At 47.4% G+C, this 57,671-nt stretch carries 52 protein-coding genes and 1 riboswitch (2 of these 53 running past the window's edge); of the genes, 17 read left to right on the plus strand and 35 right to left on the minus strand.

The window, feature by feature from the left end:
* On the minus strand, positions 1 to 198 hold the 5' portion of the coding sequence (locus tag ACIFO6_RS09630) for a YceD family protein (protein WP_430040320.1). The gene continues 321 nt to the left of window position 1, outside the view; only the first 198 of its 519 coding nucleotides appear in the window; the start codon lies at positions 196 to 198; the stop codon falls past the left edge of the window.
* Positions 199 to 554: 356 nt separating this feature from the next.
* Here ACIFO6_RS09630 and ACIFO6_RS09635 point away from each other — a divergent pair, with 356 nt between their 5' ends.
* Positions 555 to 1,790: a nucleotidyltransferase gene (locus ACIFO6_RS09635; RefSeq protein WP_430040613.1), complete on the plus strand. Its 1,236-nt coding sequence runs from the start codon at positions 555 to 557 to the stop codon at positions 1,788 to 1,790.
* Here ACIFO6_RS09635 and ACIFO6_RS09640 read toward each other — a convergent pair.
* Positions 1,780 to 2,811, minus strand: coding sequence for a SepM family pheromone-processing serine protease (locus ACIFO6_RS09640; RefSeq protein WP_430040322.1), 1,032 nt, complete (start codon positions 2,809 to 2,811; stop codon positions 1,780 to 1,782). The two genes, ACIFO6_RS09635 and ACIFO6_RS09640, sit on opposite strands and share 11 nt — an antisense overlap.
* A gap of 211 nt (positions 2,812 to 3,022) precedes the next feature.
* Between ACIFO6_RS09640 and ACIFO6_RS09645 the strand changes: the two genes are divergently transcribed.
* Positions 3,023 to 4,318 (plus strand): nucleoside recognition protein, encoded by a 1,296-nt coding sequence (locus ACIFO6_RS09645; RefSeq protein WP_430040615.1) that lies wholly within the window; start codon positions 3,023 to 3,025, stop codon positions 4,316 to 4,318.
* Here ACIFO6_RS09645 and coaD read toward each other — a convergent pair.
* The 8 genes from coaD to ACIFO6_RS09685 form a co-directional block, all read right to left on the minus strand.
* Positions 4,281 to 4,802 (minus strand): pantetheine-phosphate adenylyltransferase, encoded by a 522-nt coding sequence (coaD, locus tag ACIFO6_RS09650; protein WP_430040324.1) that lies wholly within the window; start codon positions 4,800 to 4,802, stop codon positions 4,281 to 4,283. The two genes, ACIFO6_RS09645 and coaD, sit on opposite strands and share 38 nt — an antisense overlap.
* A gap of 19 nt (positions 4,803 to 4,821) precedes the next feature.
* Positions 4,822 to 5,433 (minus strand): 16S rRNA (guanine(966)-N(2))-methyltransferase RsmD, encoded by a 612-nt coding sequence (gene rsmD / locus ACIFO6_RS09655; protein ID WP_430040326.1) that lies wholly within the window; start codon positions 5,431 to 5,433, stop codon positions 4,822 to 4,824.
* A gap of 310 nt (positions 5,434 to 5,743) precedes the next feature.
* A complete protein-coding gene (locus ACIFO6_RS09660; protein WP_014281032.1) occupies positions 5,744 to 5,866 on the minus strand; it encodes a cyclic lactone autoinducer peptide in 123 nt (40 codons plus the stop codon).
* A gap of 5 nt (positions 5,867 to 5,871) precedes the next feature.
* On the minus strand, positions 5,872 to 6,387 hold the full coding sequence (locus ACIFO6_RS09665; protein WP_430040328.1) for an accessory gene regulator ArgB-like protein: 516 nt from the start codon (positions 6,385 to 6,387) through the stop codon (positions 5,872 to 5,874).
* Positions 6,380 to 7,012: a hypothetical protein gene (locus ACIFO6_RS09670; RefSeq protein WP_430040330.1), complete on the minus strand. Its 633-nt coding sequence runs from the start codon at positions 7,010 to 7,012 to the stop codon at positions 6,380 to 6,382. Before ACIFO6_RS09670 ends, ACIFO6_RS09665 begins: the two co-directional genes overlap by 8 nt.
* 98 nt (positions 7,013 to 7,110) lie before the next feature.
* Positions 7,111 to 8,229 carry an acyltransferase family protein gene (locus ACIFO6_RS09675; protein WP_430040332.1) on the minus strand — a complete coding sequence of 373 codons (1,119 nt, stop codon included), beginning with the start codon at positions 8,227 to 8,229 and terminating at the stop codon, positions 7,111 to 7,113.
* Between the two features lie 144 nt (positions 8,230 to 8,373).
* The gene (locus ACIFO6_RS09680) at positions 8,374 to 10,191 is read right to left on the minus strand and encodes an APC family permease (protein WP_430040334.1); all 1,818 of its coding nucleotides are present in this window, start codon (positions 10,189 to 10,191) and stop codon (positions 8,374 to 8,376) included.
* Between the two features lie 192 nt (positions 10,192 to 10,383).
* Positions 10,384 to 11,220: a helix-turn-helix domain-containing protein gene (locus tag ACIFO6_RS09685; protein WP_430040336.1), complete on the minus strand. Its 837-nt coding sequence runs from the start codon at positions 11,218 to 11,220 to the stop codon at positions 10,384 to 10,386.
* A 139-nt stretch (positions 11,221 to 11,359) separates the two neighbouring features.
* Here ACIFO6_RS09685 and ACIFO6_RS09690 point away from each other — a divergent pair, with 139 nt between their 5' ends.
* The 3 genes from ACIFO6_RS09690 (at position 11,360) to ACIFO6_RS09700 (ending at position 15,849) form a co-directional block, all read left to right on the plus strand.
* A complete protein-coding gene (locus ACIFO6_RS09690) occupies positions 11,360 to 13,387 on the plus strand; it encodes a beta-galactosidase (protein WP_430040338.1) in 2,028 nt (675 codons plus the stop codon).
* 70 nt (positions 13,388 to 13,457) lie between these two features.
* Positions 13,458 to 14,684, plus strand: a complete 1,227-nt coding sequence (locus ACIFO6_RS09695) for an MFS transporter (RefSeq protein WP_430040340.1) — start codon at positions 13,458 to 13,460, stop codon at positions 14,682 to 14,684.
* A gap of 406 nt (positions 14,685 to 15,090) precedes the next feature.
* A complete protein-coding gene (locus ACIFO6_RS09700; RefSeq protein ID WP_430040617.1) occupies positions 15,091 to 15,849 on the plus strand; it encodes a collagen-like protein in 759 nt (252 codons plus the stop codon).
* A gap of 138 nt (positions 15,850 to 15,987) precedes the next feature.
* Here ACIFO6_RS09700 and ACIFO6_RS09705 read toward each other — a convergent pair whose 3' ends face one another.
* The 3 genes from ACIFO6_RS09705 to ACIFO6_RS09715 form a co-directional block, all read right to left on the minus strand.
* A complete protein-coding gene (locus ACIFO6_RS09705) occupies positions 15,988 to 16,215 on the minus strand; it encodes a hypothetical protein (protein ID WP_430040342.1) in 228 nt (75 codons plus the stop codon).
* Between the two features lie 130 nt (positions 16,216 to 16,345).
* Complete coding sequence (locus tag ACIFO6_RS09710; RefSeq protein ID WP_430040343.1) at positions 16,346 to 17,176, minus strand: DegV family protein; 831 nt, start codon at positions 17,174 to 17,176, stop codon at positions 16,346 to 16,348.
* 17 nt (positions 17,177 to 17,193) lie between these two features.
* Positions 17,194 to 17,637, minus strand: coding sequence for a MarR family winged helix-turn-helix transcriptional regulator (locus tag ACIFO6_RS09715; RefSeq protein WP_430040345.1), 444 nt, complete (start codon positions 17,635 to 17,637; stop codon positions 17,194 to 17,196).
* 124 nt (positions 17,638 to 17,761) lie between these two features.
* Between ACIFO6_RS09715 and ACIFO6_RS09720 the strand changes: the two genes are divergently transcribed.
* Positions 17,762 to 18,229 carry a GNAT family N-acetyltransferase gene (locus ACIFO6_RS09720; protein ID WP_430040347.1) on the plus strand — a complete coding sequence of 156 codons (468 nt, stop codon included), beginning with the start codon at positions 17,762 to 17,764 and terminating at the stop codon, positions 18,227 to 18,229.
* A gap of 173 nt (positions 18,230 to 18,402) precedes the next feature.
* Here ACIFO6_RS09720 and ACIFO6_RS09725 read toward each other — a convergent pair whose 3' ends face one another.
* The 4 genes from ACIFO6_RS09725 to ACIFO6_RS09740 all read right to left on the minus strand — a co-directional run bounded on the left by ACIFO6_RS09725 (position 18,403) and on the right by ACIFO6_RS09740 (position 22,085).
* Positions 18,403 to 18,987, minus strand: coding sequence for an NAD(P)H-dependent oxidoreductase (locus tag ACIFO6_RS09725; RefSeq protein WP_430040349.1), 585 nt, complete (start codon positions 18,985 to 18,987; stop codon positions 18,403 to 18,405).
* Positions 18,988 to 19,059: 72 nt separating this feature from the next.
* Complete coding sequence (locus ACIFO6_RS09730; protein WP_430040351.1) at positions 19,060 to 19,482, minus strand: MarR family winged helix-turn-helix transcriptional regulator; 423 nt, start codon at positions 19,480 to 19,482, stop codon at positions 19,060 to 19,062.
* A 354-nt stretch (positions 19,483 to 19,836) separates the two neighbouring features.
* Complete coding sequence (locus ACIFO6_RS09735; RefSeq protein WP_430040353.1) at positions 19,837 to 20,988, minus strand: iron-containing alcohol dehydrogenase; 1,152 nt, start codon at positions 20,986 to 20,988, stop codon at positions 19,837 to 19,839.
* A 539-nt stretch (positions 20,989 to 21,527) separates the two neighbouring features.
* A complete protein-coding gene (locus tag ACIFO6_RS09740) occupies positions 21,528 to 22,085 on the minus strand; it encodes a DUF1003 domain-containing protein (protein ID WP_430040355.1) in 558 nt (185 codons plus the stop codon).
* Positions 22,086 to 22,399: 314 nt separating this feature from the next.
* Positions 22,400 to 22,572, minus strand: a riboswitch (M-box (ykoK) riboswitch).
* A gap of 444 nt (positions 22,573 to 23,016) precedes the next feature.
* On the opposite strand from ACIFO6_RS09740, the gene ACIFO6_RS09745 reads away from it, so the two are divergent.
* On the plus strand, positions 23,017 to 23,505 hold the full coding sequence (locus ACIFO6_RS09745; RefSeq protein WP_430040357.1) for a PLAT/LH2 domain-containing protein: 489 nt from the start codon (positions 23,017 to 23,019) through the stop codon (positions 23,503 to 23,505).
* 176 nt (positions 23,506 to 23,681) lie between these two features.
* Here the strand turns inward: ACIFO6_RS09745 and ACIFO6_RS09750 are convergent, their stop codons facing one another.
* Both ACIFO6_RS09750 and ACIFO6_RS09755 read right to left on the minus strand, forming a co-directional pair.
* Positions 23,682 to 23,852 carry a hypothetical protein gene (locus ACIFO6_RS09750; RefSeq protein ID WP_430040359.1) on the minus strand — a complete coding sequence of 57 codons (171 nt, stop codon included), beginning with the start codon at positions 23,850 to 23,852 and terminating at the stop codon, positions 23,682 to 23,684.
* Positions 23,849 to 24,499: a hypothetical protein gene (locus ACIFO6_RS09755; RefSeq protein ID WP_430040361.1), complete on the minus strand. Its 651-nt coding sequence runs from the start codon at positions 24,497 to 24,499 to the stop codon at positions 23,849 to 23,851. Before ACIFO6_RS09755 ends, ACIFO6_RS09750 begins: the two co-directional genes overlap by 4 nt.
* A 978-nt stretch (positions 24,500 to 25,477) precedes the next feature.
* On the opposite strand from ACIFO6_RS09755, the gene ACIFO6_RS09760 reads away from it, so the two are divergent.
* Positions 25,478 to 26,308 carry a TetR/AcrR family transcriptional regulator gene (locus tag ACIFO6_RS09760; protein WP_430040363.1) on the plus strand — a complete coding sequence of 277 codons (831 nt, stop codon included), beginning with the start codon at positions 25,478 to 25,480 and terminating at the stop codon, positions 26,306 to 26,308.
* Positions 26,309 to 26,404: 96 nt separating this feature from the next.
* Here the strand turns inward: ACIFO6_RS09760 and ACIFO6_RS09765 are convergent, their stop codons facing one another.
* The 8 genes from ACIFO6_RS09765 to ACIFO6_RS09800 form a co-directional block, all read right to left on the minus strand.
* Positions 26,405 to 27,043, minus strand: a complete 639-nt coding sequence (locus tag ACIFO6_RS09765) for a GDSL-type esterase/lipase family protein (RefSeq protein WP_430040365.1) — start codon at positions 27,041 to 27,043, stop codon at positions 26,405 to 26,407.
* A gap of 126 nt (positions 27,044 to 27,169) precedes the next feature.
* Positions 27,170 to 27,592: a GNAT family N-acetyltransferase gene (locus tag ACIFO6_RS09770; protein WP_430040367.1), complete on the minus strand. Its 423-nt coding sequence runs from the start codon at positions 27,590 to 27,592 to the stop codon at positions 27,170 to 27,172.
* Between the two features lie 42 nt (positions 27,593 to 27,634).
* Positions 27,635 to 28,189 carry a nucleotidyltransferase family protein gene (locus tag ACIFO6_RS09775; protein WP_430040369.1) on the minus strand — a complete coding sequence of 185 codons (555 nt, stop codon included), beginning with the start codon at positions 28,187 to 28,189 and terminating at the stop codon, positions 27,635 to 27,637.
* A 32-nt stretch (positions 28,190 to 28,221) separates the two neighbouring features.
* Positions 28,222 to 29,463 (minus strand): MDR family MFS transporter, encoded by a 1,242-nt coding sequence (locus tag ACIFO6_RS09780; RefSeq protein WP_430040371.1) that lies wholly within the window; start codon positions 29,461 to 29,463, stop codon positions 28,222 to 28,224.
* A 241-nt stretch (positions 29,464 to 29,704) separates the two neighbouring features.
* Entirely contained in the window at positions 29,705 to 30,163 is a 459-nt protein-coding gene (locus ACIFO6_RS09785; protein WP_044648507.1) for a MarR family winged helix-turn-helix transcriptional regulator, read from the minus strand.
* Positions 30,164 to 30,344: 181 nt separating this feature from the next.
* Positions 30,345 to 30,791, minus strand: a complete 447-nt coding sequence (locus ACIFO6_RS09790; RefSeq protein ID WP_430040374.1) for a VanZ family protein — start codon at positions 30,789 to 30,791, stop codon at positions 30,345 to 30,347.
* Positions 30,791 to 31,459, minus strand: coding sequence for a ribose-5-phosphate isomerase RpiA (gene rpiA, locus ACIFO6_RS09795; RefSeq protein WP_430040376.1), 669 nt, complete (start codon positions 31,457 to 31,459; stop codon positions 30,791 to 30,793). Before rpiA ends, ACIFO6_RS09790 begins: the two co-directional genes overlap by 1 nt.
* A 60-nt stretch (positions 31,460 to 31,519) precedes the next feature.
* Positions 31,520 to 31,990 carry a GNAT family N-acetyltransferase gene (locus ACIFO6_RS09800; RefSeq protein WP_430040378.1) on the minus strand — a complete coding sequence of 157 codons (471 nt, stop codon included), beginning with the start codon at positions 31,988 to 31,990 and terminating at the stop codon, positions 31,520 to 31,522.
* 469 nt (positions 31,991 to 32,459) lie between these two features.
* Between ACIFO6_RS09800 and ACIFO6_RS09805 the strand changes: the two genes are divergently transcribed.
* The 3 genes from ACIFO6_RS09805 to ACIFO6_RS09815 all read left to right on the plus strand — a co-directional run bounded on the left by ACIFO6_RS09805 (position 32,460) and on the right by ACIFO6_RS09815 (position 39,161).
* Entirely contained in the window at positions 32,460 to 34,229 is a 1,770-nt protein-coding gene (locus ACIFO6_RS09805) for a methyl-accepting chemotaxis protein (protein WP_430040380.1), read from the plus strand.
* A 119-nt stretch (positions 34,230 to 34,348) separates the two neighbouring features.
* On the plus strand, positions 34,349 to 38,044 hold the full coding sequence (locus ACIFO6_RS09810; RefSeq protein ID WP_430040382.1) for an amino acid adenylation domain-containing protein: 3,696 nt from the start codon (positions 34,349 to 34,351) through the stop codon (positions 38,042 to 38,044).
* A 118-nt stretch (positions 38,045 to 38,162) separates the two neighbouring features.
* On the plus strand, positions 38,163 to 39,161 hold the full coding sequence (locus ACIFO6_RS09815; protein ID WP_430040384.1) for a polysaccharide deacetylase family protein: 999 nt from the start codon (positions 38,163 to 38,165) through the stop codon (positions 39,159 to 39,161).
* Between the two features lie 81 nt (positions 39,162 to 39,242).
* On the opposite strand, the gene ACIFO6_RS09820 is transcribed toward ACIFO6_RS09815, so the two are convergent.
* Complete coding sequence (locus tag ACIFO6_RS09820; RefSeq protein ID WP_430040386.1) at positions 39,243 to 39,869, minus strand: TraX family protein; 627 nt, start codon at positions 39,867 to 39,869, stop codon at positions 39,243 to 39,245.
* A 24-nt stretch (positions 39,870 to 39,893) separates the two neighbouring features.
* Positions 39,894 to 40,610: a CBS domain-containing protein gene (locus tag ACIFO6_RS09825; protein WP_430040388.1), complete on the minus strand. Its 717-nt coding sequence runs from the start codon at positions 40,608 to 40,610 to the stop codon at positions 39,894 to 39,896.
* A 187-nt stretch (positions 40,611 to 40,797) separates the two neighbouring features.
* Here ACIFO6_RS09825 and fsa point away from each other — a divergent pair, with 187 nt between their 5' ends.
* The 3 genes from fsa to ACIFO6_RS09840 all read left to right on the plus strand — a co-directional run bounded on the left by fsa (position 40,798) and on the right by ACIFO6_RS09840 (position 43,280).
* Positions 40,798 to 41,445, plus strand: a complete 648-nt coding sequence (gene fsa, locus ACIFO6_RS09830; protein ID WP_044646942.1) for a fructose-6-phosphate aldolase — start codon at positions 40,798 to 40,800, stop codon at positions 41,443 to 41,445.
* Positions 41,446 to 41,623: 178 nt separating this feature from the next.
* Positions 41,624 to 42,079 carry a MarR family winged helix-turn-helix transcriptional regulator gene (locus ACIFO6_RS09835; protein WP_430040390.1) on the plus strand — a complete coding sequence of 152 codons (456 nt, stop codon included), beginning with the start codon at positions 41,624 to 41,626 and terminating at the stop codon, positions 42,077 to 42,079.
* Position 42,080: 1 nt separating this feature from the next.
* Positions 42,081 to 43,280: an MFS transporter gene (locus tag ACIFO6_RS09840; protein ID WP_430040392.1), complete on the plus strand. Its 1,200-nt coding sequence runs from the start codon at positions 42,081 to 42,083 to the stop codon at positions 43,278 to 43,280.
* Between the two features lie 71 nt (positions 43,281 to 43,351).
* On the opposite strand, the gene ACIFO6_RS09845 is transcribed toward ACIFO6_RS09840, so the two are convergent.
* Both ACIFO6_RS09845 and ACIFO6_RS09850 read right to left on the minus strand, forming a co-directional pair.
* A complete protein-coding gene (locus tag ACIFO6_RS09845; protein ID WP_430040394.1) occupies positions 43,352 to 44,662 on the minus strand; it encodes an MFS transporter in 1,311 nt (436 codons plus the stop codon).
* A 90-nt stretch (positions 44,663 to 44,752) separates the two neighbouring features.
* Positions 44,753 to 46,468, minus strand: coding sequence for a methyl-accepting chemotaxis protein (locus tag ACIFO6_RS09850; protein WP_430040396.1), 1,716 nt, complete (start codon positions 46,466 to 46,468; stop codon positions 44,753 to 44,755).
* A 316-nt stretch (positions 46,469 to 46,784) separates the two neighbouring features.
* On the opposite strand from ACIFO6_RS09850, the gene ACIFO6_RS09855 reads away from it, so the two are divergent.
* Positions 46,785 to 47,735: a serine hydrolase domain-containing protein gene (locus ACIFO6_RS09855; protein ID WP_430040398.1), complete on the plus strand. Its 951-nt coding sequence runs from the start codon at positions 46,785 to 46,787 to the stop codon at positions 47,733 to 47,735.
* A gap of 146 nt (positions 47,736 to 47,881) precedes the next feature.
* Here the strand turns inward: ACIFO6_RS09855 and yicI are convergent, their stop codons facing one another.
* Positions 47,882 to 50,206 (minus strand): alpha-xylosidase, encoded by a 2,325-nt coding sequence (gene yicI, locus ACIFO6_RS09860; protein ID WP_430040400.1) that lies wholly within the window; start codon positions 50,204 to 50,206, stop codon positions 47,882 to 47,884.
* A 187-nt stretch (positions 50,207 to 50,393) separates the two neighbouring features.
* On the opposite strand from yicI, the gene ACIFO6_RS09865 reads away from it, so the two are divergent.
* Positions 50,394 to 51,323, plus strand: a complete 930-nt coding sequence (locus ACIFO6_RS09865) for an AraC family transcriptional regulator (protein WP_430040402.1) — start codon at positions 50,394 to 50,396, stop codon at positions 51,321 to 51,323.
* A gap of 105 nt (positions 51,324 to 51,428) precedes the next feature.
* Here ACIFO6_RS09865 and ACIFO6_RS09870 read toward each other — a convergent pair whose 3' ends face one another.
* From ACIFO6_RS09870 to ACIFO6_RS09880, 3 genes are all read right to left on the minus strand, one after another.
* Positions 51,429 to 53,270 (minus strand): adenine deaminase, encoded by a 1,842-nt coding sequence (locus ACIFO6_RS09870; protein WP_430040404.1) that lies wholly within the window; start codon positions 53,268 to 53,270, stop codon positions 51,429 to 51,431.
* Between the two features lie 75 nt (positions 53,271 to 53,345).
* Positions 53,346 to 55,724 (minus strand): RNA polymerase recycling motor HelD, encoded by a 2,379-nt coding sequence (gene helD / locus ACIFO6_RS09875; protein WP_430040619.1) that lies wholly within the window; start codon positions 55,722 to 55,724, stop codon positions 53,346 to 53,348.
* 307 nt (positions 55,725 to 56,031) lie between these two features.
* On the minus strand, positions 56,032 to 57,063 hold the full coding sequence (locus ACIFO6_RS09880; RefSeq protein WP_430040406.1) for an FUSC family protein: 1,032 nt from the start codon (positions 57,061 to 57,063) through the stop codon (positions 56,032 to 56,034).
* A gap of 187 nt (positions 57,064 to 57,250) precedes the next feature.
* On the opposite strand from ACIFO6_RS09880, the gene ACIFO6_RS09885 reads away from it, so the two are divergent.
* On the plus strand, positions 57,251 to 57,671 hold the beginning of the coding sequence (locus ACIFO6_RS09885; RefSeq protein ID WP_430040408.1) for an MFS transporter. It continues 899 nt past the right edge of the window; 421 of the gene's 1,320 nt are visible here — the first part of the coding sequence; its start codon is at positions 57,251 to 57,253; the stop codon falls past the right edge of the window.

Genomic DNA, 57,671 nt, shown 5'->3' on the forward strand with positions numbered 1-57,671 from the left:
CAGCATGTCCAGACCTGCGGTCAACGTGCCTTCCACGCTCATCAAGCCTTGGCCCAGACTAACGGCGACCAAATCGGTCTCCAGCGGGGAAACGGCCGTAACATCAGGACGATCATCCACCAATTCACTCACATTAAGAGCTTCACGGATCGGAAAAGGACCATCACTTGTTGCTACTTTTCGAAAAAATAGTTGCATCACTATCACTCCAAACAAACAAAAATTATTATACCGACTGATCGAGTCGTTTGTCAACACCTTTCACTTTACACCTCTCACAAATCCATCGGTTTTCCAATGGTTCCGCAAGTTTTATGCGAAAGCGAAAATACGTTGCATGGATCATGTACCTGAGCGTATTCGTACCCCCGCTACTCTTCGTGTACAATAATGCGAGTATAAAGCTTTTTTCTTCAGGTCTCAATGGCCTTGTTCATTTCCGATCGCGAAAAAGCAGCATCGCTGCCCCTAAGAACAATCATTTGCTGATGGAAACCATCATTTTCAGGACAGTCACCAGACTAGTAACAAAAGAAAGGAGCCGACGTACAGCCTTGGAAACCCTCGGTATTATTGTAGAATACAACCCGCTGCATAACGGTCACACTCATCACTGGAAGGAGTCTCTTCGCATCACTGGCGCACAGCGTACGGTGGCTGTGATGAGCGGTCCCTTCCTTCAGCGGGGGGAACCCGCGATTGTGGACAAATGGTCCCGCACCGAAATGGCACTCGCCATGGGTGTGGACCTGGTTTTGGAGCTGCCTGTGGCCTATGCCGTCCAGCCCGCAGAATGGTTCGCCCACGGGGCGGTCGCCCTGCTCCGCGCCACTGGCGTCGTCGACGCGCTCTGCTTCGGCAGCGAGAGCGGCGACATCGCCCCGCTGCGAGCGCTGGCCCGCGTGCTGGCGGCGGAGCCTGCCGAGCTCAAGGCCGGCATTGCGCAGCGCCTGAGCAGCGGCGCAAGCTATCCCGCCGCCTACGCGGGGGCCGCAGCGGCGCTCGCGGCTGAAGGGACGGACGGCGCTGCGCTAGCCGCCCTCATGCAGCAGCCCAACAATACGTTGGGGCTGCATTACTTGATTGCGCTGGAGCGGCTGGACAGCGCAATCAAGCCCTTCACCGTAGCCCGCACGGGATCGGGCTACCACGAAGCCGTGGCGCCCGCGGACGGAGTCATCGCCAGCGCCACGGCCATCCGCCGTCTGCTGCTGGACGGCGGGCCGGAGGCCGCGTCGCCGTACGTGCCTGCGGCGACGCTGGAGATTTTGCGGCGCGAATGGCAAGCCGGGCGCGCGCCGCTGCAATGGGAAGCGTTCAGCCAGCCATTGCTGAACGCCCTCATCACGCGCAGCCCGCAGCAGCTGGCGGAGCTGCACGAGGTGACCGAAGGGCTGGAGCATCGCCTGCGGCAATCGCTGTACACGCTGCCCCAGCCCTCCGTAGAGGCATTACTAGCCGCCGTCAAGACAAAGCGCTACACGCGTACGAAGCTTCAACGTATGCTCACTCATATTTTACTGAATCATACCAAGGCGGATATGACTCCCTCCGAGTTGGCGAAAGCCCCCGGCTATATCCGCGTGCTCGGCTTTAACAGTGCTGGACGCGAGCTGCTGGCCCGGATGAAGCAGACAGCGACCCTTCCGGTATGGGTCAAGCCGTCAGCCGGATCGCATCCCCATCTGGACTGGGATACAGCCGCAGCTGCCATACACGCGGCCGGAATGCCACGTCCCGCCATCCGTGACATGTATGCCGATTACTTGCGGCCGCCCGTCATGGTTTGATCGGGAGCTTTTCCATATAAGTTAACGCATCGTCTAGCTTGCGAACCGGAACGAGCTTCATCTTGGTTCCGATTTGCTCGGCTTTGGCCTTGGCTTCCTTATAATTGTCCGCTGGGACGAAAAACAATTCAGCACCCTGGCGGTCAGCGGCGACAATTTTATACTTTGCACCGCCGATCGCTCCAACCTTACCGCTCTTATCAATCGTACCCGTACCGGCAACACGATATCCCTTGCTCAGATCACCCGGTGTCAGTTGATTATAGATTTCCATCGTAAACATCAAACCAGCCGAGGGTCCGCCTACATCCGTTGATGTAAAATGAATCGTTTTACGTTCATCCTCCGGCTCTACTTTCTGAACTGTGGCAATGCTGACTCCAAAACCGGGTCGTGGTTTGCCTGTCTCGCTGTCTGTGATGGTCATTAATGGAATTTGCACCGTCAGCAGCTTGCCATCACGTTGTAGCTTCACCTTGGCCATGCTTCCTGCCTTTTCATCTTCCAAGGCGTTTCGGATGGATCGATTATCCGTCACCCTCACCCCGTTCAACTCCAGAATTTCATCTCCGGGATGAAACACACCGTTTGAGCTGGGCACCTTAAATACGTACACATAATCCGGCACAATGCGATAAGGAATATCGGCCCGGGTATAAGCCGCCTCCATCGCAGAAGACTGGGAATCCCCCATATACCACACCTGCTCTGCTGCATATTCGTCTTCGCTCCTGCCGTGCAGTCGATCCTCCTTGCGCTGAATCTCCGAATTGGCATCCAGCTTCGATATACCCAGCATAATGACATTAGCGTAACGCGCCGATACCGTCGTCATCATAAAGGTCCCCCGTTCGCTTCGGTCGCCTTCCTGAATGGTTACCATGGGCTTGATTTCATTTGCCCCACCTGGTCCATAGACCAGATATGGGGTTGGCATATATACGAGCACATAGACCATAGCGGCCAGGATCAGAACATATCCGGTTGTAAAAAAAGCTCTATTCCGGTTTATTCGCTTCATCGATTCTCCCCCCTCACAGCCTTAACTTCTCCTATCTCATCTAAACCAGCTCTGCGCCGCCTGTTCTCAATTCCCACAAAAAAGCATATGGTTTACCGACAGCGATTACAAACGCAAACAAGCGCTAGAAACAACATACGATGCACTCTACTATATTTATGCACGATGAGGTTCGTTTTTTAAAATGTTAGATCATATCACTTCCAGAGAGGTGAAACCTTTGCTACAAAAGGAAGCCCATTCCGCTCCCTATTGGACAACCCTGTTGCTTGGCCTTGGGGCCATTCTGCTTGTGCTGGCTGTTGTCGCCTCACCGGAAGAGGTGTTCCAAGCCTCTGCCCAAGGGCTTAAGCTATGGTGGAGCATTATTTTTCCGGCCATGCTCCCTTTTTTGATGCTGTCCGAAATGCTTGTAGCCTTCGGTCTGGTGCATGGGCTTGGCGTCCTTCTGGAGCCGTTCATGCGCTCCTGGTTCCGTCTTCCGGGGCGAAGCGGCTGGGTGCTGGCCCTAGGTCTGACCGCCGGATTTCCGGCTACTGCGGAAGCTGTGCGCCAATGGGCACAGCAGGAGGATATGACCAAGCGCCAGCTTAGACGACTGACCGCTATCGCTCATTTCTGCAATCCGATTACCATTCTGCTCGTTATCGGGACAGGATTGCTGCATAATGCTGCTGTAGGGGCCATGCTGCTCGCCGTTCACTGGATCTCCGGCCTATTGGCGGGATGGATTACAGTCAGACTGACTGCATCGTCAAAAGAATCGCAAAAACGGGAAACGCCAGTTGCCCTCCGGCGAACCTCTGTTTCCCGTACTTCTACCACTCTCATTCGGTCCGCATGGGACGCCACACGCTCTGCCAGAGAACGGGACGGCCGCAGCTTCGGAAAGCTGCTGGGCGAAACCGTATCCCATGCTGTACAGACGCTTATGGTGACAGGTGGATTCATTATTTTCTTTTCCGTGCTGATTCGGTTGCTATCCATGTACTCAGGCCAAGGAGCATTTTCTTTCATATGGCCCGCGTGGATGGAAATCCATCTCGGCTCCTATGAAATCAGCCGCCTGCCGTATGATCTCCGCACACAAGCGGCTCTGATCAGCGCCATACTAGGCTGGGGAGGGCTATGCGGCTGGCTCCAAATCACAGCCGTCACCAAACCATCGGACAAAGGCATCACGTTCACCATATCCAGGGTGCTTCATGCCATCATCGCCTTTGTGCTTACACTCGTCGCATGGACGCCTCTTAGCCGTATGACAAGCAATACACTTCCCGCTTATGTTAGCCGCAGCTCTGTTTCTTCCTTCGCGGAAGGCGGTTATGATCCCGCCGCGCATTTCGTCATGGCAGAGAGTAGCAACCTGTGGACACAGTTGGAAAGTCCGTCGCGGTATCCCTGGCAGCTGATCGTGTTGTCTATTGTGCTTCTGGGGGCGATTATACTCACACTGCTTGTCATTTCCTTTATAGCTTCATGGTGGAGCCGCCGCGTTTGGCGTTGACCTTGGCACGCAGCGCATCCTCGACCTCAGGAGCCACCAGATCTACGACCTTGCCGTCAAAATGGGCGATTTCCTTCACCATACTGGAACTCAGATATGAATAAGTCGGGTTCGTCATCATAAAGATCGTTTCGGCATCCGGGTTCAGCTTATGGTTTGTGGAAGCCAATTGCAGTTCGTATTCAAAATCTGTCACCGACCGGATTCCTCTGACGATAACCTGAGCCCCTTTGTCACGTACATAATTGGCTGTCAGGTCACGGAAGCTGTCCACCTCAATGTTCGGAATATCGCGGGTTACCGTCCGCAGCAGCTCCATTCGCTCCTCCAGAGAAAACAGTGGATTTTTACTAATATTGTTAAGTACCGCGACAATCAGCAGATCAAACTGCCTCGCCGCTCTTTGAATAATATCCTGATGCCCCATCGTCACGGGATCAAAGGTCCCCGGATATACCGCAATACGTGGTTTGTGCTCAGTCATGATGGTCCTCCCCGCCTGATTAGGTTATGCCGGATTTTTTCGTTCCGGCCTCAGTATATTCTGTATCGTCCTGTTGCTTTGCTGCAAAGCGGTAGATAGATAACGTTGTTTCGCCATAGACCGCTTTTCTGACCTGTTCGAACGGTCCAAAGCTTTCCGAGTACTCATGTCCCGACTCATACTCCAGCACAATGACTGCCTCAGAACGAAGCAAGTCCAGTTCAGCCATACGACTCATCAATTCATCACCATGCTTGAGACGATAGGGCGGGTCCAGAAAAACAGCATCAAAAAGAGCTCCACGTTTTGCCAGCGCTTTGAGCGCTCGTCCGGCATCATTGCGGAACACTTCAGCCTGTCCTTCCAATCCGGTTTTTCGCAAATTTTCTTTAATGACATCAATACTTTTCGATTCCATATCAATAAAGACTGCCTTGTCCATTCCCCGGCTAAGCGCCTCTATACCCAGGCCGCCGCTGCCTGCAAACAGATCAAGCGCGACTCCCCCATCAAAATAAGGACCTATCATGCTAAATAGCGCTTCCTTGACCTTATCCGTGGTCGGCCGCGTCCCTGTGCCGGGAACTGCCTTTAACGGCCTTCCTTTGGCACTACCCGATACCACTCTCACGCTGAAACTCACCTATTTTCTATATGTGTTCATAACCATATAAAGATTATGACGTTATCGTACCACATGGATCGCCGTTTGAAAAACGCAGGATTTGATGAGGTATAAAAAACCATATCGTGGGCATCCTTAGGATATCGGCATTCAACCAATGTCGTAGACAACCACGGAGAAGACTTACGTTTCCCCATAAGCTCTTCGTCCGGTTTCTCCTCTCCCATTCGGGCGCTCTTATTGGAGCGCCTGATTTTTTTTGCAAAAAAAGAAGCTGCTCACTGGCAGCCTATGTATATAAGGAAATAAAGTTATACTATTTAAGCAGCTCCTCGGGCGTATCTCCCTGATAGACATACACATAACTCGCTACCGATACAGCAAATGCAGCAAACATAGACAACGAGGTCGCCAGACCATATACGATTTTTTTCACCATTTTCTTCACCTCCTTCCTCGAATCAACGTTAGGCTTTGGACCAAGAAAGCAACAGCCACTACAGAGGAACCAATTACAAAATTAGTACATACAAGCAGGGAAGATAACAGTCGCAGGAGGGGATAAAACCGGGATGGAATGCGAGACTGCTTTTCAATTCTGGACGGGGCAAACCATAGGACAAGAAGCAGAGATAATCCGGTGAAAAGGTTTGTCCACCAAGCATGTAAAGTGATACAGGATATGGCTGTAAAAGCTACAGAAGTCGCCACAACACATGCCATCCCTGTTTTTAGATGGATCCCTCCTGATATTTGACGCAACAAGGCAAAAGCCACCAGAATCGTCACAGCTTCTGCCGTCCGCCCGGTAACGAACGAGGCGACTAATGTCAGCACAATAATCATGGAAGCATTAATAATGAGAGCCAGCGCATATTTAAGCACCGGGATGGAGGCCGGATGATCCGGCACAGTCCGTTTGATCTGGTTAGCAAGCTTGAAAGCCATCGTTTCAATCATCCCGATACTCCTTTCCAATCGCATAATAGATGAAGAATCCCGATACCAGTGCAAAAAACATCATATTTAACCATACCTCGTTGTAGCACAGCACGATAGAGGTGGATATGAGAGATAAAATAATGAGCGTAATCACAATGCCGTATTCAGCTTTAAATTTAAGCTTTTTGAAATTAGCGGCAAACCCGATGCCTTTTCGATACAAAATAAATGAAATGAGCAGTCCTACCCCTGCACTTATCGTTTGCAGCAGATAGCCCTTCAAGGAACCACCCTGTAGCTCAGAGACTGGCAGGCTCCCGAACATCGCTTTTAATAGCACCGACTGAATAACCGCATAAGCAAAATAACCGGTAACTGTCATAATGCCTGACCACACCATCGGAATTTTCACCACCGTAGCGAGCAAAAAAATAAAAAGCAGCATGTTAATAACAGGCACCAGATAAGCGAGGGAAAATTCCTCTCGCAGCAAATAACTTTGCAGATTCATAATCAGGCTCCCAAAAATCGCTTGCCATACATAAGGAGTCATTTTAACTTTAAAAATACTAAGAATGAGGGTAAACACCGCCACTCCTTCAAGCGTGGAAAAAAGTAAAAAGCCGATAGGCTTCTCAAGCATACGTGCATCTCCTTTTCAATTCCAACAAATCTCATCGGTGTATTAAAAAGCTTGGATGTATATCGAATATAAAGGGCTGTGGCTTAGGAAGCTATAGCTCAAGCAACACTTTCCTTGACCGAATCTTCCTGTGAGCGCACAGACTTCATACGTGATATGATCTTTTTCCCCCAACGAATGCCGGGTTGCTCGATCCATGAATAGGTGATCCAGGATAAACCTGTGGTCAACAGCAGTGTCATAACAAACATAAGAATCAAATTAACAACGGGGGAAAATGCAAGCTCAATCTGGCTTACAATCTCCAGAGCAAGCATATGGGTCAAATACATACTGTAGCTAAGGCAGCCGATCCATGACCATCCCCGGTTTAGCAGCCACACAGGCTGCCAATGATACAAAGCGTAGGCTCCCAGCAGCAACAGGACACCGATGAGATAATCCGTCATACCTGTATAAAGAGCAAACAGCACGGAGCCAAGCAGCAATACACCGCTGAACCGGTCCACACTCTTCCAATGCTGCTCGTCTTTCCATATTAAGAACAACAATATACCCAGTCCAAAGACAGGCAGTTGGTTCGGAAACCATAAATACAGATAATGCCCCCACAACGGGTGATCACTGATCCATGGAGCATTCGCAAACACCGTGGTCAGCCCAAAGCTCAGTAAAAGCGTGCCCATCACAAACCAGGCAGCATGCCGGATCAATCGGATCAGCTTAAATAATAACGGCACGCACAGATAAAACATACATTCCACCGCAATGGACCATTCCACACCGATGATGCTGTTGATCCAGTACGGATTCAGACCATTCAGAAACAAGATATGAGCTGCGATATTCGCGACAGTGACTCCTTCCTGATCCCCAAGCCAGAAACGGGGCCCTGTCCCGTTCACCACCAGATAGATGATTAACATAACGTAATACAAGGGAGCAATTCGAAAAAAACGACGCACCAGATACGCCGAGACACACTCTTTTCTGTCACCCGAACGTCTGCTCAAAGACAGAAAAAGTGTAAAGGCGCTGGCCAGATAAAATAAAGCGACCCCTTTCGCTCCCAAGCTCAAACCCTTTTGCAACCATCCGTTTAATCCGTCCACGTGCTGGCTGACATGTACAAGCAACACGCCCATAATTGCCAGCGCTCTCAGCGTATCGACAAATTGCAGCTTGTTATGTTCCGTTTCACCCTTGGTTCCTGGCATCGTAGCCCTCCATATCCATTCTCTTAGGATACATTTTGTATCTATAATACACAAAACGTATCATTAAAGTAAATATGTCGGTATGGAAAAAAACACCCTCCAGCGGCAATGATATGCGGTCAAAGGATGTTCCTGTTATGCGATTTATTTGTTTAAATGAAAGGGAACAGTCGTTACGATGACGTCTTTGTAATTGATCAGATAAGCTCTCATCAGCAGGCTGGTCTGGTTGTGCAAAATATTTTCCCACCAGTGCTTCGTGATGAATTGTGGAATAAGGACGGTAATATGATCCTCGTCCGCTTTTTTCCACTCCACCGTATCAATGAACTTGCGAAGGGGGTTTATAATGCTGCGATAACGGGATTTCAGTACCACCAAGCGGATACCTACATCCCACTCTTCCCATTTTTGCTCCATCTTGTGAATCGCTTCATCATCCACACCTACATATACAGCAACCACATTGTCCGACAAGGTCTTGGCATAGCTGATAGTATTCATCACGACCCTTGTAATACCAGCTACCGGAATAATGATCGTATTGCCTTTGACCATAGGTTTATCCTTCGTAATGTCGATTCGCAGCTGCTCAGCCGTATTTTTGTAATGTCCGTTGATCTTCATAAAGAAATACAGTACCAGCGGCAGGAAGATAAACACCATCCACACCTGACTAAACTTGGTGAAAATAAAGATAAGCGTAATGGACAGCGTGGTCAGCATGCCAACCGTATTAATAGCAAGCTTGAGGACCCAGCCTGACGGCTTGAGACGAATCCAGCGAATCATCATTCCAAGCTGAGAAAGCGTGAACGGGATAAATACCCCTACAGCATAAAGCGGAATCAGATTTCCTGTATTGCCACCAAATACGATAACCAGCAAGGCGGAGAAAATACTCAGAAACAGGATCCCGTTCGAGTAACCAAGCCGATCTCCGCGAACCATGAACATATGGGGCATGTATTTATCTTTAGCCAGCATAAATGCGAGCAACGGAAAGGCCGAATAGGCTGTATTCGCCGCCAAAAACAGGATCAGTGCCGTCACGCCCTGAATGATGTAATACATCACACCACGCCCGAAAGTGGCGTTCGCAATTTGCGAAATGACCGTTTCATGCGGATTTGGACGAACACCATACCAATAAGCCAGCAGACTGATTCCGATGAACATACACCCGAGAATCAGGCCCATCATCATCAGCGTAGTTGCCGCATTTTTGGCAGCAGGCTTGCGGAAGTTCGGAATGGCATTCGAGACAGCCTCTACCCCGGTTAGCGCCGAGCAGCCTGAGCTGAACGCCTTCAGCAGCAGAAACAGACTGACGTTGGATACCGTAGCTCCAAATTGCGGTGCCGCAGCATGGGCTCCTCCTGCCACATAATGGATGATACCGCTAATAATCAGGACAAAGATCGAAACCACGAATAAATAAATCGGTGCAGCCAGCACTGAGGCGGATTCCGTAACCCCGCGCAAGTTCATAATGGTCAAAAAGATGATCATGATCAGTGCAATCGCGATCCGATGATCATGCAAGGATGGAAACGCCGATGTAATGGCATCTGTACCCGCCGACGAACTAACTGCAACCGTTAGAATATAATCGACCAGCAAAGATCCGCCTGCAATCAGACTCGGTGCCCTGCCCAAATTGTCCTGAGCGACGATATAGGCACCACCACCACCGGGATAGGAAAAAATAGTCTGTCTGTAGGACAGGATCAGAATAACCAGCAATCCCAATACCGCGATGGATATAGGAATGGAATACCATAGGGCAGCGAAGCCCGCTGTAATCAAAACAAGCAGAATTTGCTCCGTTCCATAAGCTACAGAGGACAACGCATCTGAGGACAGGATGGCCAGAGCCTTAAGCTTGTTTAGTTTCTCATCTTCAAGAGCCGTCGATTTTCGTGGACGACCGATTAGTAATCTTTTGACTTTACTCAGCATTTCGTTAACTCCTTCTTTGGATGAGGGTTGTGCAGAAGAACTTTGAATTGTATGTTATTATGTCACCTGAACCACAGATTGATGAAACAAATGAACTATTATTTTATACTCCCCTATTCCAAAAAAAACAATAAGGAATGCTTCCTAAAAAGAGCATTCCCGCGTAAGAAAGAGTATTTCGATTAAATACCCTTATAAATACAATAATTTGAACCTTTCAGGGGTAATTCCCTCGGCCTTGCGGAAAGTCGCCACAAAATGACTGACATCACGGAACCCTACGCGCTCGGCGATCTCTTTTACCGTTAAGTGCGGGAAATCAGTCATCATTTCCTTAGCCTTGCGCAGACGTATGACGATCAGATAAGCGTAAGAGGTTACACCGAATGCCTGCTTAAATAACGTATTCAAATGACGGGCGCTGACATTCATCATCACCGCCATATCAGACAGGCCGATATCCGGGCTGGCGTAATTTTGTTCCATAAAAGCCAGCACTGGCTCCAAACGTTCTACATTATGAGACAAGGAAGGCATAGAGCTGTATTGACCATGCTTACGCAGCAAAGTTAGAAAGCGGTACATATTGGCCGAAGCGTCCAGCCCTGATAAATCCCGTTCACTCACCATAGAATGAAGCATACTTTCTCCAAAGCTGTGCAGTTCACTATGGGCGTCCCAATGATACCCGCGTGTATGCTTCAGCCCTAGCTCAGTTAGCACAGCAGCGGCTATCGGTCCGTCAAACGTAATATACAGCGTTCGCCATACTTTCGTTGCTCGGCTGTAAGCATGGGACTCACCCGGCAGCAGCAGAACTCCAGCCTGTTCTCCCAAACGGAAAGAGCCCCCCTTGAACGTGAATACCCCCTCCCCGGACACGGTCTGAATCCAGTGAAAGCAGGGATAGCCCTCTGGCCGGGATACATCCTCCTGCCTGCTGTTAAATCCGATACTTTCGATAAAAAGCGGTAAAGCATGCTCACGCGTAGTTAGAAAAAATCGCAAATGATGGGGAGTTAAAATCATAAAAGGCACCTCCGGCGCACGCGGTTATGTATTCCTTAATGCAGATCCATATTGTTATATCCATGTTCATTTTATTATATTTAAAAGCGTTTACTTGTATTATAAGATAGATTTATTCTTATATATAGAGGTGATTGGCATGATAAGCGGTAAACTGCCTAAAGTATTTTACGGTGGAGATTACAATCCTGAGCAGTGGGATGACACCACACATCAGGAGGACTTACGAATGTTCCAGCTGGCAGGAATTGATATCGCCACAGTCAACGTATTTTCCTGGGCCAAAATTCAGTCGGATGAAATCACATATCATTTTGAATGGCTGGATCAATTCATCAATAGTTTACATGAAAGCGGTGTCTTTGTGTGTCTTGCCACCAGCACTGCGGCTCACCCTGCCTGGATGGCAACCCGATATCCGGATATCCTTAGGGTCGATGCCGACGGGCGCAAACGAAAATTCGGCGGACGCCACAATTCCTGTCCGAACAGTCCCACCTACCGCAAATATGCGGAGAGCATGGCTGACCGACTGGCAGAACGCTACAAAAATCATCCTGCGATCCTCGTGTGGCACGTGTCCAATGAGTACGGCGGGGATTGCTATTGCGATAACTGTGCTGCTACATTCAGGGTGTGGCTCAAACAAAGATATGGAACACTGGAAGAAGTGAACCGGGTATGGAATACTTCCTTCTGGGGACACACCTTCTATGATTGGAATGAAATTGTACCTCCAAATAATCTGAGCGAGCATTGGGGCGAGAATCACTCCACCTTTCAGGGCATTTCCCTTGATTACGCACGCTTTAATTCAGACAGTATGCTGGAATGCTATTTGCTGGAGTATAACGCAATCAAAAAGCATAACCCCGAAGCTGTCATAACGACTAATCTGATGGGATTTTTCAAGCAACTGGACTATTTCAAATGGGCAAAGCACCTGGATATTGTGTCTTGGGACAGCTATCCGCGGGCTAATACCCCACCGAGCTATACCGCGATGGCCCACGATCTGATGCGTGGTCTTAAGGATGGGCAGCCGTTTATGCTGATGGAGCAAACACCGAGTCAGCAAAACTGGCAAGCGTACAATTCGCTCAAGCGGCCCGGTGTCATGCGGTTATGGAGTTACCAGGCAGTAGCGCATGGCGCGGACACGGTCATGTTCTTCCAGCTTCGCCGTTCCATCGGAGCCTGTGAGAAATTCCACGGGGCTGTGATTGAGCATGTTGGTCATGAGAATACACGCGTATTCCGGGAGGTGGCACAGCTGGGCAAGGAGCTAGGCACATTAGGTAGTACGCTGCTGGATGCAACCGTGAACGCAAAAGTAGCCATTTTGTTCGATTGGGATAATTGGTGGGCACTGGAGAAATCAAGTGGTCCTTCTGTAGCGCTGGATTACGTGGATCAGGTGCATAAATACTATGCCGCCCTCTTCCGCCGTAACGTGCAGGTAGACTTGATTTCCGTGGAATCAGATTTCCAGAAATATGATCTCATTATCGCGCCTGTACTCTACATGGTCAAGCCGGGTACAGCGGAAAAGCTGGAACAATTTACTGAACATGGCGGCACCTTTATCACCACTTTTTTCAGCGGAATTGTGAATGAAAACGATCTGGTCACAATCGGAGGATATCCGGGTAAGCTGCGTAAGCTTCTCGGAATTTGGATAGAAGAAATTGACGCGCTTTTGCCGGAGTCACGCAATCGGATCGTATTGAAGGAACAGATAGGAGCATTACAAGGAGAATATGAATGCGATCTGCTCTGCGACCTGCTGCATAGCGAAGGCGCCGAGGTACTGGCGGAGTATGGCGATGATTTTTATCAGGGAATGCCCGTACTGACACGCAATCGTTTGGGTCAAGGTGAAGCATGGTATGTGGCTTCGGACCCTGAAGAAGCTTTCCTGGACGGCCTGCTGGGCTATATTTGTGAGGAAAAAGGGATTCCGTCCTTGCTGCGTGCTCCTGCGGGTGTGGAGGCCAGCGTGCGCTCCAAGGCTGGAAAATCGTATTTGTTCATCCTGAACCATAACGCCCAGAAACAGAATTATCATCTGGATGAACAAAAAGGACATGAGCTGCTCAGCGGCGAATTTTTAGAAGGTGATGTTACCATTGAAGGCTATGGCTTTCATGTGCTGGAATTATCATAAATATTTAATACCTTACATTATCGTTCACTATACGGTATAAGTGCAATTTCAGGTATCAAAGGAGTTCATCATGAAACGACTGCTATGGATTGGCAGCTTGTCTTATTTTTTAATTGGTCTGGCGCACGTGGTTGTAGGGTCTCTGCTGCCCGTGCTGCTGGAGCACTATGGCCGGACTTATACGGAGGGCGGAAGTCTGATCTTCGCCCAATTTTCCGGTTTTCTGGCTGGCGTCCTGCTGTTGCCATGGCTTGCAAGGCAATTCGGCAAACGCCGGACGCTGGTATTCGCCTTGCTATTACTGTGTGCAGCAGAAGGGCTCTACTCACTGCTGCCCCCATGGAGTTGGCTATATGCCGTCGGAGCCGTAGCTGGCTTTGGCTTCGGTATGGTGGAGGCGGTCATCGGCACCATCGTGATTAGCGGTATTACCGAAGGAACGGGCGCAGCTATGAGCCGCCTGGAAGTCTTCTTCGGGATCGGCGCGTTAGCAATGCCTGCGGTTGCCAGTCAGTTGATTGCCCTTGGCTGGTGGCGGTTAGCCTTCCCAGTCATCTCCGTCTTTGCAGCGGTGGCAGTCGTAGCCTGGCTACGGGGGTCCTTCGGCAAGCTGGATGCCGTATTGGACAAATATGAGCGTCGCGGGGAGAAAGGTACGCAGTCGGGTTCGGCCCCCCATTCTTCATCCACGAGAGCTTCTAAAGTGAAACCTGCGGGAAACTGGCTGCTGCTGGCACTGTTTATCATCTTTTTCTTTATCTATGTAGGGACAGAAATGAGCCTTGCCAATTTCCTGCCCTCCATGTTCATTGAGCGGCTGGGATTGACGCAAGCCGAGGCGGCGCTCAGTGTCACCTGCTTCTGGCTGGCGATGGCCGCCGGGCGGCTGTTCGCAGGCAACATTGCTGATCGTTATGGCTATGGTGTCTTTGTCGCCCTAAGCTCACTGGCAGCGACCGTGCTGCTGTGCGTGTTCCCGTTGATCAAGGGCACTGCTGTTACCTTTGTCCTTATTGCGCTCCTGGGGCTGGGCATGTCCGGCATATTTTCCATCGCACTTGTTTTCGCCAGCAAAATGATGCCAGGCACAGAAGAATCCACCACCAGCCTACTGATTGGTGCAGGTGGAGTTGGGGGTGCTCTGCTGCCCTTATGGCTTGGAAACAGCATGGATCGTGGCGGAGCAGTCGCTTCAGCCTGGTTGCTGGCAGGCTTCGCCTGCATCCTCTGCCTGCTTGGCGGCATTCTGTACGTCCTATACATGCGTAAAAAACGGCTTCAAACCGCTACATCCTAATATATGCCTCTTTCGGCGCATCGGCTGTTCCTTGGTATCATCCTAGGGAGCAGCCGATGCGCTATTGTACATACTGGACGAATGTAACTTGTACAAAGGCCTATTTTGAGCTAAAGATAGATCATTGCCTATGAAACACAGGACAGATATCCATGCCTCCCCTAGATGAATGGAGTAGTATACAACAAACCATATGGAGGTGTTTGTATTGGGTCGTCCCGAATTAAAACGAAAAAAAGGCCGTAAAAAAGACGTTTTTATCCGCTCTTGGTTTAGTAAAAAACGTCCGATGAGAAAATGCCCCTCGAAAAGAAAGTGCTTCTGCAAGGAAATCGTCGTCAGGAAGCAAATCGTCCGTGTAAATATACCTCAAAATGTTTTAGGTATAACAGGCGCAACTGGAGCTATAGGTGTAGCAGGTAACGTAGGTGCAGTGGGTGCTGCTGGAGCCGTCGGAACTGCGGGAAATGTGGGCGCTGCTGGAAATGTCGGGGCTGCCGGAAATGTGGGTACTGCGGGCACCGTTGGGGCTGCCGGGAATGTAGGCACAGCGGGGGCTGTGGGCACTGCGGGTGCGGTAGGACCAACAGGTCCCGTAGGTCCTGCGGGCGTTGCAGGGGCGGTCGGTCCAGCAGGTCCTGCGGGTGCTACAGGCGCAATTGGCTCCACTGGGGCAGCAGGCGCTACAGGCGCAATTGGCTCCACTGGGGCAGCAGGCGCTACAGGTACTACCGGAGCCACGGGAGCAGCAGGGGGATTGTCCCAGTTCGGTTATATTTACAACTTAGGAGCTCAAGTGGTGGCAGTAGAAGCTGATGTGCTTTTCGATACTAATGGTATACTTACGCCTGGAATTACACATGCTCCTGGCACCGCGCAGATTATAGTTACCGATGCGGGTAACTATGAAGTCACTTTATCCGTTTGGGGTGTAGAGCCTAGCCAATTCGGACTCTTTGTCAATGGCATCCTGGCAGCAGGAACCGTGCACGGTTCAGGGGCCGGCACGCAGCAAAACTCAGGGCAGGCCATCATCACTCTAGCGTCCGGTGATATTCTTACTCTTAGAAATCATACTTCTGCCGCCGCAGTAACTCTCCAAATTTTGGCTGGGGGTACACAAATCAACGTAAATGCTTCTGTGGTTATCAACAAATTAAGCTAGACATGGATACATCCGGTTTAACATATGGCTGACCTGCTCATCTGCTAATATCAAACACCAGCTTGTTTCCGCTTGGGTCATGGCAGAAAATCCATTCACTTCTCCATGGGTTGCATGGCCGTCAAGCTCTATGTGTTTTTAGCTTCCACAAAGATCCAACGTCAGGAAGCAGCAGTATAATTTCCTTAACCCCTGTCGCATGAGCGGGAGGATGGGGGTTACCTTCTCCATTCCAACATTGCCGCCGATATGGTGATGATACCCGCCTGTGGACACAAATAAACCGGTATCAAACTTTCCTTGTACTTCAACCCCCATGGTATTCACATAAAAACGTAACGAATCTTCGATATTCGTATGAGTCATATTTTTCCCCTGCTCCATATTATTCATAGTTTTCAATGTGTTTATCGCATACCAAAAAGGCTTACCCCAAATCGGGCTCGAATTGGCATAAACCTTGATTTAATAAGAGAGTATCATTCACTCCTATAGCTTAAAACGCCATAATAATTCCTTTGTCATTGGCATACATTGAACTGATTCCTCTGGTGGACACAATCAGAATATCCTTAAATTGATAGCGGTTCTTTAACGCATTCATTAGCTTCTCAGCAAGCCCAGGATTATTACAATGGGTAATCACAATGCTTTCCCCCTCCGTAGCCCGACCACTTTTTTCAATCGTATCTGCCAGCTTTTCAACGATTTGATTTTGACCACGCGCTTGGGTAAACAATGCGATATTTCCGTCGCCGTCTGAACCCAAAATGGGTCTGATATGCAGGAATGAAAGTATCTTTCCCGTAATTTTATTCATTCGTCCGTTCTTCACCAAATTGTCCAGGTTCTCTAGCACAAAATAGGTTTTCATCTTCGTGATAAAGCTTTCTAGTGAAGAAATAATCTCTCCTTTATGATACCCATCGTCGATCAGCTTGCGCAACTTTAGAGCTAACAATATTTGTCCAGCCGACGCACTTTTCGAATCGAATACATGAACATCAGCTCCTTCTTCCTCCGCCATATCCTTACCAACCAATGCACTTGAATAGGAACTGGACAGATTGCTGGATATTGTAATGGCAAAAGAAGTATGCTCACCTTGAAATGCTTCCTTATACAGCATAGGTGACGGTGAAGCCGATCCAATCTTGGTAGTACAGGCTTTCATTTCTTCCATAAACTGAGGTAAATCTAGCGTTTCATCATCTATAAAGCATTTTTCTCCCAAAGTCATGTGTAACGGGATCGTCGTGATTTTCATTTCTTCTCTAAGCGCTGTCGTTAAGTCACAGCAGCTATCTGCTATTATTTTATACTTCATCCTGTAACACCCTCACATTATGATATTTTCCCAGTAGAATCCGCATTCATAATACTTATGGAAAGCTCAATCAATCGTATAAATTCCTTGACATCGTCCTCGCCCAAACCCTCTACCAGTGCTTCAAAATAGCCTTCAATTCTCCCTTGTTTTTGTTTAATCAGGGATGTACCTTCTGATGTGAGCCTTACACACATTCGTCGTCTGTCATGCTCAGACATTTCCATGGTCACATAGCCTTTTTTTCTTAAGGCCGTAAGCGCTGCCGTAATTCTTGATCTAGATACATGCAGGTGGTCACTGAGTAAGGATGGATTAATTTCATCATCTTGATGCTGAACTAAAAATTGAAGCACATGGTTTTCCCCTTGGATAAGCTCCGTCAGGCTGCTGAATAATTCCATGTCATAAATCCGGTTAACGGATTCTCTCAAATCATCCCTTAATTCATAATCTTTCATAGTGAACCTCCGTAAAACGCATAATACATACAGTTAACTATTAATACTATGTACTATAATGAATTGCTGACGATAATAACAATGAATTATTTGTGAATTTTAACACATAGAGGAGTTACATTAGATGAAACCATTTACTCTTCGCCAATCCCAAAATTCCGATGTTGAAACCATTGCTCATTTACGGGCCATTGTACTGCGTAACGATTTAACCAGGTTAGGAAGATTTGATGAAGAAAAAGTTCGTCAACGCTTCCGTGATGCGTTCGACTCTGTACATACCTGGATCATCGAAGTAGATTCTTCTTTTGTTGGTTGCATAGCTTTTAAACCGACGTTAGACGGTTATTTATTGGAGCATTTTTATATTCATCCCAATTACCAAGGTAAAGGAGTCGGCAATCAAGTATTAAGTAATCTGCTTGAACAAAATGATGTAAAAGGAAAACGTGTAACCTTAAATGTCCTGCAAGGAAGCTCTGCCAGACGTCTTTATGAACGGTTTGGTTTTAAAGTTGAAAGCGAGGATCCTATTGACGTTTACATGTCCTTAATCGTAGAGGGACATTCAAAAACCGTCGAAGGATATTAGCATCTATAATATAAACTGAACTTAAAAGTTTCATGCATTGCCACTACGCATTCGGAGTCAGCTTATATAGAAGAAAAGGCCAACCAGTAAATGCTGGTTGACCTCATCATTTGAAGACTGCCGTACATTTCTTAACGGTAAGAACAGCCTTTCAATGTGATAATATAGTTTCGTTATAACACCGATTTGACGGTGTCTTGGACCTGCTTCAACAGACCTTTATAGCCATCTTCATCAAGGTAGCCGATACTTCCAAGCAGCAAGTGACCGACGGATTCAATTCCAACAAAATCAAAAATCCCTGTATCCGAAGTGATTTTCAATCCTGCTGTCATCCCGATTCCATCGTAAATTTCATTCGGTGTACCGTGAGTATTCACAATAAAACCCTTTTTACCTGTAAGAAGCTTATTAATTCCTTCCGGACCAGACGTATATGCAAAACCGTATGCAAATACACGATCAACGTAACCTTTCAGGATCGCAGGAAGACCTGTCCACCAAATCGGAGAAATAAAGGTGATCGTATCAGACTGCGAAATGTATTCCTGCTCTACTTTGATATCGGTAGGAGTTTGCCCGGCTCTCATAGCGGCAGTATCCTCAGGTTTTAATACAGGTTGAAAATCGAGGGCATATAGATCGCGTACAACGACTTCATCGCCTTTTTCCTTCAAAGCATTTACGACTGTTTCCAGTATTGCGTGGTTAAGGCTTCTTTCAGCGTTAGGGTGAGCATAAACGATAAGATGTTTCATTTTAATTACCTCCAGATGTTTTTATGTTATTTTGACTTTCATATAGATATCTATGCATTAATTTAAAAAAATTTATAATCTGTTTTTTACATGTTCCAGCAGATATTCCAGTTGTTCTTTTTCTTCGTCTTTGAGACCACCATAAATGGTTTCTTTTAATCTAATGGAGATCGCCTCAAATACAGGCTCCAGCTCTCTCCCCTTATCGGTCAGATAAATCAGGGTTACTCTGCTATCCTCCCTCTCTTTTTTTCTTTCGACATACCCCAGCTTCACTAGCTTGTCGATCAGAACCGTGACTGTGGGCTGCTGACGAGAAATTTTCTGCGTCAATTCCTTAATAGAAAGCCCGTCCTTTTGATAGAGGAACATTAATATTCCACCATGGGTAGGAACAATCCCTTCAACTCCTTTTGATTCGAGCTCAGTCACAATCCATTTATTGATCGAGTCTCTGATCGTTCCTATCAGTGCAGCTGCGTTATTTTTTAACATACAAGCATTATTGCATAGACATCTATATATATCAAGTATTTTTGTCAGATGTATTTTCGGAGTATGTGATCAATAGAGTTGATGCTGAGGAGCGTTTGACCGAAGAGAGCATTCAGAAGCTTATTTTTTCATTATGTGACTATCACGACTCTATTAACAAATGCCTCCATAAATACAATTCAGTGAAACCGATCCTGAAAGAGCAGTGCCGTTAATATACAATGGGGTTGTCTTATCTCTAGTCACTCAGATTTCTTAAAAGAAAAAGTAAATAAAAAGGGCCGTTCCCAGTGTTGTTCGATGATTTCCTGGGACAGCCCTTATCATATTTAACACAATAATAGCAGTTTTTATTTAAAGAATTTTCTTAAACATCTTGATGACTTGTTCTTTGGTAGGTATGAACGGATTGCCCGGAGCGCAAGCATCCTTCATGGAGTTTTCGGCAAGCAGATCCAAATCCACTTCATTTACACCCAGTTCAGAAAGTTTGGAAGGAATCCCTACTTCCTTCGACAGGTCCTTGATTCTTAGAATGACATAATCTGCGCATTCCTTATCCGTTTTCCCCTTGTCTTCAAAACCGATCACCTTAGCGATGGCACGAAACTTCTCTGGTACATGCTTCGCGTTCTCCTCCTCCACAATAGGCAGCAGCATGGCATTGCAAACACCATGAGGCAAATCGTATACGCCCCCAAGCTGATGCGCCATGGCATGAACGTAGCCCAATCCAGCATTATTAAACGCAAGTCCTCCCAAGAAAATGGCGAAAACCATTTGCTCACGTGCTTCTATATCATGACCGTTTCTCACCGTACGGGCCAAATGATTAAATATAATCTCTACTGCTGCCAACGCCGTCGCATTTGTAACAGGGTAAGAGCCTGGAGTAACCAAAGCTTCAATAGCATGAGTCAAAGCGTCTATTCCTGTAGCTGCCGTTAACGCCGCGGGTTTGTCTACCATCAGTTCAGGGTCGTTTACCGAAATAGTAGCTAAGCTATTCTTGTCAACCAAAACCATTTTGACCTTGCGCTCTTCGTCCGTAATGACATAATTGATCGTGATCTCAGCGGATGTTCCTGCCGTCGTATTAATAGCGACAATAGGCAGCGATTTATGCTTGGATTTATGAACGCCCTCATACTCGGTTATATGTCCCCCATTGGTAGCAATAATGCCGATTCCCTTAGCCGTATCCTGTGGTGATCCTCCACCAATGGAAATTAAAAAGTCACATCCGTTATCTTGTAGAAATTGAACGCCATCATGCACATTTTTACAGGTCGGATTGGGTTTGACCTCATCATATACCACATAGTCCAACCCAATCTCGTCCAACACGGATGTGACCTTGCCTGCAATACCGCTTTTCATCAAAAACTTATCCGTCACAACCAGTGCTTTGTTTAAATTCAGTTCTTTTATATAGGGTCCAACTTCATGCAAACAACCTTTTCCCATTAGATTGATAGACGGTACAAAAAATACATGTGCGCTCATAAACATCGGCCTCCTAAAGGATTCACTTCTTCATGCCTCGCTAAATACGGAACCATTCTTTAAAGTGAAATGTTTCACATATAATTTTATCTTTATTTAATTTTGATGTCAACAACGAAACACAGAATTAATTTGGTTTTATTTTTGTTTTTTTGGTTTATCAAAGAAAACTTATTGATATAACCGTTTTGTCGTGTCATGACGCTAAGTTCAATTTCAGCTAAATTCAGCAACCTCCATGTTTCGGTGTATAGTGAACCTCCAAATGCTTTGCTAAACGACGAGCTGAGGCGTACATCCACCCGGCGCTCTGGTTTCGCAGGTTTCATCGGAATGGGGCCTTGGGCTTCAATAAAATACTCACGTTTGAAGTAAGCGAATACTCAACTAAATAAAAGGACTCCAACCGGCTATATACCGTCAGAGTCCTTCTTTACATCCACTCTAAATTCAATCTGATTCCTCATAAATTAACTTCCGTTAATCTTAAACGATTCAGGTGAAAACTTTACTACGGGGCCTCCATATAGTCCAAAGGGTCATTTGTGTTCTTCATTCATTCGATTGTTTAGAACAAGTAAAAGTTTTTTAATCTCAATCAGTTCGCCTTCGATCCGATGAAGGTGGCTTTGCATATCGTCAATCTCTTGTTCGGCTTTGTAGTTGATCGCGAAGTCAATGATCGATTCATGCTTATCCCTTGCAGCTTGGCGGTTCTGACTCATCATAATGACTGGAGCCTGGAATGCTGCGATAAAGGACAAACACAAGTTCAACAAGATAAATGGAGGTTCATCGAAATGAAAGCGAGTAAACGGCAAGCTGTTCAAGAGTATCCAAATGGTCAGACAGATAGCGAAATAAGTAATAAATCTCCAGCTACCGCCGAATGATGCAATCCGATCCGCAAGACGATCTTGCCAGCTTGTCGTTCTTTGGTACGCTTCATCTAAATGAGAAAGAATGCTATTTTCGTAACTATCGACTAGCCGATCAATACGACGAGTATTTTCCTGATTCAATTCAATATCAAAGCCTTGAATATGAGCAGCACTTTTATTTTGCTGCTTTTTTTGAAAAAAATTCATTTTTGACATGTCGACTGCCTCCTTGTTTTAAGGCAGTCAGGCCCAATACTACCCCGTAGGAGAGGAGTTGCAACCATACTCAATTACGGTATCTAGTTTTAACCCGACTGCCAATAGACTCACTGGTTCTGGATCCGGTTCAGTCGAACTTCGACTACTCATAGAATGGTTCCCCCCCCTCTCCCATATCGTATTGTTGGCTCCATATTTTACTGATCTCACAGGAACCATGTCACTGCCAATACCTAACACATTGAAATAAAAACGCCCCTCAGCTCAACTGAAGGGGCGTCGTTCTGCATGCAAGAAAAGGCATGCAAATATCCGATTCCCCCAAGTCGAGCTTTAGCACTATACGACGTAAAAGAACCAAAGTTCTTTAGCCACATTAAGAAGAGCCTTAATCCGGCAATTCCTGTTATACCCATTGGCATCTTTCGATGTTTCCGGGCAGTGGCTTATGTTCGTATAGGAGCCTCACCTAACGAGGACATCCAAATTTCCCTAGCAAGCATACTGCTGTCCAAATGTGCTGTCAACCCAAATATATTCACTATATTTTACATATGTTTGCACCTGGTGACAACGACGCTGGCACTCCCCCTTATAATGCAAAATAAAAAGTCGCTGTGCCGCAGGTACGGCAAACAGCTAGTCTACAAACTCCACCATATCCTCACTCAACGGCTTTACTACATATACTCTTACCTGGCTTAATGCTGCTGCAAATAGTTCGATATCCGACTTTAACACTTTATATGTATGATTCATGCTTATCACCTCAGTAATTCATATTGAAACAAGGATATCGACACATAAGGATAAAATATGACAAACAAAGACAATAAAAATATTCTTCTTCACTACCAAAGAACTATGTACAAGTATATGCCACATGTATAACATTAAATACAAATACTAGAAAGGTGGTAACAATTTAATGAAAAAAGTATCTTTACTAGCATCAGCACTGTTTATCTCATCTGTAGCTTTCGCAGCGCCTTCTTTTGCCGATCAGGTCACAAGTGACACTTATAGTTCATTTCAAGACTCTAGTAGAAGTATAGAGTCAGTTACACCTTTTGCTAATGTTGAATATGTTGTTACTGTAAACACAGCCAATCTTAAAGATGCTGGAACCGATTCAAATATTTCTATAACTCTGTATGGTTCTAATGGAGATTATACTACCGCTACACTCAATGGAAGCTTTGAACAAGGGGATTCTGATACAACAAGAATCAGCACCAGCAACCTTGGTGACATCAGAAAAATTACGATTAGAACTGATGGATCTGGATATAAACCTGGTTGGAAAATCGCTAATATTAAAATAACTGGAAACGCGAAAACTTTCTCATTTGCAGGCCCTAACCGCTGGCTTGGTGATGGCGGTTCCGCAGATTCCGAAACACTTTTCCCATCCTAATAACAAATTCTTAGTCCAGAATCCACTAACTTAAATATAATTTATAGAAACGTTTGTCCATTGTTTGCTCCCTTTCCAAGCTTATAGGAGCATCGTTATGGTCGACAATAATATAAAGCAAACTAAGGAAAAATATCAAAAAGCCCTACCAACCAATTAGGTTAGTAGAGCTTTTTTTATTTCTCTCGTTTTGACAATGCAAAATTAATTATTTCCCCTGTTATAAGTCCAGCCAAAAAAATATAAACCATCATAGCATTCAACTTATACCCCAGTGCATAAAAAACTCCTAGACACACTGCATAGCCTAGCAAAATACTTGCATCACGTTTTAATAATTTTTTCACGGAGTGCATCCAATAGGGTATGGCTGTGAACTAAAGAACTTCGCAGAGTCAGCCGTACCAATTACTTTATTTCGCGAAGCATCTTGATAGAACACCGTATGGTTAGCGTAGGGGATAGCTTCGCATTTCCTAGGATATGTATATTGATAAATGGTGTAGTAAGCTTGGGTATTCAAACTTGCTCCAGCACCTATAATTACAAGAATGGTTGATACAGGAGCTTTAGTAACCGTTGATATTATCCCTGTTGCAAAAACGATCCCTACGTTCACCCAATCATAGGAGTAATCAAACTTGCCTACAAAGGTTCCTCCTGAAGGAACAGCATTTAACGAAAAATCTGAACGACTCTCTTTAACATTAAAGTTCTCCTGTTTTACACCGTCAATCAGCAAAGTTTGATCTTTTGTGAAATACTCAATTTTAGTTGTTTTTCCATTCTCAACAACAGTTGTTATTCTATGAGTGTCATCATTAAAGTTTGTTGTTACAGTGGCCTCTCCACGATCAGTCTGAATAACTTCTGTTTGAACTAAGTTTACCTCTGGCTTAGTGACTTGTTCAGCATTACTCACCGAAGGCAAAACAGTCGCGCAGAGTAATACTGCTGCTAATAAAGGGACGAATACTTTCTTGAAAAATTTCATAAAAATGTTTCCTCCTATATAATTATTCCAAACATTTATAAATTTTATAATTTTATCAGCAAGAAGTAAGGGGAATTTTGTCGAACATTAAATTACAATAAAAAATTCAACCTCATTTTAGAAAAAGTATTTAATTAACAATTAATTTAATCTTCGGGCCTATGTATATGATATCAGCACCTGCGCCACCTTCAGCACACATTGCCGTTGGAGGATACCCGAAAAAAATGACAAGCACACACTACAAAAACTCTACCGGTTACATACCGATAGAGCCTTTTATAACGAAACAATAATCGGGCATTACCGTGACATTGCTTTAAAAATTAAACCCAACAGGCTTTAGTGATGATAACCAACAGAATAAAGAGCACCAAAATTGCTGCTGGCGATGTGAAAGCACCAAAACAGTTTTCCCTACGCTCTTCCCTACGCTCAGCTCCTCCAACACATCCACTCACATGAACTCCTCCTTTTTTTAAGATACTGTATACCGTATGTGTCATTCAATAAATTTGACAAGGCTAAACGGAAATTACTTCAATTAAAAAATTCTGTTAACCTCAGGTATCTGTAACAGTTTGTCAGGTGGAACTAATATTCGCTCCATAAGTCCACGCTTACTATAAAGCAGTATATACACGATGTTATCAGAAGTTTGAAATGACGTATATCCGTATTTCATCCTGATATCTCTTTTATATCGCTCCATGTGATTGCTTGAATAAACCATTTTCCCCATGCCGAAAGTACCTTTTTACTGTGATTAAATAAGCAGAAAACCCCTGCCGCAAGTGGCAAGGGTCGGATATAATTATGTAGTTTATGTGGGTTGTGATCTAGTTAGAGTTTACACAAACTCATGTTATTAATTAGTTTGTGTAAGTCTATTAGGCGAATCATAGCACTTTATACTATCTCCGAAAAGTGTGATTTTGTTTTATCAAGTCCAAGCAACAATAGAGCAATATAGTTGCGATGACTGAAGGGTACGATGCCACCTCGGTGGATGAAATTGCCCGCGAAAGCGGGATGGTGAAGGCTTCCTTTTATAAATACTTTCAAAGTAAAGAAGAGTTGCTGCTGGGGACAATCGTCCTGATTGAAAAACTTCTTGATGCAGATATTAAAGAACTTTATTTGAAGCACCAGCTACCTTCCCGTGAAAAGTTGAGACAACTGAATTTGATTGCGCTGGGCCGGATTTATAAGAATAAAGTTCATTTGCTGGTATACTCCGTCCCTTTAATCGGTTCCAAGGAAGAAAAAATCGCACAAGCTATTGACCGTGTTGAACATCATTTATCTAACGTGATGGTTGATTTCTTAATTGATGCTTATGGAGAGTCCATACATGACTATGCGTACGATATTGGGTTTGTCGTCAAAAGCATTATTATCAATTCCTTCCGAATGAGCGATTCAGAGCTGTCCTGGACGGAACATCAAACACTGGCTGAATTTATCGTCAGCATTACGGATATGCTGGCACAAAGTATGCTGAGCCCTGATGTTCAACATCAAATCATGTGGGGCCGCGATTCCGGATTCCATGAAGATTCTGATCAAATCTGGACCAAAGGAAGACAAATCGCCCATGTGCTTCAACATATGGAAGCAGTCTTGAAACAAATCGAATTAGATGAAGCAATCCAGAAAGAACATATGCAAATACTAAGCAGGCTACAGGGGGAGCTTTCGGAACAAAACGTGGAAACTGCCCACGTTAAAGCACTCCTCCTTTTTTTAGAGCAGCTACCCGAGTTACAGGAAGACTGTACCAAGCTGAAAGCTATTTTAGAAATGTAAAGGGTTCCGTTCAGCTTAAGATAAAGAGGTCCACGATGGTCAGATACTACTACCATGATGGACCTCTTTTTTCTGTTGCACATCCTTCTTCTACGCTCACCGTAATGGCGAATATCCAAGCCGATTCAGCTCCTCCGCAATGACGCGATAGCCGCGACTGTTCGGATGCACTCGATCCAGCGAGAGCAGCTCCCGTTCGTTGCCCTCAAACGCAGGGTAAATGTTCGCCACACGGTAATTGGGACCGCCCAGCGTAGCGAGAAATGAGTTATATTGGCGCACATATATCCCCGCCTCCCGCACGCCCGGCAAAGGATTATACAACCCCACCATTCGAATGATAAATGGCTCATGCTGACCGGATTTTATCTGATACAGGGCATGTACGATTTGACGTACATGTTCTTTTGTGCGATTCAACGCTTGCGGAATGGCTGACGCAGACGAGCCGGAGCCTCCAGCAAGAGTGCTGACATACGGACGTAGATCATTCCCGCCGATCGTCACCGTTATGAGATCAGCCCGGATCAGCCCCGACCGAAAGAGCGGATTGTTGCGGATCAAAGACAGCAGTTCCTGCGATGTCAGTCCGTTGATTCCCAAATTCTCGTAACTGACTGGAGTACGAAGACGTGCTTCCGCCATTCGTCGATAGATAGGCACAAATCCGCCAGTCAGCAGCGTCCCAGCACCTGTCGTTAATGAATCTCCTATAGCCGTGTAGTGGTACCCCATTGGAACCCAACTCCCCCGCTAATTCCTTTGCAACCAAAGGCACATCAACTTTTACATGAGAATGATGTCAATTCCAGACATATCATATCTTATGTAAAAAAAGAGACTCAGGACCCGGAGATTCGCTTATTCTTCGTCCATTTCATATACACAATGAAATTGCCCATCCTCGGACAAGTCCTCCGATCCGTATACGGCAAAGCCCACGTTGCGAAAAAAGTCTGCCCCTTCCGCATCCGTGTCCACAGTAAGCCGTTTCGGATTACGCTCCTGTATGAGCGTAATCAGCATACCTCTGGCATATCCTCTATAACGGTTTTCAGGCAATACGGCCAGATGCCGGATTACGATGGTTTCATCCTCCTGCTCCTCAAATCCGACAATACCTACAATAAGTCCTTCATCTTCTACACCGAATAGCTTCCAGTCATCCGAGGTTTGATAGGTACGTAAAGCTGCCTCTCCGCGCTCAGGGTGATCCAGCACGGCGTAGGTTAGCAGCTCCAGAACCTCCTCACGATCTGAATCTGTTTTTATATTTTTAAACATCGTTCGTCGTCTCTCCTTATATCCTGAAATGGGGATTACACTCTAGTTCTCCAACATAAGCAACGGCCAGTTATCCAGCCACTGCTTCTCAAATACACGCTGACGAAAGGCCGTCGTATGGCGGAACAATGGACTTTGGCGTACCCGCATATCCAGTAGATCATTTAATCCATGCGGACAAACGACCTCCATTTGATCCTCGTCATTCAATCTAATCGCTACTGCCGTAGCCGTCTCTGGCCAGCGGCTCATCGCATCCTCTACCGAAGCATAAGGAGCTGTCCCGTTGCGAAGATGCATCCGCGCCTGATTTTTGACAGACCAGTTGCGTCCCGCCTGCTTGCGGTTCAAGGACAGCTCAAGGTGCTCGTCCCGTTCCTCCAGCGTATTTTTCGGGTCAAAATAAATAACATCTATATCATTCAAAGGTGTAGGAGTTGTATAACCATGCAGCTGGTCCCATACCCGATTACGTACATAGCCTGCGGCAATACAGCCTTGCGGCAGCCTCAGCTCTCGCACATAACGCAAGTCTTCCAGCACCTGAGGATCATTCATATATTGTATGATTCGTAGCACATCTTCTTCCGACTTCATCCTGCACTCAGCTCCCTTTTTTATGATGACAGTTACTGCACGGGCTCCCCTCCTTGAACTGCAACCCGGGCTGTACGCTGCTCCAGACGGCGGCGTGCGACCAGCAGGAACGGAATGCCAAGCACGACCGACAGCGCAACCGGAACAAAAACGGCAAGCGGCGCTGTTTGACCATAGGTATCCAGCAGCCAGCCACCAAACAAAGGAGCAAGCACGCTACCCAAATTATTAAAGCCAATCGCACCGAAATAGGTCCCTTTATATTGAGCATCTGCAATTTGGTCAATCAATACGTCCAGCATCGTGAACAACAGCACTTCGCCCACTGTAAACAGCACCATATTCAGTATAAACAACCAGCCCGAATTTAACATACCGCACAGCAATAGGCTGACCGCAATACATATATTTCCGACAATCAAGGAATTCACCGGGGAAAAACGGCTTGCCAGCCGTACCAGCGGATATTGAAAAGCCAATACACACACCGCGTTGACTGTAAGCATATATGTAAACCACCGGGTTCCTTCCTCGAAGGATAAGGACAAGAATTGAGGCATCGTGGAATTGGAATGAGCATAACCCATGACGCAAAATACCGTCCCCAGCAAAATCGGCATAAACACCGGATCACGGCTGGCTGTACGGAACGCCTCACCCATCCGTAGTGGAGCCTCTCCCGCCGTTGTCCCTGTACGCAGATCCGATGCATACCGAGCAAATTGGATCAACAGCAACACCCCGTACAGCGCATACACACCAGCCGCTACCATAAACGGTGTACCTGAGGATGCCGATCCTAACATCAAACCAAGCAACGGCCCTGCCACTACACCTACATTAATCGCCGCATATCTCATATTGTAGATAAGCAATCTTTTTTCCTTGGGGGTTACATCGGATAACAGTGCCCGCGAGGTCGGCTCGAACAAGGATCTGCACAGTCCATTCAGAGCATTGATGACGAAAAAGGCCCAGGCCGCTTCAGCCAACGCAAAAGCCACGAATACAAGCGCCCAACTGGCGATGGACACCAGCATCACTTTACGCCGTCCGATCCGATCGGAAATGTAGCCGCCATAAAAGCTGGAAAAAATGCCAACTAATGAACTGACCGATACGATCATCCCTGTATGGAAAGGGGATACCCCCAATCGGGTAGTCAAATAAATAGACAAAAACGGGATACTCATGGATGTCGCCATCCGACCAAATATGGTACCCGCAATAATCGTCCAGGCCAGTGGGTGAATCGAACGAAGCTGTTCCTTCATATCTGTTATCTATGTCTCCTTCTCTGCCCTGTCTCCAGAAAAAAACTTGCACACAGCGCTTCCATCTGTGTGCAAGTCTAACAGGAATAATTCCAACGATTACTGATGGTGCCTATTCGTCAATTATACCTGATTTCCACCTCTACATTAACCCGTTGCCCAAAATTACGACAAAAAAATAAAATACCGGGAAACCAGTATTTTATCTAAAAGCATATTTAGTGCGTATATTCGCAGCTTATTAGTCGTTACTTTTCTGTCCCTCAGCCGTTAGCCCCAGCTTTTTTAGCAGATGAATGACCTGTTCTTTCTCTTCCACAGATAATCCGTCCACTGTCTCCATAATGACACGATGATGCTGTGGAAATATTTGTTCAAAAAAATGACGTCCCTCGTCAGTCAGTTCAGCATAAATCACACGCCGATCATCCTGTGATGCACGCCGGGTAAGCAGCTTTTTTTTCTGAAGTTTATCTACGACATACGTAATATTTCCGCTGGAGATCAGCACCTTTTCACCAATTTTCTGCAAGGGCTGCGGTCCTCGATAATACAACAGATCGAGCACACCAAATTCCGTTGTGTTCAATCCATGACTATGAATATCCCGATTCGTGCGGGATGTGACCGAATTATAGGCTCGAGCCAGCACAACAAACAAGTTCAGCGCCAAGTCCTGATCATCTGGTTTTACAGACATATTAACAGCCTCCGTTACTCATATCTTTATTCGAAGATATCTTAATTGCAAACTTTTGTCAAGCTCAACCGTTTTATACCTTTGTTCATAAGGTCTATGATGAGAAAATGACAGTCTAATATGTAAAAAAGCCCGTCTCCAATCGGTACCAGAAGCACCGTTCGTGAGAGCAGGGCTTTCATCATTCAATCCCAAACCTCTTTCGTAGAAGCTCGTAAACAACTCGGCCGATAAGCATGCCCAGTACATTCAGGATCACATCATCCACGTCCATCGTGCCTGCACCAAGCAGCATTTGGGACACTTCAAGAATGACCAGCGCGACCACCACTGTCAGCAGCAAGCTACCAAATCTGCGTAAGGATACCCAAATGACAGGCAGAAGGATGCCAAACGGGACGAATATAACAATATTACCGAGCAAATTGACACCCCACACCCGGAAAGGAAGCGACTGCGCCGCCCTCAGATATCGCCCGATCGTATCCAGCGGAACTATATTATACGAATATGGAGGACCCGGTCGTAAGGTACGTCCAAAACCAAGAAACATCCAGTATAATAACAGTCCCGTATATACAATGAATGCTACGAAGGCGACAGTACGAAGCAGACGGACGCTAGACATTACTTGTTACGAACATCAATCTGTCCATTGGCCCGTGCGATGATAACCTGGTCCGCCATGTTAATGAACAGTCCGTTATCAACCACACCCGGAATTTGATTCAATCGGATTTCCAGCTCTTGCGGGTTCTCAATGGTTCCGTAATGACAATCGACAATATAATTGCCGTTATCCGTAAGGAAACGCTCACCGTCCTTCATGCGCCATTTAGCCTGGCAGCCTGTCTGCTGTATTGCCTCCAACGTCCATACACTGGCAAAAGGTACGACTTCGACCGGTAATGGAAATGCACCTAGCACCTTCACATCCTTGGACTCGTCCACAATAATGATCAGCCTGTTACTGTTGCTTTCCACGATTTTCTCTCTCAGTAAAGCTCCGCCTCCGCCCTTCACCAGAACAAGCTGCTCATTCACCTCGTCCGCTCCGTCAATGGTTACGTCGAGTCGTCCAATCTGATCAAATGGAACGATGGGAATTCCCAGTTCTCTGGCCTGATCCTCCGAGGCTTGGGAAGTAGCTACAGCCTCTATATGTAAGCCTTGCGCCACACGCTCACCTATTTTTTGAATGGCCCAATAAGCTGTCGAGCCTGTGCCGAGTCCTACTTTCATGCCGTCCTGAATGGCTTCAACTGCTTTTTCAGCTGCTTTTTGCTTCAAATTCATTGTCATCTCTCCCGCTGTATAGGCTAGTATGGATCATCATTTATTTTATATGAAAACGTTTTATAAAGACACTGTCAGGTTCTTACCGTAACAAAGACTATTTTCATCCTCTTCATATTCACCAAATCGTTCAATAGGCTCATATCCCTGCTTCGTATAAAGCGCAATGGCTTCAGGTTGAGGAGCCCCTGTCTCCAGCTTGATTCTTACAGTGCCTCGTTTCCGGGCCTCACCTTCCAGAAAAGCTAACAGACTGACGGCAATGCCTTGCCTGCGATAAGAAGAATCGACATAAAATCGTTTAAGCTCCATCTCTTCCACATCTATAGGCCTAAGTCCACCGCAAGCGACCGGTTTTTCATCCAAATACACAACAGCGAAAATCATTTCTTTAACTTTCGGATTGGAAAAATCAACCAAGTAAATTTCATCAGCAGGATACCTTTCCAGCAAATCCTCATCCAGCCTTTGAATCAATTCATGTAGATCTGCATGATCGCTTTTAACCTTTACAATTGTAAGCTTGGACATTCTTTTCATCCCTCTCCCTATGTCGTGTTGCTATATTGGCTCATTTTGCAAGGAATCCGCAAAAACCGCGGCAAATCAAGCATCTGTAACACCAAATATGAAAAATGTCCCAAATAGACAAGTGCATTTGACTCTATTATAAAGTATGATGGTTTCTATTGGATACCTACTTGAAGCCTGAAATGAATTCGAATTTCAAGTTGAAGTATAAAATGGAATATACTGAAATATACACAGGAATTACCCGGTAAAAATTAAATTTTTATTGGGCAAGGTATTCATTTCAAGGGCTTGTTGTACGACATATATATAGGGATACATACTCATCCAAAAAGGACTAAAGACCTATCAACAAAAACTCAAGGGGTCTATTTCCTTAATTACTATGTTTGTAAGGGGGACTAAATTATCTCATTCGATAAGCGGTTCAACACCATATACAAAAATTACAACCAGGGAGTGGAACATTTTGAAAAAGTGGAGTAGCTTATCTTTCTTCACCAAGAACTTATTATTATCTTTCTTCAACATCGTATTGATCGGGCTAGTCCTCATCGTGTCCAGCTATTTGATCCAACGTACGATTTTGATAGACCAGCTACATGGGCAAGTGGAAAAAATCACATTAAAGTGGGCTGAGGGAATTAATGTAAATGAAGTAACCCAAGCCGTTCAGGAAAAAAGTTATGATGGTCCCGTTCAGGCCAAACTCCGCGCTTATCTGGATAACATTACAGCAACGAACCCGAATATCTCTCAAGCTTATATTTTCGGAACCGAACTGGAAGACGGTGACAAGACATCTATTGTAGCGATGCCTACCGCTCTGAGAGAAGCATTCGAAAAAGATAAATTGGGTGTCGGCGGTATGTATAAACAACCTTCTGTAGTTGCGGAAGGCGTAAGCCACATGCTGGATACCGGAAAACCAACGTTTACCAGCTTCTATGATGACAGCTTTGGTACGTGGACAACCTTGACGTACCCGCTTAAAGATTCAAGTGGCAAAATCTTTGCATATTTTGCTGTCGATGCTGATGCAGGCGCTGTACCTGCCGGGTTGACCAAGCTGCTGATCAGCGGTGCTACCATTCTGGCTATCTTCCTGCTCATCTGCTTGGCGCTCCAATATTGGGTCGTGAAGCGTACGCTGTCCCCTATTAAACAACTGATGTTCGGTATCAGTGAAGTAAGCCGTGGAAATCTGGACGTTCAGATTCAAGCAGGGCAAGACGATCTGGGCGTTGTGAATAGAAACTTCAACGATATGGTAAGCCATATTAACAGCATTATGACCAAAGTGAAGCTGACAACTGATGAAGTGAATGAATCGGCGAAGGAATTACTCGCAATCTGCGAACAAAACGGAATCAATTCGAACATCATCAATCAGAACATCAATGAAATTACGGGAAATATCCGTTCACAGGAAAAGGCAACGGGCGATAGCGCACGTGCCATGGCTGAAATGGCCTCGGTTATCCAAAATATTGCCGCCAGTTCCGCCACAGTTGCAGAGGAAGCCAATTCGGTAGAGAAGCGTTCTAATGAAGGCAACGAAATCATGGGCAAGGTTTCTTCACAAATGCATTTGATTACCGATACAGTTACAAATACATCCCGTATTATCAAGTTACTGAACGACCGCTCACAGGAAATTGGTAATATCATCGGTACGATTTCAGGCATTTCCAGCCAAACGAACCTGCTTGCCCTGAATGCTTCAATTGAAGCAGCGCGTGTCGGTGAGGAAGGTAAAGGCTTTGCCGTGGTTGCCAGCGAAGTACGCAAGCTGGCAGAACAAACAGCGGATGCAACGAAACAAATCACGCCACTGATTGAAGAGATTCAAAGTGAAATCGGTCAGGCTGTGAAGTCGATGGAACAAGGTAACGTTGAGGCACAGAGCGGAATTGTCGTAGCCGGACAAGCAGGAGAGCTGTTCAATAACATTCTTCAAGCAACCAAAACGGTGGCATGGCAAATTCAAGAAGTATCCAGCGCTACCGAGGAAATATCCGCCGGTACGCAGGAAATGACGGCGACAGCAGATGAACTTTCTTCCACCGTAAGCAAGACAGCCAACAATAGTGTTCACATTGTGCAAACAGTGGAGGAACAAAAAGCTTCTCTGGATTCGATCATTGAATCGTCCCATAAGCTGTCTTCCATGTCGGAAGAGCTTCAGGAGATTACTTCTTACTTCAAAATTGCAGACCCTAACCGCACCAAATCATAATTTTCATAAGTAAGTCGTTCGGTAGTGCCTCCCTCCTATTCATGCATTTGAAGGGATGAGAGGCATTTACTGACTTTAGCATTCATATTACGACATCATATGTTCAGGAGGTTAGCGTAATGACTTCATTGCTACAAAACGGTACACAAACAGCGCCATCCCCATTCCTGGTTCCTTTGAATTTTGCACGTCTCCAACGCAAGTATACATACTCTGCTTATCAGGTAGAGTTAGAACCATTCATTTCGAAGCTTTTGCATCAGCAAACGTCGGCGGAAGAACAACATGCTTTGCTTCTGTCCGTGTATGCAGCATGGTTGTATCGTCTGTCCGCAGAAGAAGAAGTCTCCTGCTCTACTTTAGTGCCTCAATCTGGTGTACTCACGGCCTCGCTGACGATGGAAAAGAATACTACTTTCCATGAGCTGGCAGGCTTGTTTAAGGACATGCTCTATAAACCACATGCTTATCTGGCAGACCCGCAGGCTGATACCTCGTTCTCGGCAAATTTGCTGGCGGATGAAGGCGCAGAGCCTCGTATCATGGATTGGGCTGTCATCGAGAGCAACGGCACTTACCAAATCCAGATTCGGTATGATGATTCACTTCTTCTGGAAACAACGGTTGTCCGGTATGCAGAATACTTCGAATTACTCCTACGTGGCGCACTCACCAACAGCCATGCCCTTGTCAATTCGATTGACATCTTATCCGAAGCAGATCGGGCTGCTCATGAAGCCTTAAATAATACAGTTGTGAAGTATCCTGAGCATCAGACCATTCATGGAATGTTCGAGGAAGCCGCTTCGCAGTATCCTGATCGTCCGGCCATCGCTTCCCACGCCGGGGAATATACGTACCGCGAGCTTAATGAACGTGCCAATCAAGTCGCACGTGTGCTGTTGTCCAAAGGTCTTGCTAAGGGCGAATTCGTGACCATCTTCATGGAGCGAAGCCTGGAAACCGTCATTTCCCTGCTTGGTATTCTGAAAGCTGGGGGCGTATATGTACCTGTCGATCCAGCCCATCCAGCCGATCGGAGTAGCTACATCGTCGAAGACACGCGTTCTCCCTTCGTCCTTACCACTTCCGCGCTCGCTGGGCAAGCCGCTGAACTATGCGGCTCCATTGAGACGGTAAAAGAAATTCTGGCCATTAACGGGCCTCTGGCAGGCTATGCTGCCAGCAATCCTAACGTCAACGTAGGACCAGATGATCTCGCTTATGTGATCTATACATCCGGCTCGACAGGCAAGCCGAAAGGGGCCCTGATCGCTCACCGTGGCGTCGTTAACCTGGGGGCTGTCGTACAACGTGATTGCGACATTACACCTCAGGATGTCTTGACTCAATTCGCCACCTATAGTTTTGATGCATCCGTTTGGGATACGATTGGAGCCTTGTTCTACGGTGCCAAGCTGTACCTGCTGTCCTCCGAAGAACGCGTGTCTGTTGAAGAATTCGCAGAAGCCATTGCACGTACAGGCACGACGATCATCACTATCTTGCCAACCGTATTCTTTAATCAGCTGTCCACGTATTTGTCAGACGAGGGCTACCGTAAATTGGCTAAGGTACGTATTGTCACCGTGGCAGGCGAGGCGCTGTACGGCTCACAGGTTCGGGCGTTCCAAAGCAAATTCGGTACAGATACAGACATCGTTAACGTGTATGGACCGACCGAGTGCACTGTAGCGACCACGACCCACCGGGTTCGTGGTGCTGTGCCTGAGCACGTCGTCAACATCCCGATCGGCAAGCCGATCTACAACTACAAAGTCTATATCGTCAACGATGACAACAAGCTATGCCCGATTAACATTCCGGGAGAAGTATGCATTGCTACGCCGGCACTGGCTCATGGCTACCTCCATCAGCCGGAACGGACAGCACAATCGTTTGTGGACAACCCACTTGTTCCGGGTGAAAAAATGTACCGCTCAGGCGATATCGCCAAGCTGCTGCCAGACGGTACGATTGAATACGTAAGCCGGAAGGATTCACAGCTCAAAATCCGGGGCAACCGGATCGAAATCGGAGAGATTGAAGATCATTTCTCCAAGCATCCAGGCGTTCAGGACGTGTCTGTCGTAGCCGTCAAGGATCACACGGATCAAAATATGCTGGTCGGCTATTACACCACTTCGGATGGACAATCTATTCCGCAAGACGTGATTCAGTCTTATATTGCGGGCAAGCTGCCTTCCTATTTTGTACCGAGCCATGTCGTTCATCTGGAAGCTATGCCAATTTCACCGACTGGCAAGATTGATCGCAAGAAGCTGACCCTGCTTCCGCTTCCCGAGGCGCCGGACAGCGCCTACGGCGGGGAACCTCTTCGAGAAGGAACAGAAACGCTCATTGCTGAAGCATGGACACAGGTACTTGGCAAAACCAACATCGGCGCAACGGATGACTTCTTCCTGATCGGTGGCGATTCCCTTCGTGTCATTCATGTGCTGGCTATTTTAAAGCCACGTTATGGCGCGTTACGCATTGGAGACTTTTTCCGCTACAAAACCGTTCGCGAGCTTGCTGAATACGTGGAGCAACTGGGTACGGAACAAATGCCGCAACGCAAAGCACTAGCGATTCCACAAGAAAAAACAGACCTGAATGAGCATCCTATCGAGCTGTCAGGCACTGCGGGTGTAGCCGAATTACGCGACATGAATGTTGTTTTATTGACCGGGGCTACAGGTTATCTCGGTTCGCACATTCTGTACGACCTGCTTCAACGGACAGCAGCCAAAGTGTACGCGATGGTACGCCCATCTCAGGACGGACCATCTGGCATCGAGCGTATTCAGGCTGTACTGACAGGATATTTTGGGCAAGATATCTCTGCCCTGTTCCAAGGACGGGTCAAAGCTGTGTACGGTGATCTGGAGCAGGCAGACCTTGGCCTCTCTACCGTTGACCGCCATATGCTGGAGCATCAAATAGACGGCATTATTCACAGCGCCGCTGACGTTCGCCATTTTGGTGATTCGACTGCCTTTGACCGTACGAATGTAACCGGAACACTGGAGCTGTTGAAAATTGCTCAGGCCAAGCCAGGTGTATCCTTCCATCATGTCTCTACTATGGGCATACCGGAGGATCTGGCGAATGAAGGACAATGGGAATCTGCATTGGAACTGTCCTCCTTCCCGGACGAGCTACAGGTGGACAATCTGTATACAAACAGTAAGCTCGCTGCGGAAAAGCTGTTGTTCCAAGCGGCTCAGTCAGGCACGCCTGTCTCTATCTACCGTGCAGGTAATTTGACGGCCCATTCGGCTAACGGACGCTTCCAGCGCAATATCGACAGCAACGCTTACTATCGGATGATGAAAGCCATGCTGCTGCTGGGCAAAGCGCCACAGGCTGATTGGCATACGGACTTTACGCCGATTGACTATGCGAGCCGCGCCATTGTAGAGCTGTCTGTGCATCAAAAAAGCGCGAACCGTATTTTCCATATCTGCAATCCGAATCCGCTGCCATATGATGAGTTGATCGCTATGATCAACCAGCTTGGATATGCAGTAGATACGATGCCGTTTGACGATTATAGCGCTTGGCTGCTGAACCCCTCTTCCGGTATTCAGGAGGACGCGTTGCATCTTGCTATGGGTCAGCTGGAAGGTGATGGAGCCAAGGATTCCGCTTACCGATATGGCTGCCCTGTGACCGCCGCGCTACTGGAGCAGGCTGACGTGAAGTGCCCGCCAACCGATTTGGAATTTATTCGAAATATGATTCAGCATGCGGTTGAGATCGGTTATTTCCCTATCGCGTCATCGGTATCCGCAAAAGCAACACAGAGGTAACAAAGTTGTGATATTTTCCCCGCGTGTATTAGGTATGATAAACTAGATTTTGCTAGTTGATATGAGGTTTACATATCTATACTTTTAGAATTTTCTGCATGCGGGGGATGTCATTCATATGAAACACGTCATATTCAAAAGAACAATGCTTATTATGAGCATGTTAGCTATTTTAGGGATTTTAGTGTACGAAGCACGTACCATCTATCATACACCCCTTGTTAAAGGAACTCACCGTACACGCACAGCAAATGCAGATCGGCTGGTACGACACCTGTTCTCTTTAACACCCACGCCGGATAAAGTATATTACCAGAACAAGGTTATTGTCCTGATGTATCATGAAGTAACCAAAACTCCACCGGATTCCGGTGCTCTCAAGCTCAGCAATTTTACGAAGCAGCTGGATGAAATGAAAGCCAACGGCTTTCACTGGATTACGATGAAAGAATATACGGACTTTATTTTATATAAAGCCAAGGTGCCCGATAATGCTGTACTTATGACCTTCGACGACGGCTATGAATCTTTTTATACAGACACCTTTCCCGTGTTGAAAAAGTACCGTGTACCTGCAACCAATTTTCTCATCACATCCACGATCAGTAATCCCAAGCACATCGGTATTAAGAAGCTGACGTGGGAGCAAATCCGGCACATGCATGCCGAAGGTGTTGATTTCTACAATCACACCAATGATCAGCACGCGTATGGATACACAAATGTAGCACGCACCAAGGAAAAACCGCTTCTCATGGGCCCGGTATATTCGAAAAAGCTGGGGCGTATGGAAACCGAGGACGAATTCAAGCAACGGGTTTACAATGATTTGGACACCGCCGACAAGAAGCTGATCAAGCAGCTTCACAATGATCGCAACGTCCTGGCTTTTCCTTATGGAGGATATACCAAGGAAACGCTGGAAATTTGCCGCGCCTTGGGCATTGACGTTACCTTCACGGTGAAGCGTGGCATTAACTCACCTGGACAAACGAATGGCTATCGCGTTAATGCAGGTGGGATACACAATATTCCGGAAGTATTGGTGCAATACATGAAGGAAGGCGCTCCGGAACGACCGTTGCCGTTTGCCCAAGGTCCTAACAAAGCGTCCTAAACTTTGGAATAAAAAAGAACCTTTGAAACCATCTATATCGTGGTTTTGAAGGTTCTTTTGCTGATTTTGAAGATGATGAGCTTATGACTTGAGCCAGAGACGAATGGCTGCAATAACAGCCAGATGGACCGGATAAAAGCTGCGCCACAACCAGCGCGGTGCCCGGCTGTAGAAGCCACTTTCCCCGGATGCAAAGCATTCGATAAGAATGGTGGACAGCAGGCTAAAATGCTGGAGATTCGCGTGATGCACCATATCATACACCACATTCAGTGCAAAATGCGCCGCAACCATCGTATAGGAGCGGGTATAGCGGTAAATGAGGACGAGCAGCAGTCCATAAGCCCCGTAATCCATCAGGCTAAGCTCCATGACCAGAGCTGTCAGCACATATAAGCCTGTTATAGCCGCCCAATTCTTCAATCGCGACGCAGCAGCCAGCGTCAGCAGCGAGATCAACAGCGTCCAGACCACGTTTGGCCTATACACATCAAACGCCAGCATATAGGGCACCTGAGAAATCAGGGCAATTCCGAGCAAGCGGAGCATATAGCTTCGCATATTCCGAGTGTGGGCATACCCCATATACAGCGCATATGCATAGATTGGAAAAGCAAGCCTGCCGGCAATTCTCCAGGCCGGATCAGTCGGAAAAAATACAAGTCCAACATGATCAATCAGCATGGTCAGCATGGCCAACCAGTACATATAAGGCCCCCTTTTTTTCTTCTTTCACGTCTTCTCTTCCGTCAAGCTCAAAATAGCGTTCATGATATCCGTTTTGGTAACCCGACCCACCAATCCATTGGTTTGAATGAAGGAGGTCTCCATACACTGCTCGTCCATGACCGGAAGGCAATTGACCTGATGACGAACGAGCCTGGATATCGCCTCCAGCAGAGAATCGCCCGGAGTGAGTGTCGTCATTTGGGCGCGTCGTGTCATTGCCATCGTTACCGGAACGGCGTGAAGATCGGTATGCCCCAGCGTCACCTTTAGCAGATCCTTGCGAGTAACAATTCCGATCAGCTCCTGATCCTCTCCTGTGACCATCAACGTACCAGTATTTTGCTGAAATAACATCAGTACCGCATCGTAAGCCGTAGCGTCACCAGAAATTAAAATCGGATCACTGAGCACATCGGCCACGGTCAGCTTTTTGAGCATGGTGCCAACATGACTATCGTATTTAGGGTAACGGCCTGGCAGATATCCTACCTTTGGCTTGGCGTCTACCAGACCGAGCATGACGAGCAGCGCAAGATCGGAACGGAGGGTCGGTCGCGTCAGCCCCAACTCCTCAGCAATTTTATCCCCCGTAACAGGCGCCAGGCGCTGGACAATATCAACAATTTCACGCTGTCTTTCAGACAGTTGAATAATGATTACCTCCTTATAGAATGGGGTAGTATACATTATAGATGAGCATAGATCGGTAAATTTCCGCATTTTCCGACAATTCATCAAATTTTAATCAAAGACAGCTTGTTTTCAATTTTAAAATGTGTCACAATTGAGTATGTAATACATACTAATTATAAGTTTAACGTGTGCAATATGCTATCTTTAATTTAGCTGATGTACATGGTGTGTGATATGTATTATAAAATTTTAAAAAACCTGAGGAGGAAATCAAATGAAATTTTTCTTGGATACTGGTAACATTGAAGAAATCAAACGTATTGAACGTTTGGGTCTGGTTGATGGTGTAACAACGAACCCTTCGCTGATCGCTAAGGAAGGTCGGGTGTTCAAGGAAGTCATTCAGGAGATTTGCGGTATCGTTGAAGGTCCCGTGAGTGCTGAGGTCATTGGCTTGAAAGCCGAGGATATGCTCAAGGAAGCTTATGAGATTGCCAAATGGGCACCGAACGTTGTTATTAAGCTGCCTATGACTGAAGACGGTTTGTATGCTTGTAACGAACTGACCAAAAACGGGATTAAAACGAATGTAACGCTGATTTTCTCCGCGGCTCAAGGTTTGATGGCTGCCAAAGCTGGCGCTACTTTTATCAGCCCGTTCGTAGGACGTCTGGATGATATCGCTGTTGATGGTATGAAGCTGATTCGTGAACTGAGACAGATTTTGGACATTCATGGTCTGAAAGCCGAAATCATTGCAGCCTCCATTCGTAACATCAAGCATGTGGAAGATGCTGCTCTGTCTGGTGCGCATATTGCCACCATTCCTGGCTCCCTGCTCCCTTCCTTGTGGAAACACCCGCTGACTGACAGCGGTATTGAACGCTTCCTGAAGGACTGGGAAACTGTACCTAAAGCCTAATTCGCCCGAAACGGCAAACCTATATTGCTTTAAACCCGAACAGCCCGCATATTGCGGGCTGTTTTTTAGATTGGTGAACAACTTTTTTTGACAAGAAAACTTGTTTTACATATAATTGTTTTAACAATTAATTTACTGTTGAATTAATTTATGTACGGAAAACAGAAAGGAGCTACTCATGAATAACTTGCCCCCGGATTGCTCCATCGGTATGCTGCTCGGCATTACCCATCGCAAGATGAGCCAGCAGCTTATGCATCGCCTTAAACCTTATGATATTTCCCCTGAGCAATGGTCGGTTCTGTATCAAATCTACCAGGCAGAAGGTCTGAATCAGAAGGAAATTGCAGCTAAGGCGGTCAAGGACCAGCCAACTACGACCCGAATAATTGATTTGTTGGACAAAAAGGGTTGGGTGCAGCGTGTGAATAGCCCACAGGACCGTCGAGCTTATTTGCTTCATTTGACTGAAGCCGGTCGACAGCTCGTGGAGGAAACTCTTCCGGTTGAGCGCGGCGCCAACCACGATTTTGTGAATGGAATTTCCCCTGCTGATCTGGAGCAATTCCGTCAAACTCTTTTACAAGTCCACGCTAACCTGACTCAATCGGAAAAACAAGGAGAGAACGACTAACATGCAACAAGGCAAGCAGCCTCTTTGGACCAAGGAATTTATCGTTTTAACCGTATCTAATCTTTTTTTATTTCTGGAATTACAGATGATCGTATCTTCCATCCCTGCGTATGTTAAAAATACATTCCACGCCAGTTCCGTTCAGGTCAGCCTCGTCACTACGCTGTTCGCATTGAGCGCGATTGTGGCAAGGCTTTTTTCAGCCCGTATGCTGGAAAAAGGGCATCGCAATACCCTGATTTTCATCGGTCTGCTGTTCGGATTAGCGGGTACGCTCGGATACAGCGTTTCACCGACGATTACGGTGCTGCTTCTCATGCGTATGCTGTTTGGCATCGGCTTCGGTTTGAGCAGTACCGCCTTTCCGACCATGGCCTCGGATGTCATTCCCGCCAAGCGCCTTGGTGAAGGAATGGGATATTTCAGTCTGTCCACCAGCCTGGCGATGTCTATTGGCCCGACTATCGGTATTTCGATGCTGCAATACGGCAGCTTTAATCTGCTGGTATATACGACCTCAGCTGTCATTATCGTTATTTTCCCACTGGCCTACTGGCTGATTCGTACCCTGCCGAAAGGACATGTTGAGCCGCCGATGGTTCCTTTGGAAGAAGGACGAAAACCGACATTTAACCGCAAGCTCTGGATTCCCGCCTTGCTGAACATGCTCATGTCTATTACGTACGGCGGATTGCTCGGCTTTATGACGCTTTACGGGGATGAAGCAAATTTGTCGCACCCGGCCTATTTTTTCCTGTTTAATGCGTTGTCCGTCCTGATCGTACGTCCCTTCTCAGGCCGTATCTATGATAAAAAAGGAGCGAAAGCGCTACTCATCCCCGGTTCTCTGTTCCTGATCGGCGGTCTCATCCTGCTTTCCTACGCGCACAATGATGCCTTCATGTATCTGTCCGCCCTTTGCTATGGCATCGGTTTTGGCGTAATGCAGCCGACTTTGCAAACGTGGATGATTCAGGTCGTGTCGCCCAAGCAGCGGGGCATGGCAAACGGTATGTTTCTAAATTCCCTTGATTTCGGGGTCGCTGCCGGAGCGCTTATTCTTGGTATTATCGCCAAAGCCAGCGATTATGCGTGGATGTATCGCCTTTCCTCGCTGTTTATCGTATTGTTCCTGCTCATCTATATCATTCAGCTTGCTGTAGGTCGCAAGCCCAAAACGCGTGTCCCTGTCGAGGGGTAAAGCATATTTCAAAAAAAGCACCCAACACCATGGCTTCATGGAATCGGGTGCTTTTTGGTTTTAGATCGCTCTTATTTGGCCGGGGTTTTGCGTCTCAGCTTGGAAGAAAGCGGCTTTTTCCGGGATACGTCTGTCAGCCCCCCAGTGGAGTTCATATGTTCACTGGATTTTTCGTCTAAGGGTTCATCTTGCTTCGGTTTGACCGCAAACAGCATGAGCAGAGCCGCAATTCCGCCCACTCCGGCCATCACGCCAAAAAGCAAACCATGTCCACTGCTTCCGATCAGCAAGGATACAACCGGAGGACCTAGTGACACCCCGACAAAGCGCATACTGCTGTACAAGCTGGTAATCGTTCCGCGCTCCTCTTTTTCAATCCCTTTCGTAATCAGGGCATCCAAACAAGGCAGTGCCAGTCCAATTCCGGCTCCCCCCAATGTAAACAGTCCGATCACCGCATAAATATGTTGAAAAAATCCGAGAATGCCAAAGCTGATCGTCAACACTGCCAAACCGGAAAAACCGATCCATTTCATCCGTTTTTTGTGCTTGCCGATGATTTTTCCTCCGATATAAGAGCACAGACAGAGAGAAACCAACGGAATCGCCAGCACGAACCCTTTCCAGACCCCACGAAGGTTGTAACGACTTTCCAGTATGTCGGATAAGTAGAACAGGACGCCAAAAATGACAAACATACAAATGCCGCCCACGGCGAAAATCGCATATAGCCAGCGACCTTTTTCGTCAAGCACCTGCTTCACATTTCCCAGAAACTCTCGAAACATTATCGGTTGGTTCTTACGCTTGGGCGCATGAATCAGCCAAAGCACCAAAATGAGCGAAATCAGACAGAGGCCCGGAATCACTGCCAATGGCAAGAACCAAAGGACTGCGCCGAATGCCGCACCCAGAATTGGGCTTAGCACTTTACCGAATGTATTATAGGTCTCGACTACACCCAGGTTTTTGCTGGCTTCTTCCTCGTTCTCATACAAATCCCCCACGAGCGGAATGACAATGGGAAAAGCTCCCGCCGCTCCGACGCCCTGAAGCAACCGACCCCCAATAATGGTCAAGTACGCTGCCTGATCATGAAGCAGCCATGCCCCCACCGCAGAAATTCCCCCGCCAATCACCGTCAGGATCAAGCAGGGCACAATCACCGCCTTGCGACCAAATCGGTCGGAAAGATATCCCGCGATTGGAATCAGCAAAATGGCAACTACCGCATATACCGTAATTAACATGCTAATGCGAAAGGAGCTGACATGTAGCTTACGTCCGATTTCCGGCAAAACAGGAATCAGCATGGAATTGCCCAGCGTCATCATCAGCGGGATGGAACCTAATGCAAGCAGATTCCCTTTATTTTGTTGCATCCCGTTACCACCTTTGCAAAAGTAATAACACAGCTGTCCAAAATGGTTCAACAAGTGTTATTGTGTTTACATTCGTGTGGATTTATACAGCTACACCTTAAATCCTCCAACCCTTGCATTCAGCAATTTCGACATTTCTGCCAGCGTATGAATGGATGACGCGATTTCCTCCATGGAAGCCAGCTGCTCCTCAGCCGCTGCGCTGACGCTCTGGGTTCCGCCTGCGGACTGTTCCGCTACTTCGCGGATACGCTCCACGGCTCCCACCATTTGCCCCGATCCAGTGGACATCTGTTCCACAGACCGATTCACACTGTGAATCTGTTCGCTGACCTGCTGAATGGAGCTGCCAATCTGACGAAATGCCGTTTCGGCCGATTCCATGATCTTCACACCTGACTGCACTTCAACTGTTCCGGCTTGCATGGTTGATGCGACATTACCCACATGGTCCTGAATATGATGCACAAATTGTGTAATTTCCGCTGCTGAAACGGATACCTGTTCAGACAGTCTTCTTACCTCAGATGCTACGACAGCAAATCCTTTGCCCTGTTCTCCTGCTCTGGCGGCTTCAATCGACGCGTTAAGCGCCAGCATCCCTGTCTGCTTGGCAATGCCGGTAATGACAGAACCGATCATTCCGATCTGTTCAGCCTGTTCACTAAGCAGACGTACAGCACGAGCAGAGCTATCTACACTTTCGCTTACCTTTTCCATCTGCCTCATCGCCTGACCGATGGATTGCTCTCCTGCTTCTGCGTCCTTGGCAGCCGTATCCGACAGCTTGTACACCTGCTGGCTCGTCACCGCAATATGCTCCAGCCCATGAGCAAGCTCTTTTACTGCATCTGTGGTCTGTGTGATGTCATCGACCTGATACTCCATGCCAGTCGCTAGCTCTTCCATCACACCGGAAGTATGACGATTGGCCTGATTCATTTCTTCAGTGCTCAGGCTTACCCGCTCGGCGGTCACAGATATCGTACGGGCTGTATCCTGAGCATCCACAATAATATTGCGAAAGCCCGCGATCAGCTTGTTGTACGAGCTGGCAATCATGCCAATCTCGTCCTTGGTCGTAATATCGAGTTGACTACGCAAATCTCCGCCGCCCGCTGACATCTCCAGCAACTGTTCATTCATGTGGTACAACGGCCGGATGGAGCGAATCAAAATGATCGATTGTGCAATACTGTAAATGATAATAAGACAGCCCAGAATGCTCGTAATCCAGATCGTGTTGGTCATGGTTTGGTGGGCTTCTTGTACTTTCGCCGCTACCATGTCCTCCTGAGATTTAACGAACGCCATCATTTTCACATCAAGCTGTTTCCGTAAAACCCGTTCATTTTCATATATATCGAGTAAATCCGAAAACGGGGGAAACGTATCGATCGTACTCCGGTAACCCGCTGTATTCAATAATCCATGGACGCGGTTGAAATAGGAATTGATTCCCATTTTCAAATCATCCATCGTTCTCTTCGTATCTCCTGCATTCAGATCGAGCAAAGCTTCCGTTTGCTGAAGCAGCTTCACAATTTCGCTCTGCTTGCTTTCAATCCCTTTTCCATATTGTTCATCCCGAGTTAGCAAGTATCCTCGCTCGTCATTAGATATCCCGTTTAATAAAAACTGAAGAGACTTTGAATTATATACAATAGTCTCTTCACGATTCACAATATCCTTGTATTTATTCTCATTTTGTACGCTCAGAATGTAGTTTGTCAGCAGCATAGCTGCAATTACACTCGGAATAAGCAGCGCACTAATAATCATTTTAGCCTTAATCGTTAAATTCATGAATCGGTCCCCCAGTTATGTCTGAATATAATGTCAACTTACTATATATCGTTTAATTCGGTGAAGTTTTTGAACGAAACAAGAAAAGTGTATAGTTTTTCCGATATAATTGTGACAATATGGTGAATTAATATGTTCTTTTCTGAAATAAAAAACAAAAAAAGTAACGCTATCCTTATATTCATCTCTTATTAGATGATCATGAGAGTAGTCGGATTTGTGATCTTTAAAAATGATATACTATTTATTTATGTCAGCATTTTGCATCATTCTATGAAAAATGCTCATGTACTATAAATGTCAAGGAGGGACTTACTTGAGTAGTCTGGAACTTACACCGCTTGTTTGCGGACTAACCGAGCTGGAAATCCGTAGCTGCCTGATCTTCCAGCATGGGAGCATGGCGCTGGAATACTACCGTGAACCTCAATTTGCGAATGAACTCTATAAAATAAATTCCTGCACCAAAAGCGTGCTTGCCGCATTAGTCAGCATCGCCATGGATCAGCAAATCGTACCACAGCCGGGTACGCCTATCCTCGAATTTTTTCCCCAGATTGCCGAGGACAGCGATATACGAAAGCGTGATATTACGATTGAACATCTGTTAACGATGTCCGCGGGCTTTAGCTGGACTGAATTTGGCGGGCAAAATTCATTTCCGACGATGAGCAAAACATCAGACTGGGTGCAATTTGTGCTGTCGCAGCCGCTCGCTGATGTACCAGGTACGCGAATGGAGTACAACTCCGGCTGTTCTCAGCTTTTGGCTACCATTTTGCGTCATGCTTCTGGACAAGCGGTAGCTGAATTTGCTGAGCAGCAGTTATTCCAACCGCTGGGTATCGAAAGCTACCACTGGGAAACCGATCCTCAAGGCACTCATACGGGTGGCTTTGGGCTGCATCTCAAACCCATGGACATGCTCCAATTTGGCCTGCTTTACCTGAATGAAGGAAGCCGGGAAGGCCGTCAGTTCATCCAGGCAGAAACAGTCCGACGGTCCACCCGTGCGCTCCTTCCGACGGCCAAACCCCAAAAAGCCTTTTACGGCTGGCACTGGTGGGCTTCTTCCTTTTCAGACGAAACGAAGCAAAGCGCTGCAACGGATTATTATTACGCGCTCGGCTTTGGCGGTCAATACATTGTTGTCGTCCCGTCTTATGACATGGTGGTTGTTGTTACTGCTGACAAGTTCACAAAGAAGCGGACTCCTGTGGATATATTCAGGCAGTACATCGTACCGATGCTTATTCAGCAAGGGTAAATAAAAATCGAAACCTACGTTGAAAATTTCCATTACGACTCCAAAGCAAAAAGGGCCTACCCGTTTGATCAGGCAAGCCCCTTTTTGCAATACATTGCTACACTATAGAAAGACGAATTTTACTTGTGAGCGAGAGTGTACATGACCTATTTCAAGTGAATGGCAAGCTCCTGCTGTCCGCTTGAGGCTGGCGTAATGATCACACCCTGCTCTCCCGCTTGACTGCTACCACCCTCGACCTGAATAGCCTCGTGCATGCCCCGCAGTACCAGTGACCATGGTTTAACCGTACCCTCAGTCTTCACCGTAATCACAGCATCCTTGCGACTGGCAGTGACGGTTAGCTCTTCTTCACCAGAAGTGTTCACGATAACCGTCCGAGCCTGCTGCCCTTCACCCAGCTCGAACAAGTGAAAAGCCACTTGCTCTGCATAATCATAATCCGGACGGCTGTCCTCATGACCGATTGCCAGCAGCGTGTTCGGCTTCACCAGCACGGGCAGGGTTGTAAAATCGTGCTGCTCGTTAACCCAGCGACCACCCGACACGGTTTCATTCGTCAACAGATTCGTCCACTGGCCCTCCGGTACGTAATACTGTACGTTGCCTTCCTTATTAAAGACCGGAGCCACCAAAATGGAATCGCCCAGCATATATTGCAGATCCAGCGTTGCACAGGTCGGGTCCTGCGGGAATTCCAGCACCATTGCCCGCATCATCGGCAGACCCTTCACCGAGGATTCCACAGCGGACGGATACAGATACGGCATTAATGAACATTTGAGCTTCGTAAAGCTGCGTACCACATCCACGGATTCTTCATCGAACAGCCAAGGCACGCGGTACGATTCATTTCCGTGCAGACGACTGTGGGAAGACAAAAGTCCAAATTGTACCCACCGTTTATACACGTCCGGCGCAGCCGTTAATTCAAAGCCGCTAATATCATGGCTCCAGAAGCCAAAGCCGCTCAAGCCAAGCGATAAGCCGCCCCGCAGCGATTCCGCCATCGACTCATATGTCGACGAGCAGTCACCGCCCCAGTGAACCGGGAACTGCTGTCCCCCCGCCGTAGCAGAACGTGCGAACAACGCCGCTTCATTTTTACCCAGCTTTTCCTCCAGCACGTCAAATACAGCCTTGTTGTACAAATGCGTGTAATAATTGTGCATTTTCACCGGATCAGAGCCGTCATGATACACCACATTCGTAGGAATCCGCTCGCCAAAATCCGTTTTAAAACAATCCACACCCTGATCCACCAGCACCTTCAGCTTTTCCTGATACCAGGCCACCGCAGCTGGATTCGTAAAGTCAACCAGCCCCATACCCGCCTGCCACATGTCCCATTGCCACACGCCGCCATCAGCGGTTTTGACCAGATACCCGTTCTCCATGCCTTCATCGAATAAAATGGATTTTTCCGCAATATACGGGTTAATCCAAGCGCAAATTTTGAGTCCCTTCGCTTTCAATCGCTGTAGCATACCTTCCGGGTCCGGGAACATATCTTGATCCCATTGGAAATCGCACCATTGGTATTCCTTCATCCAGAAGCAGTCAAAATGGAATACAGAGAGCGGCAAATCACGCTCAGCCATCCCGTCCACAAAATGATTCACCGTCGCTTCATCATAATCGGTCGTGAACGAGGTCGTCAGCCATAAACCAAAGGTCCAGGCAGGTGGTAACGCGGGCTTGCCCGTCAGCTTGGTGTAATTGTCCAGCACCTCTTTAGGGTTGGCTCCGCCAATAATAAAATACTCTAACGATTCGCCAGAGACGCTAAACTGCACCTTCGAGACATTTTCCGATGCAATTTCATACGATACCTTTTCCGGATGATTGACAAACACACCATACCCTTTATTAGACAGGTAAAATGGAATGTTTTTGTACGCCTGCTCACTGCTCGTGCCGCCGTCCTCATTCCAGATATCGACCACCTGCCCATTTTTCACAAATGGAGTGAAGCGTTCCCCGAGGCCATATACGTACTCCCCGATTCCCAACTCCAGCTGCTCCCGGAAAAAAGGCTGATCCTGTGGGTCTGTAATGTATCCAGGCCCACGATGTCCGCTACCCGTGATTTTACGATCCTCCACATAAAAACCTACGTCCCAGCTCTTTCCACGACCGACACGCACACTCAGATTACCGCTTTTCAACACCGCTGCGTCCTCACCTGCCGTAATATCCACCTCTGTTGGCAAGGTATGAATTTCAAAATCCGGTCCATGATGCACCCGCCCCTTGTGGTGGTTAAAGCGTACCCGAATGACATTCGGCATCGGCGAGCTATAGGTCGCTTTCAGCAACGCCCCGTTCAGGGTGTCTCCTTTATGCTCGATCCGGTGGGTCGACGCGTATACCGTCATGGAAGCATCGTCCGTCACAATATCACGGATTTCCGCAGGATTTTGGATCTCATAGCCTTTGCGGACCATCCAATAGCCATCTGTAAATTTCATCTGTTTATTTCCTCCGTTTCGATCTATATATTGTTGAACCCAAATAAAATCGCTTGTTGGATTTTTTCGAAATCCTTACTATAATAATATTGATTTATGTAAGGGTTTACTTCTTTTATTTTGACGTATTGTATCAATATTTTGATATTTTCTATACAAAACAAAAATCAGGAAGGGAGTGGATGAAATGAATCGGGAAATGCTGCGGGAAAACCGTATTCATGGTAATCCCATGTATCCGGTCAGCGTGTATCCGAGCGTAGAGCAGTTGAACGGAAACAGCGTGCTGGAGTCTCATTGGCATGAGGAAATGGAGTTTATCGTCGTGGAGCAGGGTAGCGCCGTCTTTCAGACGGATATGGAATACACCGAGGTCAGCGAAGGTGAGGCTCTTTTTGTCAACAGCGGAGAGCTACACGCCGGATATTTAAAAAAAGCGCCAAGCTGCGTATTCTCTGCTGTGGTGTTTCATCCCGATCTGCTGCACAGCCGGACACAGGATACGGTGCAGGAGCAGTTTATCGACCCTTTTATCAGCAAAAAGCTCATCGTTCCCCCTCACATTCGCGGGGTCCTGCCTTGGGAACAGGAGGTACTGACCTCGCTGCGCCGCATCATCACCAGCCATGAGCAGAATGCGCCTGCCCGTGAGCTGGCGACCAAAGCACAGCTCTATGGCATCATCGCCAGCATGTATCCTCATATGACCCTGGCTAACGGAGAAGACGTGATTATGGCAGGTCAGCGCAGCAAAGTCGAACGAATCAAAAAAGCGCTGGCGTACATCAACAGTCATGCTCATGAGCCCATTCGTTTGCGGGATATCGCGGATGAAATTCGTATGAGCGAGGGACACTTTTGCCGTTTCTTCAAGCAGATGGTGCAAAAAAGCCCGGTCGAATACATCAATTATCACCGGGTTCAGAAGGCTTGCAGACTGCTGGAGCAAAGTGACCGCAAGGTGGTCGATATTGCGCTGGAGGTTGGCTTTGATAATCTGAGTTATTTTATCGCAACCTTTAAAAAATGGAACGGCATGCCTCCTTCACGATATCGCAAGCAGCACGAAGCCGAGCAGATGCTTGCAGCAGTCCCCTTTGTCACAGATATAAGTTGAATACAGAAAACAGGGGCTATCCCTCCAGTCTTTACAGACCTTGTGGGACACCCCCCTTTCAAAAAACACATATCGTAGCTACACCCGGATGGGCAAAGTAGCCTGTCAGGCTTCCGCAGCATCCTCTTCCACGAAGAGCGATACCTTGCGGATACCGTCTGCTCCGATCACAACAAGTCCCTGATCCGACAGGCGGATTTCAGGAATGACGACCAGCGCCAGCAGCGACAATGTCATCAGCGCGTTGTTCAGCACACAGCCGGATTGATGAAGTGCCCGGCTTATGCTCTCGGACTGCGCGGCCACCTCTGCAAACGGCGCAGGAGACATCAGCCCGGCGATAGGCAGCGGGAAGCTCGTTTCGCCCGAGGCGGACACGACCACTACGCCGCCGCGCATAGCCACGGCCTGCTTCGCCGCCTGGGTCATCAACTCGTCATCGTTGCCAATGACGAGCAGGTTGTGGCTGTCATGCGCCACAGTCATGGCAATGGCGGCTGGCTCGGTGAAACCGACGCCTGTCACGAGTGCCACCGCGTGGCTGCCACTGGCATGATGCCGCTCGAAGACGGCTATTTTGCACAAATCCTGCGCGGGATCTGCCGTGACCTCACCACCCCGGACCGGAACGGTCATCCGCACTTCCTTCGTGTCCACATGATTTTCCGTGACACGAATGACCCGTACAGTTACGTTCCCCTCCTGTACTGGAGCTGCAATGCGGAAATCCGCAGCACTCAGGTCGCGTCCCAGACGGACCGTGTCCATCACTTCCGCAGGATAAACGAAGCCCTCCCAATCGGCGACCATTTGGTCGTGCTCGGCCACCAGTTGACCCGCCGCAATCGTAGCGGTCACGTTCACTTCAGCCAGACGGCCATCAAGCAAAATAATATCGGCAATCGCCCCCGGAATAATCGAGCCGATATCCCGAGCTACGCCGAAGCGCTCTGCCGTATTCAGCGTAGCCATCTGAAACGCAGTCACGGGCTTGACGCCCTGCGCAATGGCATGACGGACGACGAAGTCCATCTGACCCTCATGGAGCAAGGATTCCGCGCTGCGGTCATCCGTCACCAGCATCATGCGACGGGTGTCGAGGCCCATTTCCGTGCTGGCGCGGATGGTCTCGGCCACATCATGCCATGCGGAGCCCTGCCGCATTTTGGCATACATGCCGAGCCGGATACGCTCGGCTACATCCTCGGGCGTGACACACTCGTGGTCGCCCGTAATCCCTGCGGCTGCATACACCGGCAGCCGCCAATCGTCGGAGGCCCATGTAAAATGGCCGTCCGCCACCTTGCCCGCCCGCAGCGTGGCCTGAATTTCCCCGATCATCACATCGTCTCCATAGACGACGCCCGGGAAATTCATAACTTCGCCCAGCCCGATCATATCCGGGCCCCAGCTTAAGGCTTCCTCGACTTCCGCCGGGCCGAAGGAGGCCCCTGTCGTTTCCAGTTCCGGCCCTGTGGACGGAACACAAGAAGCCACCTGCATGTAAGCAGCCAGCGGTGTCGTACGTGCTTCATCAAGCATCAGACGAAGCCCTTTCAGACCGAGCACATTGGAAATTTCATGCGGGTCAAAAAATCCGCCCGTCACGCCCAGCGGCAGCACCGCTTTTGCAAACTCGGTTACCGTAAGCTGCGTGCTTTCGATGTGACAATGTCCGTCCAGTAATCCCGGTGCCATATAGCGGCCTTCCGCTTCGATGATTACTGTGTCTTCTCCGATGGTATGGCTAACGTCCCGACCGACGTATGCGATACGGGAGCCCTGCACAGCAATAGACATTCCCGGTAATAATTCGCCCGATACCACATTGACCAGGGTTCCTCCGCGGATAACCAGCGATGCCTTGCGCTCCCCTCTGGCTGTAGCTACCAGCTCGGGTACACAGTCCGCCAGCGGCGGGCGTTGAAATACACTCTTCATGTCCATTACGATTGGTAACCTCCGTTTATGCTTCTGACCTGTTTTGCTTATGTTACTGGAATACTTACAATTATGCCAGTCTTACAGAACTGGATCACTTTCTTCCACTTTATAGGTATACGTATCCGATCCCTGCGAACTCACGAACGGTGTAATTTCGCCTATCGTATAGATGTGCAGCAAATGCATAGCCCGTGTACAGGCAGTGTAGAACAGCTTGCGCTCACTTTCACGCTGATATTGCTCCGCTGAACCATCATAGATCAGGACCACATCAAATTCCACGCCTTTTGCCAGGTAAGCCGGAATGATATGGACTCCCTTTTCAAAAGCCGGGGTTGTCTTCTTGATCAGCCTTGGCTTCACAGGCAACTCTCCTTCAAGCGCTTCATAAGCTGCCGCACTTTCTCCGGCATTTTTGCAGATCACTGCCACGGATTCATAGCCTTCTGCCAGCAATTCCGTGATGTTTCCGACGATCAGACGATGCAGCGTTTCACGCGAACGTACCTCCGTAACACGTGGCTTCTCACCCTTGCGGTTAAACGGTACAATATGCTCGCCTCCGGCCACCATTTCCCGGGTAAACTCCACAATTTCCTGAGTCGAGCGGTAGCTGCGTGTCAGAGAGATCATCTCAGTCTGTTCCGCTCCATACAGCTCATAGAGAGGTTCCGCATCCTGAAGCACCGAAGCATGCGCGTAGATCGCCTGATTAAAATCGCCCAGTGCCGTCATTTTAGCCTGCGGAAACAAGCGCTTGAAAAAAGCCAGTTGAAACGGTGAATAGTCCTGTGCTTCATCAATAAACACATGACGGATATGGCTATTGGAACGGAAGCCCAACATCAGCTCACGCAGATATAAAAATGGTGTCACGTCCTCATACGCCAGCTCCCCAGCCTGCATCCGTTCCAGGGTTTGACGACTGATTTCGCTCCAGCTATCTGGCAGCTCGGCGTGATTGGCCAGCTGGCTTAGTAGCGTCTCATTCAGGAACAACTCGCTATATAAGCGGGTCGTATCCACAAAGCGAAGTGCTTTGATCCATTTACGCAAGGGCTTCAAGCGGTCACTGACCACCATACGCGCCAATATTTCCCGTTCACGTGTAAAATCGTCAAAGGTATGGCCTGTATTCTTGGATTTACGCCGCATGCGATTATAAGCACGCTGGTAATCCTCCGGCTCCATCAGGTCCATCTGCTGGTCCACCCATGGAGCGGAGCATTCCTCTTTCCCAAAACGGGCCAGCTCCTTGAGCATCCAGTCCCTCAGCAGCTCCAGCCGATTCGCCAGCCGAACCGAAGAATCAAATCCATAAAACTTATGCACCATTTCCTCCAATGGAACCACCTCGCGCCCTTGAAACCGGATCGGTTTAAAACGCATACCCTCCTGCTCTAAATACGCCTTATATCCGGTAATGGCTTGCAAAAACGTCTTGGACGACTTAAAACGGATGCCTTCCATTCTGGCCTCATACCCCGGCTGTGACGATGCGGACAATACATATTCCAGCTGCTCAAAAGGGTCTTCCAATTGAAACTCCCGGCCCAGCCGACGCTCCAAATACTCCTGAAGCGTGGCCTGGAGCATGTTTTCCTCACCCAATTCAGGCAGTACCGTTGAAACATAACTGTTAAACATCGGATTGGGCGAAAATAGCACTACCTGATCCGCGCGCAAGCGGTCACGGTACTTATACAGCAAATAGGCTGCTCTCTGGAGCGCAGCAGATGTTTTGCCGCTTCCTGCCGCCCCCTGTACGATAAGCATCCGGCTTCGATCATCACGAATGATGCGATTCTGCTCCCTTTGGATGGTTGCCACGATACTTTTCATCTGAGCATCCGAGCTGCGGCTCAGCACCGCCTGGAGCAGCTCGTCTCCAATCGTTACCCCTGTATCGAACATAAAACGAATCTGTCCACCTCGGATCGAGAATTGGCGCTTGAGCGTCAGTTCTCCTTCCATTTCCCCTGCCGGAGACTTATAGGAAGCGGGACCCGGCATATGATCGTAATACAGATTGGAAATAGGCGCACGCCAGTCATAGACCAGAAATTCCTCGTCCTGATGATCCAGCAGGGAGGCGATCCCCAGATAAACACGCTCTGCGGGCTGCCCTTCCTCAGCGAAATCAATACGTGCAAAATACGGTGATTCCAGCAGCTTTTTCAAACGGCCCAACGCCTCAGTGGAATGCTTGTGCCTGCGCTCCCTTTCCGACAAAATTTCGGATTGCTGACGCAAGCTGGTGGAGGTCTCGCCCACATCATCCGCCTCGCTGAAATTGATCGTTACCTCATCCCAAAAGTCTTTACGCATATCTACGACATCTCCGCGTACAGAGCCAACCTCCGTCTCAAGCCTCCGAATTCGCCCGCTAATGACAGCAGTCACGTCCTCTACTCTCCGTTGTTCCTCGTTCCATTGCTGCTCAGTAGCCACTGGCATCACTCCTGTTCCGTTTCCTCCTGCTCCACCGCAGGGCTAAACTATGCTCTATTATGGACCTGGGTATACCCCTGGCATCCCTCTGATCCGGGAAAATTGACTTACACTTTGAAACATGCTATAATGTGATAAGAAGTGTTAATAACGACTTTAAAATCACGGTTTTATCATAAACATAGCATTCTCTATTGTAGCAAGTTTAACCCCTGTTCGCAACCAGTGGGCTTTTTTTATGCCTTTATATACGTAAAAGCGGTCGTCCATCTATAAGATGAATACGGCCGCTTTTTGCTTTTTCATACATTCGCTACTTGCTCTCTTCCACAGGATGAATATGTTCCGCCAGTCTGCTCAACCGCTCCAGTTGATGACCATAGTCATACATCGCAGCAGCCACAATCGAGAGTCTCAGCATTCCCTCCTGACAGTGGTCAAAACGGGTAATCGCTTGCTTCATAAACTCACCGTTCGCCTGCTGGAACATTTCGCTTTCTTCCTCGTTCGGTTTCAGCTTATCTTCAAATTTCAGCAGCGCATGTTCATGGAACCGGATCAGCAGTTCCAGATGACTATCAAAAAACGCATCCGTTCCCTTCGGTCGCACAGACTGGAAGTAATGCCTTTCTACCGCGTCCAGTACCTCATACCCTTTATGCAAACTACCGAGCATTTGCTTGTATACCACCATCTGTCTCGTCTGACTGAACCGGGAGCGCTTGAGCTTCTTCTGCTCTTCCTCGAACAAATGATATTTATCCGATAGCGATTTTATGGCTCCCTCCAGATTTCCTTTTTCCTCTTTAAAGACAGACTCCTTAATTTCATCGGAAATAGCGGTGCGCAGCAGCAAGGACATGGTGTTAAATACACTTTGAATCTGATTGATAAACTGTCTTTTCGGTTTCGGAGGAAACACCGTAATATTAATTACAAAAGCAGAAACAATCCCGATTAAAGTAAGCACAAAACGGGTCACGGCAAATTTCCAGTCATCCGAGGCTTCCATGACAGAAACAACGGTTACCAGTGTTAGTCCTACCGTATCAGCCATATTTATTTTCAGACATATCATTAGTACCAGTACACATACCAATCCGACCGCAATCGGTTCATTTGAAAATACCATTCCGCCCACCAACGCCATGATTGCACCTAGTGTGCTTGTTTGGAGTTGATCCAGAAAATAACGCCATGACCTGTATATTGACGGTTGCATGGCAAAAATAGCGGCTATCGCTGCCCCCACAGGCGAATGGGTGTTCAAAAGCATGCTCAGAAAAAGGGCGAGCGTCACTGCGATTCCCGTTTTTAACACCCGTGCTCCAAAAGCCAAAGCCATCCCTCCTGGTTACCCTTCTAATTTATTCATACCGAATTACTATAATGAAATTTCAAGACAAAGTCCATGCTTTATTATTACCCAAAAAAATCGGAGACAAGGAATATTTATGAAATGCACAGATCCTGCTAGAATACATATCAATACAATCTACTGATCTGCATCAACGTCACAGGAGGACCGCATCGTGCCATGGATTAGCAAAATGTTAGACGAGCCTCGAAAGTGGCCGCGTAATATCCAATTGTTTTTTATCGCCAATCTGCTGTACCAGATGGGTACGGGGATGTTTTCCGTTCTGTATAACCTGTATATCCAGGGGCTGGGCTTCGGGGATGACATGAGTGGCCGGGTGGTGAGCATGCAGGCGCTGGCTACAGCCTTGCTGTTTATTCCGGTCGGTTTTTTAGGGGATCGGACGAACCGCAAACACATGCTGGTCATCGGAGCGTTATTCAGCGGTGTCGCCTTTCTCATCCGTACCTTTACGGATACCAGTGGCAGTATGCTGGTTTTCGCCGTCGTTTCGGGCGTATTCGCCGCTTTTATTCAGGTGCTGGCTGTGCCCTTTTTGGCGGAAAGCATAAGTAAAGCCCAGCGCTTGAAAA

This window comes from Paenibacillus sp. NRS-1781 (assembly GCF_050467745.1).
In the GTDB taxonomy this organism is placed as follows: domain Bacteria; phylum Bacillota; class Bacilli; order Paenibacillales; family Paenibacillaceae; genus Paenibacillus; species Paenibacillus terrae_A.

Coding starts and splice junctions, on each gene's coding strand:
- ACIFO6_RS09640 (WP_430040322.1), bottom strand. CDS start 2,811: ATGAAGCGAATAAACCGGAATAGAGCTTTTTTTACAACCGGATATGTT.
- coaD (WP_430040324.1), bottom strand. CDS start 4,802: ATGACTGAGCACAAACCACGTATTGCGGTATATCCGGGGACCTTTGAT.
- ACIFO6_RS09660 (WP_014281032.1), bottom strand. CDS start 5,866: ATGGTGAAAAAAATCGTATATGGTCTGGCGACCTCGTTGTCTATGTTT.
- ACIFO6_RS09665 (WP_430040328.1), bottom strand. CDS start 6,387: ATGATTGAAACGATGGCTTTCAAGCTTGCTAACCAGATCAAACGGACT.
- ACIFO6_RS09670 (WP_430040330.1), bottom strand. CDS start 7,012: ATGCTTGAGAAGCCTATCGGCTTTTTACTTTTTTCCACGCTTGAAGGA.
- ACIFO6_RS09675 (WP_430040332.1), bottom strand. CDS start 8,229: ATGCCAGGAACCAAGGGTGAAACGGAACATAACAAGCTGCAATTTGTC.
- ACIFO6_RS09680 (WP_430040334.1), bottom strand. CDS start 10,191: ATGCTGAGTAAAGTCAAAAGATTACTAATCGGTCGTCCACGAAAATCG.
- ACIFO6_RS09685 (WP_430040336.1), bottom strand. CDS start 11,220: ATGATTTTAACTCCCCATCATTTGCGATTTTTTCTAACTACGCGTGAG.
- ACIFO6_RS09690 (WP_430040338.1), top strand. CDS start 11,360: ATGATAAGCGGTAAACTGCCTAAAGTATTTTACGGTGGAGATTACAAT.
- ACIFO6_RS09695 (WP_430040340.1), top strand. CDS start 13,458: ATGAAACGACTGCTATGGATTGGCAGCTTGTCTTATTTTTTAATTGGT.
- ACIFO6_RS09705 (WP_430040342.1), bottom strand. CDS start 16,215: ATGACTCATACGAATATCGAAGATTCGTTACGTTTTTATGTGAATACC.
- ACIFO6_RS09710 (WP_430040343.1), bottom strand. CDS start 17,176: ATGAAGTATAAAATAATAGCAGATAGCTGCTGTGACTTAACGACAGCG.
- ACIFO6_RS09715 (WP_430040345.1), bottom strand. CDS start 17,637: ATGAAAGATTATGAATTAAGGGATGATTTGAGAGAATCCGTTAACCGG.
- ACIFO6_RS09720 (WP_430040347.1), top strand. CDS start 17,762: ATGAAACCATTTACTCTTCGCCAATCCCAAAATTCCGATGTTGAAACC.
- ACIFO6_RS09725 (WP_430040349.1), bottom strand. CDS start 18,987: ATGAAACATCTTATCGTTTATGCTCACCCTAACGCTGAAAGAAGCCTT.
- ACIFO6_RS09730 (WP_430040351.1), bottom strand. CDS start 19,482: ATGTTAAAAAATAACGCAGCTGCACTGATAGGAACGATCAGAGACTCG.
- ACIFO6_RS09735 (WP_430040353.1), bottom strand. CDS start 20,988: ATGAGCGCACATGTATTTTTTGTACCGTCTATCAATCTAATGGGAAAA.
- ACIFO6_RS09740 (WP_430040355.1), bottom strand. CDS start 22,085: ATGTCAAAAATGAATTTTTTTCAAAAAAAGCAGCAAAATAAAAGTGCT.
- ACIFO6_RS09745 (WP_430040357.1), top strand. CDS start 23,017: ATGAAAAAAGTATCTTTACTAGCATCAGCACTGTTTATCTCATCTGTA.
- ACIFO6_RS09755 (WP_430040361.1), bottom strand. CDS start 24,499: ATGAAATTTTTCAAGAAAGTATTCGTCCCTTTATTAGCAGCAGTATTA.
- ACIFO6_RS09760 (WP_430040363.1), top strand. CDS start 25,478: ATGACTGAAGGGTACGATGCCACCTCGGTGGATGAAATTGCCCGCGAA.
- ACIFO6_RS09765 (WP_430040365.1), bottom strand. CDS start 27,043: ATGGGGTACCACTACACGGCTATAGGAGATTCATTAACGACAGGTGCT.
- ACIFO6_RS09770 (WP_430040367.1), bottom strand. CDS start 27,592: ATGTTTAAAAATATAAAAACAGATTCAGATCGTGAGGAGGTTCTGGAG.
- ACIFO6_RS09775 (WP_430040369.1), bottom strand. CDS start 28,189: ATGAAGTCGGAAGAAGATGTGCTACGAATCATACAATATATGAATGAT.
- ACIFO6_RS09780 (WP_430040371.1), bottom strand. CDS start 29,463: ATGAAGGAACAGCTTCGTTCGATTCACCCACTGGCCTGGACGATTATT.
- ACIFO6_RS09785 (WP_044648507.1), bottom strand. CDS start 30,163: ATGTCTGTAAAACCAGATGATCAGGACTTGGCGCTGAACTTGTTTGTT.
- ACIFO6_RS09790 (WP_430040374.1), bottom strand. CDS start 30,791: ATGTCTAGCGTCCGTCTGCTTCGTACTGTCGCCTTCGTAGCATTCATT.
- rpiA (WP_430040376.1), bottom strand. CDS start 31,459: ATGAATTTGAAGCAAAAAGCAGCTGAAAAAGCAGTTGAAGCCATTCAG.
- ACIFO6_RS09800 (WP_430040378.1), bottom strand. CDS start 31,990: ATGTCCAAGCTTACAATTGTAAAGGTTAAAAGCGATCATGCAGATCTA.
- ACIFO6_RS09810 (WP_430040382.1), top strand. CDS start 34,349: ATGACTTCATTGCTACAAAACGGTACACAAACAGCGCCATCCCCATTC.
- ACIFO6_RS09815 (WP_430040384.1), top strand. CDS start 38,163: ATGAAACACGTCATATTCAAAAGAACAATGCTTATTATGAGCATGTTA.
- ACIFO6_RS09820 (WP_430040386.1), bottom strand. CDS start 39,869: ATGTACTGGTTGGCCATGCTGACCATGCTGATTGATCATGTTGGACTT.
- ACIFO6_RS09825 (WP_430040388.1), bottom strand. CDS start 40,610: ATGCGGAAATTTACCGATCTATGCTCATCTATAATGTATACTACCCCA.
- fsa (WP_044646942.1), top strand. CDS start 40,798: ATGAAATTTTTCTTGGATACTGGTAACATTGAAGAAATCAAACGTATT.
- ACIFO6_RS09835 (WP_430040390.1), top strand. CDS start 41,624: ATGAATAACTTGCCCCCGGATTGCTCCATCGGTATGCTGCTCGGCATT.
- ACIFO6_RS09840 (WP_430040392.1), top strand. CDS start 42,081: ATGCAACAAGGCAAGCAGCCTCTTTGGACCAAGGAATTTATCGTTTTA.
- ACIFO6_RS09845 (WP_430040394.1), bottom strand. CDS start 44,662: ATGCAACAAAATAAAGGGAATCTGCTTGCATTAGGTTCCATCCCGCTG.
- ACIFO6_RS09850 (WP_430040396.1), bottom strand. CDS start 46,468: ATGAATTTAACGATTAAGGCTAAAATGATTATTAGTGCGCTGCTTATT.
- yicI (WP_430040400.1), bottom strand. CDS start 50,206: ATGAAATTTACAGATGGCTATTGGATGGTCCGCAAAGGCTATGAGATC.
- ACIFO6_RS09865 (WP_430040402.1), top strand. CDS start 50,394: ATGAATCGGGAAATGCTGCGGGAAAACCGTATTCATGGTAATCCCATG.
- ACIFO6_RS09870 (WP_430040404.1), bottom strand. CDS start 53,270: ATGGACATGAAGAGTGTATTTCAACGCCCGCCGCTGGCGGACTGTGTA.
- helD (WP_430040619.1), bottom strand. CDS start 55,724: ATGCCAGTGGCTACTGAGCAGCAATGGAACGAGGAACAACGGAGAGTA.
- ACIFO6_RS09880 (WP_430040406.1), bottom strand. CDS start 57,063: ATGGCTTTGGCTTTTGGAGCACGGGTGTTAAAAACGGGAATCGCAGTG.